Genomic DNA, 57,671 nt, shown 5'->3' on the forward strand with positions numbered 1-57,671 from the left:
TTACAAAAAGGTTTACAACGCTGTAGATCTCAACGAGGCACTTAAAAAAGGTACTAAAGTCAAAGTTATTGAGATCATGAATGATCTTGATTTGGGATGGAACGAAATGCCTGATGCTGCGAAGGTCATGCCTTTTAGTGCAAACAACCCTGTGCTGACAAATCCTGTTTTGAAGAAAACAGGTGTGAGCAAAATCTATATAGAAAACTTGAATGGAATCACGATTTTCTCGGCAAATGGCGCTAAAATCAAACATGCTGGCTTTGTTATCAAAAGAAGCTCTAATTTGATTTTCCGTAACCTCGAATTTGACGAACTTTGGGAGTGGGATGAAGCAACCAAAGGGAACTATGACAAGAATGACTGGGATTATATCACGGTTGAAGGCCAAAGCTCCAAAGTATGGATTGACCATTGTACATTCAACAAAGCATATGATGGCTTGGTAGATGTGAAAAAAGGCAGTAACGGAGTTACCATTTCCTGGTCCTTGTTCAAAGGAGATGACCGCAGCTCCAATAGCTGGGTAACTCAACAAATTAACGCTATGGAAGCAGACAAAGCTTCCTACCCTATGTATGCTTATCTGAGAAGCAGTGCAGTAGGCTTGAGTAAAGAAGATATCATTGATATCGCAGCAGGACAAAAGAAAGCGCATCTGATCGGTGCTACTGAGATGGCCGCTGATAATGCAGATTTGGCAGTAACATTGCACCATAACTACTACAAGGATATTCAAGACCGTATGCCGCGTTTGCGTGCTGGTAATGCCCATGCCTATAACATCGTTATGGACGATGCCGGATTGGCTAGAGCCAAGAACAGAATTACATCCGACATGGCTAAAGCGATTGCTGCCAAAGGATACCATTTTGACGTCGTAGGTAATGGTGCGATTTCAACTGAAAATGGCGCGGTATTACTTGAAAAATCATATTTAATTGATGTATTTTCTCCAGTTCGTAATAATCAAAAAGACCCTAAAAAAGATGACTACACAGGTAAGATCAAAGCAGAAGATGTTATCTTCTCTGACAACGGTAAAGTATTCAGAGGGGGCAGCGAAGATGCAAATAGCCCGTTAGCCCCTTATCCTGTAAAAGGTAAGAACTTCTCCTGGAATGGATTCACAACGTTGCCTTACAGCTACACAGCCGAAGATCCTGAGAACCTGGTTGCTCAATTGCAAGCTAAGGACGGAGCAGGTGCAGGCAAGCTGAACTGGTCGAGTGAAAACTGGCTTAAAACAGCATACAAAGCAGTCGCTTCGAAAGCTACAGAAACGGTGGAAGATTCCGAATAAATATATTGGAAAATAGCTTTGGAATAAGAAGCAGCCAGGACAGATGTACTCTGTTCCTGGCTGCTTCTTTTCGTATACATTTTCAGACTGCGTTCGGCAAGCACTTAACCGATAACGACATACGAGGACACACCAGCAGGTACCGATCTGACCCGGAACAGCGTTCCGTCGTCTCTAAAGGTACGTAGAATATAAGGCTGGTTCGTAGGTGTACGCACATTGTTGAATCGGACTGTGCCGAAACTGTCGAAATTGGCAGCTTGCACAAAGCTTTCATCTGTACGGCGGAGGACTGCAAAAAATCCCGTTGTAATAAAAGGTACTCCATCATTACGAGCCCAAATGACCGTAAACCGGCTAAAGGTTTGCGTAGGACTCACATTACGATATTTCGTAACAGGAACCTTTCTGCCCGTAGACTTTAAGGTTTGAGGAGGACGAATGGCCATTACCTATCAACTCCTTTGTTGTGATGTGATAGTAGATGCACACAAAGGAGTTTCGAACCGTGCGATAAACTACTTCTTCAAAAATAGGTTTATAGACCTCATCACGCCCAGTCGCGACGTAGTGTAAAGAGTTCTTTTAATGCGTCTGTCGACAGCTCGGTAATCCAGCCCTCGGTGCTGGAAATGATTTGGTCGCTAAGCTGCTGCTTGCTCTCCAGCATTTCGTCAATACGTTCCTCCAGCGTGCCCAGCGAGATGAACTTGTGCACCTGTACGTCCTTCGTTTGTCCCATCCGGTAGGCGCGGTCTGTGGCCTGATTTTCAACAGCCGGATTCCACCAGCGGTCGAAGTGAAAGACGTGGTTGGCAGCTGTCAGATTCAGACCCACGCCCCCGGCCTTGAGCGACAAAATAAATACGGACGGCTGCTCGTCTGACGGCAGTGTGTGAGCTTGGAACTGATCAATCATCCGGTCACGGGCGGTTTTGGACGTGCTACCGTTGAGGTAGAGCACCGGCTCTTGCAGCTCTTGAGCGAGCACCTGCTGGAGCATACGTCCCATGCCAATATACTGTGTGAAAATAAGGCAGCGCTCGCCTTCCTCCCGCAGCTCCTTGACCATGGCCAAAATACGCTCCAGCTTGGATGAACGGCTGATAACTGCTTCGAAATCGGGCTGACTATAGCCGGAAGCCGTGGCATCCGGGGCTGCCTCCTTGGTTAAGAGCGCAGGATGATCGCAAAGCTGCTTCAACTGGGTAAGGGCAGATAATATAGCACCTTTTCGCTCAATCCCCTCCAGCTTGTGCATCCGTTCCATGAGCTCTTTAACAATTTGGTCATAGAGCGCTCCCTGCTCGGAGGTGAGGTGAATATACGTTTTCATCTCATTTTTCTCGGGCAAATCAAGCTGTATAGCCGGGTCTTTCTTCTTGCGTCGCAGCATGAAGGGCTGAACTAGTTTTTGCAGGTCTATCGTTCGTTGTTCGTTATGTTCCTTCTCGATAGCATTGATGAACCGATTGCTGAAGGAGCGTGCGCTGCCCAGATAACCGGGATTGATAAAATCATAAATCGACCATAGCTCGGACAGCCGATTTTCAATAGGCGTCCCGGTTAGCGCTATACGATGCCGGGCAGGGAAGCTGCGGACGGCACTGGATTGCTTGGTTTGCGCATTTTTAATGTTCTGCGCTTCATCCAGGCAAACCGAGTCCCAGGTTATGCTTTGCAGCTGCTCTTGATCAAGGGTCGCTGTTGCAAAGGAGGTCAGGATGACATCGGCTTGCTCGACTTCTTCGCGGAACAAGTCTCCCTGATCCCGCTTGCTTCCATAGTGGAGCATGACCTTCAATGAAGGGGCGAATCGGCTAAGTTCCTTCTGCCAGTTGCCCAGTACCGAAGTTGGACAAATCAGCAGCGAGCTGGAGCGGACGCTCGTCTCTGCTGCGATGTCCTGTAGATGTAGCAAATAGGCAATAAACTGCACCGTTTTGCCAAGCCCCATATCGTCGGCAAGGCAGGCGCCCAGTCCAAAGCGCCGTAAAAAGGCAAGCCACGCGTATCCGTCCCGCTGATACGTCCGCAGCTCGGCTTGCAGTCCATCCGGCACCTCCAGTGCGGGCCATTCCGACTGTCGCCCAAGCTGGCTGATCAGCTTCAGCAGATGCCCGTTCAGCTCGACCTCCAGCCGGAAGCGTGCCGCATCCTCCGGCTGTTCTCCCGTAGCGTCGCTCTCCGCCTCATCAGCGTTGCCGAGCAGGTGTAGCTGCAGGATGCCCTGAAACGACAATCCCTGAGTGCTGTCGATCCCGGCCATGGCCCGACGGATTTGCGCCAGCAGCGCGGGATCGAGTGCGATCCATTGCCCGCGGAAGCGCACCAGCCGCTCGTTGCGGGCCACCAGCTCGGCGAACTCGGACTCGCTCAGATCGGCATCGCCAATGGCAACACGCCAATCGAACTGGACAATCGAGTCCAGTCCGAACAGCGAGCCGCCCTTCGCTCGCTCGCTCCCGCCTTCGCCAGGGCGGACCTTGGCCCGCAGCTTCGGCTTCTTGCGGGTGGCTGCTTCCCACCAAGCGGGCAGCAGTACCTGCCAACCGCCTTCCAGCAAGCGATGGCTGTCGGTCGTCAGGAATTGCCACGCCGCCTCGTCGGAGAGCGGGCGATCCAGCACGTCATCGCGGCTTCCGGTCCGCTGCCCGGCGGGCAAAATCGCGGTCAAGCGCTCCAGCCATCCGGCTGAGCGCTCACGCACATGGGCTGTCCACGCATCGGGCCACGGGCCGGATGCGTATCCATCGTCGGCTAGCCGTACAGGCACCAGCAGTGCCGGGTCCTGCTTGTCCTGCAACACAAGCTTGAGCTGCCACGACGGATCGTCGTCCTCCAGCTCTGGCTCCAGCAGTTGCAGGAGCGGGCGGAAGGGCGCGGTATCGGCCTTCCAGCCGATAGCGATAAGCCATGCCCGCGCGTCCAGACCAGCCGCGGCCGGGCGGTTTTGGGCGAAGAGAATTGGATATTCTCTTCGCAAATCGGCGGCTTCCGCTTCGGTGCCGTACCAGCGTTGAAACACGGTGGCCGAGAACGCCGCAGCCAGCCCTTCGCGCTCGTCCTTCTCCAGGCTGTCAAGCAGAGCAAGCTCTGCCGGTTTGGTGCTTTCCAGCGTTTTCCCCGATTCTAACGCCTCTCGCGCCTCCGCCGCCTCCAGTGCTTCCGTATCCCAAATCCATTGCAGCTTCCCTGTCTGAAATGCTGTGAAGCTGGGCACGTAGGCTTTCGCTTCAATGCAATGGGCAAGTAGAGGGATCAATCGAAGCCACGGGGCATTGTCCTCGTCCCAGATCCATTCGATATGCTCCAGCCATTTGCGCTCCGTCAGAAAGGGAATCACCTGCTCCGAGGGGAGGAGGATAATATCCGTGTCCTGAACGTGCTGAATCTCCAGCTCGGTGCCATAGAAAGAAGCCTCATGCCAAGCAAATAAACGCTGCTTCAGGATTTGGCCGGAAATGCTGTAGTTCATAGACGAATCGCCATAAATAAGCGCGTCTCCATAGGTGGTTAACTGGATGTGTACCGTAATCGTCTCCGTATATTGGCTCATGATAACAATTTCCCTTTCCGCAATTCCTCCTGTAGCGCCCGCAGGCGGCTATGGCGGCTGGTGAAGGTCGCGAAGAACAGCTCCCAGCGCGGCTCTTGCTTCATTTTTTTGTATAGCTTGAACAGCCGCTTCAACAGCTTGACCGCCGCTTTGTAGCTGGATCTGTTTTTTTCCAGCACATATCGTTCCACCGCCTGATGGTAGAAGGGCAGCAGCAGCTCCGGTGCGTTCTTTTCAATGGGCTGCAACACGCTCACCCGAAAACTCAAAGGCTCGCTGCGTATACTTAACTGGTAGTCGATCCATTGCCGCCATTTGTCGTGGGCAAGCAGTGCTTCTTCATACATTCCCCCGGCAAAAGGAAGCATTCCGACCAGTGTATCCCACATTTCCTGTTCTGCTTCTGGAAGATGCTGCAAAACCGTATCCCAATCGTTCATATAATCGTGCAAATGATCGTCCCGATGGCTGTGGAGCAAGGGGCCGATATGCCGTAGTCCGTCCTTGAGGCGCGACCATTCCTCGGCTTCACGTAAGGCATGTAAGAACAAAAGCAGTTGACTGGAAGAGATTTTTAGCGGAAAAGCCTTTTCGGCCTTCTCAAGCAGTGACCAGGCTTGATCATCCTGAGACTGGTAAAAATACATCCAGCTTTGGGCCAGCATCCAGGGAAGCCGGGCCAAAGCTGTACCAAGCTCATCCTCAGCCGCCCGTAAATGCTGTAATTCCTCCGCATATATGCTGGAAGTGGAATCTTTCTGTTTGGGACGCATCCAATTTAGCCAAAATCGGTAGTACGCGTCTGAAAAATAAGTGCCGTTACGCGATTCTGCCAGCATTTTTCGGCGTAAATAGGCCAAGGTCTCTGCCATGCGTGCTTCTTGCATCGGTTCATTGGTTAGGGCAGGTGTTAGGACAAGCTGGCTCTCAAAATCACGCTCGATAGCTTCTTTAAGCTCATCGGCGGCGATTTGCGTGTAATATCCCATATAGGAATGGGTGGGATAGCCTGGCATAGGTGACTGAGGCACCAGCTTTTCCAGCACACGCAGATGAGCGTGCAATTCATACAACTGTTCCATGCCGGGTGAAAGCGGCGGCTTCACAGCATATATTGAGGCCAGCGCGCTTTGTGCATATTGGGAATTTTGCGTATTCATGTGGATAAGGGCGATGCACTGATCGAACAAGTCATGCCATTCCGAGATGGGCAAATTCAGTATGCGGCTTGCTGTTTTGCTGAGCGTGTTTCTGGCAGCCTGCTTGCGATCCGGTGAAGGAGTGGACCGGGAAGCAGGCGCGGTGGTGCGCGCGTCAGATTTGGTGGCCAACCGGGTGAAGCCCGCTGAATGGGCGTTCACCAACGCATGTACGGAACGCTCCTGCACATTCGCATAATTCAGCAGTACGGCGATCATGTGCTTGCAGTTCTTATGAACTGGACATGTACATCGGCTGGCAGCAAAAGCGCTCAAGTGCAGATCCACCTCGTAAAGATCGCTTCCATCTACGACAGCCGCGATATGGTCGGCGTCAGGCAATGTAAATTCTTTTACCTTTCCTTGCTTGAAATATTGAAAGCCGCGTTTAATCGTCACGTCATTAAAATGGTCAGCCACGTTCTGGATAAGCTGCTGCCACTGTATATCATCCATAAGATAGGTTGGTTTCATATGCATTAGTCTCCTAAGAGAGAATAGTCAATCTGATGACAGCTTAACACTTCCATTATATCAGTTCATGAACGAGTATTTGTATTAATCCAGAGAGCGGTTTTTATTCGGCAATATAATAGATCGGAATGATTCTGTCCGTCTATATATTGTACCTGCGAGCGAATGGAAACGAATAATGTAAAATGCTGGGACGTAAATTGAGGTGGAGGGAGCAGATGGAAAGTGTCCATGTTTACACTGCACGGTAAAGGCTCCAATGAACAAGACATGTACGGAGTTACGCTGGGTAACCAATTGAAGGGAATCGTGGCGTTGAACGGCTATGTGCCTGACTTTGTGAAAACGGAATACGCGCTGCAAAGCACGGAGGACGTATCCGTATTTATTTCCTACGGCGGATACGATTCCGTATTTCCAATGAAGATCGGTCATGAGACCGCAGCGTATTTCCAGACCCGGACATCTCACTGCACGTTCAAAACGTACCCGACAGACCACGGTGTCTCACCCGACAACCAACGGGACGTGCTCCAGTGGCTGCGTGAGGATGCGGGAATCTCGTATTGATGGCAGTACGTATGTATAGTAATATAATTTCAGAGGGTGTAGTAAGCACTCCGGAAAGGAGAACCTAAGACGATGGGGACCGCGATTGTACTTCTACTCACGGCACTGGTTAATCTCGCAGCCGCTTGGATGAACTTCCAAACAGCCAAGAAAAATAACCGCCGGGTAAAGTAAAAAGCCCCTTACGCTGCAACGTAAGAAGGCTTGAATCATCAGCAAGGTTGGGGAGCAATCCCCTTCCTGCACCCTATCATCTTATGCTTATCTTACCCTCTTCATTCTCTGTTGTAAATTATATTTTACAAATTCGAGAAACCATAAAGGAGGCATCAGTATGCAAACTGTTACCCTTATCATCGCTTTGGTCGGTCTGGTTATTTCACTGGCTGCTTTATCACAAGCTATTAAGAATAGGAGGTAATCGCTTTGGCAAGGAATGCGCTATCTTTTAGATTTCCGGAAGAGTTCGCTACAATGCTGCGTACCTGGTCATTTGTTACCGAAAAGGATCAAAGAACCATTTTGCAAGAAGCCTTCACAGAATATGCGAATAATCACCCAGATACCAAAGAGAAAGTCCTTCAAGTCATAAACACACTAAAATGACCTGTCACAGAGACAGGCCATTTTTTTATATTCTTTCCCTTCTTCATCCCCTGATAAAATGCGCCTCCAACATCCTCAAAGACAGCTCGGCGGTAGTAGCCACCACGATATCGGCACCCTGCATTTGCGAGGGCGTTCCCACACCGACTGCGAACATTCCTGCACTCTTGATCGCCTGGATTCCGGCCTGAGCGTCCTCTATACCGATACAGCCGGCAGGCTGAACACCCAGATTCACGGCTCCGGTGAGGAAGATTTCCGGGTCAGGCTTGCCATGCCGAATGGCTGTGACATCCACCACACTGTCAAAATAGTGTGTCAGCTCCAGCCTATCCAGTATAAACGCTGCGTTTTTGCTCGCAGAGGCCAGCGCAATTCCGATCCTGGCGTCGCGTAACTCCATTAGAAGTGCATGGATGCCCGGTAGTACGTCTGCCGGGGTCAAAGCCGAGATGAGCCGCTGGTACTCCGTATTTTTCCGTGCAGCCAGCTCCAGCTTATCCTCGGCAGTATATGCGTCCGCTTCACCCCGCGCCAATATTTTGTCGAGTGATTCCGTTCGGCTGATCCCTTTTAGCTGCTCATTAAATTCTCGATCAAAAGGAATGCCCAACGCCGCCGCCAAGCTGTCCCATGCCTGAAAATGGTATTCGGCGGTATCTGTAATCACGCCGTCCAAGTCAAAAATCACTGCCTTCATTCGCTTCTCCCCCTTGTCTGCCCGTATTTATGAAACACTGCTCGTCATTAACGGTTGCCCATTGGTTATATGTGTCGGCTGTCCATACAGCTCCAGCGTCAAGGGTTCTCCGTCCAACAGCGTAATGATTACTTCATTTTCCTGTACGAGAATACTTAGCAAGCGACCGCGATAGTTGATTTTAAACGTATATTTGCTCCAGCCCTGAGGCAGGAAGGGGGAGAAGCTCAATGTTTCGTTATACGTTCTCATTCCGGCAAAGCCCTGCACAATCGCCAGCCAGCTTCCCGTCATGGAGGTAATATGCAGACCGTCCTCGGTATCGTTATTATAATTATCCAGATCCAGACGAGCCGTCCGTTGATACATCTGGACTGCTTTTTCCTCCATTTTGAGCTCAGCGGCCAGCACGGCGTGAATGGATGGGGACAGACTGGATTCATGAACGGTCATCGGCTCATAAAATGCAAAATTGCGCACTTTTTCCTCCAGCGTGAACTGATCTCCGAAGAAATACAGACCCTGTAGCACATCCGCCTGCTTGATGAAGCAGGAACGGAGGATTTTATCCCATGACCATTTCTGATTTAGCGGCAGATGACTTGGATCAAGGGAGGATACAGGCTGCAAATCCTTATCCAGAAAGGTATCATGCTGTACGAATATGCCCCGTTCCTCATCGTAGGGATAGTACATACGGTTGATGATATCCTGCCAATGCGCAAGCTCATCCTCGGTAACAGCCAGCCTCTCCGATTTCTCTGAAGAAGTTTGAGACAAGACCGATAACGTATATTTTAAAACCCATGCAGCCAGTGTATTGGTATACCAGTTGTTATTGACGTTGTTTTCGTATTCGTTCGGCCCAGTAACCCCGTGGATCATATACTGCTGATGGCGATGGGAAAAATGAACACGATCCGCCCAGAAGCGGCTAATTTCGACCAGTACATCTATTCCATATTCCCGTAAATAGGCCAAGTCGCCCGTGTAGTTGGTGTAATTGTAAATGGCATAGGCAATGGCCCCGTTACGGTGAATTTCCTCGAAGGTAATTTCCCATTCGTTATGGCATTCCACACCCGTAAAGGTGACCATAGGATACAGTGCGCCCTGCAGTCCTTGCTGTGCCGCATTATGCTTGGCACCCTCCAATTGATGGTAGCGGTATAGAAGCAGGTTTTTAGTCACATCAGGATCTGCCAGCGCCAAATACATCGGCACAGCGTACGCCTCCGTATCCCAATACGTGGCACCGCCATATTTTTCACCCGTAAAGCCCTTGGGGCCAATGTTCAGGCGGGCGTCTTCACCGTAGTACGTAGAGAATAGCTGGAAAATGTTAAAACGTATTCCCTGCTGGGCCTCTGTATCCCCTTCGATTTCAACATCCGCTTTGTCCCAACGTCCGTCCCAAGCGGCGATATGCTCCTGCTTAAGCAGTGTGTATCCTTTGTTCACGGCTTCCACGGCGAGACGTTCAGCTTGTGGAATCAACGCATCCCTTTCTATGTCACGTGAGGTGGTGACAGCCACGATTTTTTGCAGATGAGCACTGTCACCTGGAGCAACGGTATATTGATAGTGGCGTGCAGCATACAAAAAGCCCTCTTCCGTCGTTTGCTGATCCTGTCCTGCGGTCACAATACCCATGGTAGCGTTTACGGTAAAACGCGGAATACCAAACGAATTGTCTATCGTCGTTGTGGATAGGCTGATGAATTGTTCCTGAACCTCGCGCGCTTCCTCCAGCCAGAACACCTCATCATAGTTGGTGTCCTCATTTCTCGTATTACCGTCCAAATAAGGAACAAGCTCAATCGTTAGAGGCTGCTCGCTTATATTGGTTGCCTGGTAATCAATCAGGCATAGTTCACGAGTGGTGATGCTTAGAAAACGTTCCGTAGTGATACGAACCTGACCGTTCACGGTACAGGCACGCCGCAGAATACCTTGCTTCATGTCCAGTTCCTGCACAAAATCACTGATGTGGGCCGTAAATAAGTCCACTTCCTGCTGGTTCACGATCAGACCGATGCCGATAAAATTCATGGCGTTGATGACCTTGCCAAAATACTCGGGATAGCCGTTTTTCCACCAGCCGACCTTTGTTTTGTCGGGGAACCAGACACCGGAGATATAAGTTCCTTGATGATGATCACCTGAATAGGCTTCTTCAAAATTGCCGCGCATGCCCATATAACCGTTGCCTATGGACATTATGCTTTCTTGTAATCGCATGTGTGTTGTATGTAGAGTGTGGGTTGTCAGTTTCCAGTTATCTACGTCAAATAATCGGTTATAAACCATGATTGCGTACCCCTCTCTGAAAATGAATTCGTTGTTTTAACGAAACCAGTATATGAGCGAGTTCAGTATATAGTGCAACCGATTGCCCTGTCAACGCAAAAAAACTGATTTTATGGATGTCCACAAAATCAGTTTTTTGTTCATTCCTCGGAGTACGGTAGCTTCTGACTGGATTCGCGTTCTACAATCCGGTGGGGAACGATGATATGTTTGGTCAGTTCCTTGGGGTCTTCGATTTTTTCGATCAGACTTTTGGCCGCCTGATAACCAAGGGTGAAGATATCAATATCTACGGAAGAAAGAGGGGGATTCATCAGCTCAGCCAGCATCAGATTGTTAAAGCTCACCATGGAAAGCTGTTCTGGCATGGATACGCCCAGTTGGGACAGAAATTTCTGTACAGCCATCGCTACAAGGTCGTCATTGACGATCATAGCGGTAGGCGGCGGGGAAACCTGCAATAGCGTCCGTATGTCCTCCAGGGTAAAAGGCTCCCTGACAACGTACTCGTCCGGTAGAGGCAAATGGGCCTCCCGCAGCGCATCCTGATAGCCCCTGAGTCTTTCGGTATTCACAGTGCGTTCATGATCTCCGCCAACATAAGCAATACGCTGATGATTCAGACGGATCAAATAAGTGACCACGTCCTTGGCGGCCTGATAGTTATCGTTGTCCACATGAGTGGTTTCACTGATAAATTGCTGAGGCTTGCCGATTACAGTGTAAGGTATTTTTTCTTTATGAAAATACTCCACGATTTTATCCTCTTGCTTGGAATACAAGACAATATAGCCGTCAACACGTCCGGTTCGCGTCATCAGCTTCACGCGGGATAGCAATTCATCGCTCGTTTTTCCTGTGACAATCGACAGTGTATAGTTATGCTCATTTACCCATTCGCTGATCCCGCGAAGGCTTTCCGGAAAGAACGGGTTTTGAAAGATCGCCACATCCGATTCAGGCATAATAATGCCAATCGACTGTGTGACACGGTTAGCCAGACTTTGGGCTGAATAATTGGGCTCATAGCCAAGCGCCTTCATTTCTTTGCGGACACGTGCCTTGGTGGCCTCGCTAATTTTTGGGCTGTCTTGAATGACACGGGACACGGTGGAAGTAGCAACATTGGCACGCTTTGCGACATCTTTGATGGTTACTGCCATCGTCTTCTTCTCCTTTTGCTATCTCAAGCAGGAAATATTATGTTCTATCATACGATATTGCTCGAAAATCAACAAATTCGCGACTTTTTTCGAGCTTTTACATCGTCATTAACCAAGATGTTTACAATCAGGGTATTGCCAATAGAAAGCGATATCATTATAATAATTGTGCAACCGATTGCATTTATTTACGAGGTAACAAACAACGCTATACATACTATATGGATGGAGATTGATGGAGAAATGAAAAAACTTCTATCATTTGATTTTTGGCAAAAGCTTGGGAAAGCACTGCTTGTGGTTGTCGCTGTCATGCCAGCGGCCGGAATTATGATTTCGCTCGGTAAAGTGGTGGCAATGCTGGCTGGTGATGTTCATGTCTGGTTGACCGTCGGTGGGGTCATGGAAAATTTGGGTTGGGGCATCATTAACAATTTACACATTCTGTTTGCGGTGGCAATCGGCGGTTCCTGGGCCAAGGAACGGGCTGGCGGGGCTTTTGCCGCCTTAATTGCTTTTATTCTTATTAATATTTCAACAGGAACGATTTTGGGCGTATCCTCGAAGATGCTAACGCAGGAGGGGGCAACCACCCATACTCTCTTTGGTGCATCTATTCCGGTCAGTGGCTATTTTACTTCTGTCTTAGGGGCACCTGCACTCAATATGGGCGTGTTTGTCGGTATCATCTCCGGGTTCGTCGGGGCAGTGGTATTTAACAAATACTACAATTACCGCAAGCTGCCGGACGCTTTAGCCTTTTTTAACGGTAAACGTTTTGTTCCTTTTGTCGTGATTTTATGGTCTGTCATCGTTAGTTTGATCATGTCTGCCATCTGGCCATTTATCCAGGGAGGGATTAACCAGTTTGGTGTTTGGTTGGCGACCTCTGGGGAATCGGCTCCTTTTGTAGCGCCATTTGTCTATGGTACACTGGAAAGACTGTTAATTCCCTTCGGGCTTCACCATATGCTGACGGTTCCTATTAACTATACTCAACTTGGTGGCGTTTACACGACGCTTACGGGTTCCGGGGCGGGCAGCGTCGTTGCTGGACAGGACCCGCTGTGGCTGGCTTGGGCAAGCGACCTGAGTGCGCTTCGTGGTACCGATCCGACAGCCTACAATAGCTTGTTGGAAGGCGTGACGCCTGCCCGCTTTAAGGTAGGGCAAATGATCGGCGGAGCGGGAATCCTTATGGGACTGGCGGTGGCTATGTATCGCCGTGTAGACAAGGATAAGCGAAGCAAGTACAAGTCGATGATTTTTTCAGCCGCCGCTGCTGTCTTTTTGACAGGGGTAACGGAGCCGCTGGAATTTATGTTTATGTTCGTAGCGCCTGTACTGTACGTGGTTTATGCTATTCTTACCGGAATTGCGTTCGGAATGGCGGACATCATACATTTGCGTTTACATTCGTTTGGTATGATTGAGTTGCTGACTCGATTACCGTTGTCTATAAATGCGGGTTTGGTGCAGGACATTATCAATTTCGTGCTGACTTGTGTTGTATTTGCGGTGGTGACTTACTTTATCGCTTATTTTATGATCGGCAAATTCCAAATGGCTACGCCGGGAAGACTGGGGAACTATACGGATGAGGAGCCTCAGGAGGCTGGAGGGACTGGCAGCGCGGATTTGGATACAGGTCATGTAGCGGCCGTTTCCCCTCAGAATCAATTGGCGGCAGATATCATCAAAACGCTTGGGGGTGAGCAGAACATTGTCGAGGTCGATGCCTGCATGACCCGTCTGCGTGTGACGGTGAAGGATACAGATGCCGTCGGGGACGAAAAGACATGGAAAGCGTTGGGCGCTCTGGGCTTAATTAAAGTAGATAATGGGGTACAGGCGGTTTACGGACCGAAGGCCGATGTGCTCAAATCAGATATACAAGACATACTCAACAGGTGATTACTTTGAAATTGTTAACCTTAAATGTACATGCTTGGATGGAAGAAAATCAGCTCGAAAAGCTAAAACAACTGGCCGCTTTTATTCATGAGCAGCAGTTCGATATCATTGCTTTGCAGGAAGTGAACCAGTCTATGGACGAGGCTCCTTTATCGCCGGACGATTTGGGCGCTTACTATAGCGCTGATCCTGAGGTGGTCATTAAGCGCGATAATTACGCTTATGTGCTGAATGGGTTATTGTCCGATACCTATTATTGGACGTGGGCCCCCGCACATATTGGCTTTGCCAAATACGATGAGGGCTTGGCGATTTTGTCCAAAACACCGATTACAGGCACGGTGAACGAATATGTTTCCTCGCTACGGGACTATGACAACTACCGATCCCGTAAAATTGTGGGCGTGCAAACTGCGGTGGATGGAGTATCGGCTTGGTTTGTGAGCGGGCACTACAACTGGTGGAATGATGAGGAATCCTTCCGTGGACTATGGGACCGTACAACGGAGGTATTGAATCCTTTTGCGCCGACGCCTGTTTTTATGATGGGGGATTTCAACAATGCGGCTGAAGTGCGCGGGGAAGGGTATGACTATGTGCTGCAATCCGGCTGGTCGGACACCTATCCGAACGCAACGGTACGTGATGAAGGCCATACGGTCATCAAAGCCATTGCAGGCTGGGAAAGTAACGCCGAACCGCTGCGGATTGACTATGTTTTTTCCAACAAACCCGTACAGGTTCAATCTTCAACTGTCGTGCTGAACGGAAAAACGGGATTAGTCGTATCCGATCATTTCGGGGTTGCAGTTGAATTGGAGCTGTAATTATAGGCCAAGGAACAGGCTGCCTGCTTATGCAAGTGGCCTTTTTCTTGAGGATTTCAACTTTAACCGAATGAAGTATTGGATAACAATAGCCATAAGCACCAAAAGCATATTGTAATAAAAAGGGGCATTTATGTTAAAACGTTCAATGAGTACGCCTGCGATGATTGGAGAGACAATGGCCCCTAATTCCGAAAATGATACGACGTTGCCGATAAATGAACTTCTATTTTCCTCAGGAATGACATCCCCCAGTTGGGAGTAAAAAGAATCCAGATAACTGGCTCCGCCAATGCCTCCGATGAACATCCCCAAGTATACAATCCATGGTTCCTTGAACCAAAGAAACAAGGCTATTTCCACCATGATCAGCAACAGGCCAATAATACTGAGGATTAAGCGATCTTTGAGCAGATCGGATACTTTGCCAATAAAGGGTGCTGATACAAACGTCGATACCCCGATGATTGTAAAAGCCAAGCTGATTTCTACAGGGCCCCAATGGAGCTTGTAGGTTGCATACACAGAGAAGTACGTTAAAAATATGGCGAATGCACTCATTTCAAGGAAATGAACGGTGGAATAGAGCAGTAGCTGTTTCGTTAGCATGGTTTTTCTTTTCGATTCATGAAGGGGTTCTTGCTGCTGCTGAGGTTTGGAAGAGAGACGGGGGAATGTCATTCTGGAGACGGCAACGAAGGATATACAGGAAAAAATAGCGACGAAATAGAACGGGACAGCTAAAGTAAAATAGGAAACAATGATTCCACTCATGATAGGTCCCAAAATCGTACCTGCACCTTCGCTGCTGCTGATATATCCATTGAGGATACCTCTATTCTCCGTGGTACTGATCTGGTTAATGGTGACTCTTACAAAGACGGTTAATCCTATCGCCACCAAGCCTTGAAGGAGTCTAAGGATGGATAGAATGAAGAAGCTTTCTGCAACCGGGAACAAGAGCATACAAATGATTTCAGCGAAGAGTAAGCTCAGCCCCAAGCGCTTTGCGCCAATCTTTTCATAAATTCGTCCTGCCAAGCCTCCACCCAGAAATCTTCCCACATAAAATAGAGAAAATAAAATACTCATATTGAGTGCGGATATGCCGAACTGTTCTACATAAATAGCAAAGAGCGGGAGGATCATACTCCCGCTCATATTAGCAATAAGGCTAATGACAATCATACAGATGATATTATGGCTTAAATGTATACGCCTCTTCATATCCTCGAAACCTCTCTTTGATTATGCATAATGGGGGACCATTTTTCTGATTGCTCCTGATGACGCATAAAGGGCTCCAAATCAAGGTAGGATGAGTATAAGTAAGCAGGGCACAAGGGGAGTAATTCTCCCTAGGATACGCAGGTGTGCTCCTCATTGTGCCTGATTTCCCGAGGGCACAGTTTTCCCTTTAAGCGGGAAAGCCCCCTCCAGGCGGCGGCCAAGCTCCATAAATACGGCGCAGCAGCACGATTTCGCCCAAATGATATGAGTTGTGGGAAGCGATATTCCGCAGCAGTCCCGCTTTCGTTTCACCGGGGAAATGGGCCAGCGAATCATCCAGCTGTGCGGTTTCGGCAATCTTTACAGCCTGATCTACGCCATGCAAAAATTCCTTAATAACTGCCTGCCATGCTTCTTCACTTTGCGGTCCGGTTTCTTCGGGCCAGCTTTCCATCACATTGCCCGGAAGTTGGGGCTTCCGACCTTCCAAATGCTCCAGCATAAATTGCTGCCAGTAGCTCATATGCTTCAACAGTTGATAAATGCTGTAGGGCATTTCTACATTTTTTTTACCTGCCAGTTCAGCGTCGATATCCGGCAAAGCCCGAGCCACTCGAATATGTCCACGTTCACCGACCAGCGATTTAACCAGTGCTTGACCGAATAATTGGTTTGCATCCGACATGTAAGATCATCCCTTTCATAAGAGCTTGTCTCATTTTACGATTATACAATTAAATTTTTGGAAATGAAAATTAAAGCATGGTTTGCGAGAGAGAAGAATTTTCTGAAAAAAGTAGTTGATAATTATTCTCAATATAATTACAATAAAATTGTTTCATGAGAAACGAAAAATCATGAATCAGTATGATTTTTATTTAGATGCGAAAATGTTAAAGGGGAGCTTTTCGTATCTTATATTGTTTCTTTTGAAACAAATTTAAGCTATAATGAACGGAGGGATACGCCAAAGGAGTGACTATCGGTTTGTATGGAAAAAGCCACAATCATTCAGCACGTCTATGACCTGCTTATCAAAACTAACCATCAGCTGGAGCAGTATCAGCAGAGAGAGAGTATGTCTTTTCTCGAAGAAGTCCACGAGCATTTTGATGGGAATGCTTCGCTCAAACTGACTGATGTTCACGTCATTGACTGTATCGGGAGGCATGAGCCGATTAATGTTACGACATTAGCGGATCGGATTGAGCTGAGCAAAGGTACGGTTTCGAAAGTCAGCACCAAACTGCTCAAGGAAGGCTGGATTCGCAGAACCCAGCTTAACGACAACAAAAAAGAGATTTATTTTCGTCTAACCCCGTTGGGTAAAAAGCTCTTTCTTGTGCATGAGCGGCTTCACAATAAAGTACAGCATCAGTTGCTTCAATTTTTAGATCGTTACAGTACGGAGGAATTAAATGTCTTGAAACGCTTGTTGTCCGATGGTGTCGGTTTTTTGGGTGCAATGGAACGCCAGGACAAGAGTGTGGAACCAAAAGACTAGAAGATGATCAGCATTTTTTAACCAAATGGCATCTGCGTAACCCTTCTCATGTGGTGGCACATTAGGGGGTAAGCAGGTGCTTTTTTAATGTAGCAGCCTTTTGGCCTCCATATAGAACACCTGTACAAATTTTTTTGTATTGATCCGGGCTTGAGACAGCGAGGGTTCCACATTGTTTTGCAGTTCCAGCATTTTTTTGCGGATTTCTGTAAAATCAAAAAATTTGGACGCATAATTTTCAAATTTAGGGTGGGTGTAATCCGTCAATCCGAGCGACACGATATGGCTTAGTGTCTGGAAAATAGCGCGGCGGACGCGCTGCTCAGATGCTTTGATTTCCTTACTCAGCTCTGTCGCAGAAGCCGAGCTTCCCAGCCGTTTCAAGGCTACATTCGCGAAGATATCCTTCAACGGTGGGAACAGATAGGGGGATAGGTTACCCGTATCTTCCTCATACTGGTCCAGATATTCCAGCATGTCCAGCAAATCCATACTGCCTGCTTCGCCGATCATTCCCATTTCGGAGAGCAGAAACTGCCCGGAAGTTGTGATGCTTTTGGTCGGTTCTACTGTTGTCGATGGTCCTCTCGATGTGAACATCGAGAGCCCCTGTAGCGTGCGCTGGATATCCGTGATAGATTGCTGCATACGCAAACGTTCGGACACCTTATGAATCACCGCAATAATCTCCAGCCGATTCAAGGGCTTGGCAATGTAGTATTCAATACCGAGCGAGTATGCCTCGCCGATCATGTTTTTGGATTCAATGCGGGAAATCATAATGATTTTGCCGCTGAATTGATCACTGAGTGCACGCACCGTCTGAATGCCATCACGAATCGGCATCAGCAGATCAATGAGCAATACATCAATCCGGTTAAGCTCCAATAGATCGCTGTTCACATAGGAACCGTCCTCCGCTTCCCCGATAACCTCACCGAGACCTTCATCTTCAATAATGTCTGCCAGCATAGAGCGAATTCCCTGATCGTCATCTACAATATAAAAACGCATCCGGGCTATCTTCCTTTCTCCGTCAGTTTCCGTAAAGGCAATGTGACTGTAAAAGTGGTCCGTACCCTGTCTGTGTGTTCTTCTTCCTGTTGCAGCACAATCGTTCCTTCGAGGCTCTCCGCGACCTCGCGCACATAAAACAATCCCATGCCAGTCGAAGGCTGTCCTTCATCATCATACTTGGTTGTATACCCCGGTGTGAAGACCATTTCCCTTTTACGCTGAGGAATCCCCGGGCCGTTGTCCGTGACACTAAAGGTCACCGTGTCCTCTTTTCCTGGTAGAAACCGAATGGAAACGTCAATCCTTCCGCTGTCCTTCATCGCTTCAACCGCATTAGCTGTCAGGTTATTAATGAGTGTCAAAACCGTATAAACATGCAACTTGGACAGCAAAGGGTCAACATTCAGGCTGAAATGAATAGACTTGTCCAGCGCTTGTGCATATTTGTGGTTCGTTCGGACGATCAGCTCCCCAAGCTCCCGAGAAGGCATGTAATGCACTCCGCTTTCCGCATCAATCAGCTTGGACAGCCCGGCATAAATCCGCTGACTGTCTTTTTTGATCTCATGAACCTGTCCGGAAATACGGAGTGCCTGTCTGGCGTAACGGTCCCTGTCTTCCAGAGATTCAGCCTGCTGCAACTCCCGATATAGCTCGTAGCTTTCACGGGTGATCTGCTCTGTATGCGACAGGGTTTTGCCGAGCTGGACGGACTCCTCGTACAGATCCGATACCAGAAGCAGAATCCGTTCGGTCTGCTCTCTTTGCGCCTCTTCATGCTGAACGGACTGCTTCAGGCGAATGATATTGTAGAACCCGAGCACGAAGAAGCTGCGGATCATGGCCATGAGAGCCACTTTGCTGATCTTGACGATGTCCCAGAATTCCCCGTCAATGCTCCGCCGGACGCTAAGTTCCGCCACGCTTGCCGCAACCTCTATACCCACGGAGAGAATGCCTACCCGGAGAGCGCGGTAAGGCTCGGCATTAATGTTAAGGACCTGAAAGAGCAGGCCGTAGACCATGTAATAAAAAAAGGTAGGCCCGTGCAGGGTCACCAGCTCTTCGAAGGAAGGGCCGGGGTGAGTGAAATAACTGAGTGAGATGCGAAAGGCCACCACGGCTATGCCTGCAAGCAGTCCTGATAATGCAGGCAGAATATGACGAATAGATAGCAGAAAGAAAAAAAATACAGGCGTGCCGAAGCTGAGACGAAATGTATTAGAGAAAGGGTGAATATTCAGCTCGCCCGCCAGTGGTACGACCACAAGCATAAGCAGGAAAAGGAGGATATTCAGCTTCATAATTATTCACCTCCTGTGTTATTAGAAAGGCAATGTGAGATAAATTCACAATTCAACATTAAAATGGTGAATTTATTGAAAAAAAACAAATACAGGTGTAGATAATTGTCGGTTTTTATAGATCAGACTGTAGTATAAATAACACCATTTGAATATTAAGAACAGCATACTGCAAAAATATACAAATCAGCCAGGGGGGACACGAAGTGAAAAAGATTAATTTGACAATGCAAATCTTTATCGGTCTGGCTTTAGGTATTATTATTGGTGCCTTATTTTACGGCAATTCAGGGGTGGAAGTCTACTTAAAGCCGATCGGCGATATTTTTATCCGGTTGATTAAGATGATTGTCGTGCCTATTGTGATCTCAACTCTTATTATAGGCGTAGCCGGCGTCGGAGATATTAAAAAGCTGGGCAAGCTCGGCGGAAAGTCTATTGTGTACTTTGAAATTGTGACGACCATTGCCATCCTTTTCGGATTGCTGGTTGCGAATCTGGTTCGTCCCGGAGACGGTGTAGACATGTCCCACCTGGCCAAGAGTGATATCCATAGCTACGTGGAGACGGCTGAAAAGTCAGGCCACAGCTTTATGGATACGATTGTCCATATTGTTCCTACTAATATTTTTCAAGCGCTGGGCGAAGGGGATATGCTGGCTATTATCTTTTTCTCCGTCTTGTTCGGACTAGGGGTAGCGGCGATTGGTAACAAGGGCAAGCCTGTGCTGAATTTCTTCGAAGGCGTAGCCGACGCTATGTTCTGGGTAACCAATCAGGTGATGCGCTTGGCTCCGTTCGGTGTATTTGCACTGATTGGAACGACAGTAGCCAAGTTTGGGCTGGCATCATTGTGGCCGTTATTGAAGCTTGTTTTGTCGGTGTACGGCTCCATGCTGCTATTCATTGTGATTGTTTTTGGAATTATCGCCAAGCTCTGCGGTACTCGTCTCTGGACTATGGTCAAAATTTTGAAAAGTGAGCTGCTACTTGCCTACTCAACGGCCAGCTCGGAAAGTGTCCTGCCTAAGATCATGGAGAAAATGGAGAAGTTCGGATGTCCGAAAGGAATTACTTCCTTTGTCATTCCGATAGGATATTCCTTTAATCAGGACGGTTCCACCTTGTATCAGGCGCTGGCTGCGATCTTCATCGCCCAGATGTATGGTATTGATCTGCCGATCACTACACAGATCACGCTGATGCTAGTGCTGATTATTTCTTCCAAAGGTATGGCAGGTGTGCCGGGCGCTTCCTTTGTAGTTTTGCTCGCTACACTGGGATCAGTGAACCTTCCGCTGGAAGGCTTGGCCTTTATCGCTGGTATTGATCGTATTCTCGATATGGCGCGTACGGTAGTCAATGTATTAGGCAACTCGCTTGCCGCCGTGGTCATGTCCAAATGGGAAGGCGAATACGATAAGGAAAAAGGCGAGGAATATGCTGCTTCTTTGAAATAAAATCGAATAAACCGAATATTTGCCGAAAAGAACACTCTTGCAGAGTAAGTGCGAGGGTGTTCTTTTCGTTTCCAGACCTGTGAGGTTCCTCCCTAATTCGACATTTTTCGATATTTTATCTATGAATATTTGGGCATATGGTCTTAAAAAATGGTTCTTTTTACCTAATTAATTTCAATTTTATTTATAATGATTATTGATAATATTCCGATATAAAATATACCGTTTCAAACATTGGTTCAGAAGGGAAGATCATATCATGTTTCTCAAAAAAAACGAGGCTCAATCACTTGCTCCTTTAGTGGAAGAAAGCCGCAAATTGTCGCAAAAAATACAGCAGAAGGACTACTCTGCCGCAATACAACTATCCTCTGCATCTTCTGAGGTTCAGGAAATCGCAAACAATGTCAACCAAGCGCTTGAATCCATCAAAAATGAGGCTCGACACACCGACATTCGTCTGAAGCTCGTCACCAAGGCGATTGAAGTCGGCTTATGGGATATGGAGGTCATTGCAGGTGATCCTGTGAATCCAAACAATACGTTCACATGGACAGATGAATTCCGCTCCATGCTGGGGTATCAGAGCGAAAAGGATTTCCCAAATGTATTGGATAGCTGGGCATCCCGGTTACATCCGGAGGATTATGACTGGGTATTGGCAGCGTTGGCGGATCATTTGCTGGATCATACCGGAAAAACTCCTTATGACATTCAGTATCGCTTAAAGCTGAAGCATGGCGAATACCGTTGGTTCCGTGCGACTGGAACGACAATTCGAGATCAGCAAGGAGTGCCACTGCGAATCGCAGGCGCTTTGCTGGATGTGAATGACCAGAAAATCAAGTCTGAGGAATTGGAAGCAATGGTTACAAGGTATGACCTTGTTAACCGTGTATTAATCGAAGCTCCATACGACATCATCCTGGTTGACGGAGATGTAGAGAATCCAAATAGTGAATTTTGGTGGTCACCGCAATTTCGCAAAACGCTGGGTTTTAGTGATGAGAAAGACTTTCCGAGTGCGCTTAGCAGCTGGGGTTCACGCTTGCATCCAGATGACGTTGAAATAGCGTTTAAAGCGTTGAACGACCATTTGAATGATTTTTCAGATCGCACTCCCTATGAAGTAACTTGCCGCTTGCAGAATAAAAATGGCGAATACCGCTGGTATTATAATAGTGGGGGAAGCATACGTGACAGTAAGGGAGTGCCAATTCGCATGGCAGGTACTATCCGTGATGTAACGTTGGAAAAACAAAAGCAGTCCGTTGCGGACGAGCTCACGCTCAAAATACAGCATCTCTCCGATTCCATTACGGAAATGGTGAATGGTGTCAACTCGGTTAGTAATCAGGCGCAGGAGCTGGCTACGGCTCAAGAGCAATCGACTGAGGCGGCTAATCAGGCCAAAGTCAGCGCGGAAGAGACACAAAACATTTCCAACTTCATTAAAGAGATTGCCAATCAAACGAATCTGCTTGGGCTGAATGCGGCGATCGAGGCATCCCGTGCGGGTGAACAGGGACGCGGCTTTGCCGTAGTTGCGGATGAAGTAAGGAAGCTTGCCATTCACAGCGCCGATGCGACCGGAAATATTGAAACCAGTCTGGACGAAATGAAGACACTCATCGAGCGGATTTTGCATAACATCGGCAACATGTCTACATTGACGCAGACACAGGCCGCGCTCACGCAGCAGGTGAATGCATCTACGGACGAGATTAACAGCATGTCCAAAGCATTGCTGGATTTTGCGAGAACCATGTAAGTAACATTCTTCTAAGCGCTATGCAAGAATTAGACTGGGCTTAGTCCCGGTCTCTTTACTGATTTTGGAAAATGGATTATAATCCTCAAGAGTGAATCCGAAAGTTACAACTTACAACGATTTTGCGTGGAGAAGAGGAATATACTTGAGCTTGATCAGTTCAATATTGGTTGGGATTGTTGCTCTGGAGCACGTGTACATTTTAATATTGGAAATGTTTTTGTGGACGACTCCACGGGCGATTCGCACGTTCGGCACCTCCAAGGAGCTGGCGGGAGTGACCAAGTCACTGGCTGCGAATCAAGGGCTGTACAACGGGTTTCTGGCTGCCGGGCTGGTATGGGGGCTGCTGTACCCGGATGCTGCGGTAGGGCAACAGATTCAGCTGTTCTTTGTGATTTGTGTTCTGGTGGCTGCGATTTATGGTGCATTGACGGCCAATAAATCCATTTTACTGAAACAAGGATTACCCGCCATCCTGGCATTAATCAGTTTGCTGGTCTTCTAAAAGACACCCTAATCGGGTGTTTTTTTGCTAATTTCGATCACATAATGTCTGAACTTCTAATGAAAAGGGGAATAGGTAGTTTTTAATTGATTGTAAATCCGATTATTCCGATTTATAATATTTTTTATTACACACTTAGAGAACTCGGAGGCTAGAGACATGCGTCGTAATTGGACTGGTGTATTTGTATTGATCATATTAATGTTGGTGGTAAGTGCCTGCTCTGGCGGGAATTCCGGTTCTTCGTCTGCGACAAACGAAAGTGCAGCGAATACGAATGCTACAACAGCTGATAACGGGCAACCCAAGGATGGCGGCAATCTGATCATCGGTGTACAAGCCGATCCGGTGGTGCTGAACCCGAACTATGCGGGTGACCGGGTGAGTCTGACGATAGATCAGGCGATATTCGCACCTTTGTTTCAGGTGAACAACGGCAAGAAGACATTCTATCTGGCAGATAGCCTGACTCCTTCGGCAGACAAGCTGACGTACACGCTGAAGCTGAAAAAGAATCTGACTTGGCATGATGGCGAGAAGCTGACAGCTGACGATGTGGTTTTCACGATTAATAAAATTTTGGACGAGAAGCAGCATAGCTTTTTGAGAAGTAATTTCATGATTAACGGCAAGCCGGTTCAGGTGAGCAAGGTTGATGATACAACAGTGGATTTCAAGCTTCCGCAGGCAGCTCCTGCTTTTGAAGCGGCGCTGGTACAGGTATCCCCGATTCCGAAGCATATTTTCGAGAACGAAGCGGATATTGAGAAAAGCACGAAAAACAACACTCCAGTCGGTTCCGGCCCGTTCAAGTTTAAAGAATACAAAACTGGTGAGTACGTGACACTGGAACGGTTCGATAACTATTTTGGTGGCAAGCCGCATCTGGACTCTGTAACGTACCGAGTTGTGAAGGATTCGAATGCTGCGAGCTTGGCGCTCCAGAATGGCGAGATTAACGTCAACTATGTAGACCCGCAAAACGTGGATACGATTAAAGCAACCGATAAGTTCGATATTTACCCTTACAGTGAAGGCCGCTTGGCTTACCTGATGTTTAATGAAAACAGCGACACAAAGCAGTTGAACAAAAAAGAAGTGCGTCAGGCGCTCTCATACGCATTGAATCAGGATGAGTTGATTCAGGTATCTTATGGCTCCAAGGATTATGCTGATACTGCGAAGTCTGCTTTGACACAGGACGTGCTGTATCACACGAACGATGTTCCATTTTTCAATAATGATGTGAACAAGGCGAAAGAACTGCTGAAATCGGCTGGAGCTGAAGGACTGAAGCTGCGCATTATTATTCCGGGCGGTAATAAGGTGCAAGAGGCACAAGCGCTGTACATTCAGCAGAAGTTGAAGGATATCGGCGTTCAGTTGGATGTAAACAGTATGGATTCCTCGGCTTGGTCGCAAAAATTCGTCGATACGAATGCCAAGGACTTCGATCTGGCGATCAGCGGCTATATCATGGGTTATGACCCGGATGCGTACCGTATCTTGTACAGCACCGGATCGTCCTCCAACTATTCGCGTTATTCCAACAAAGAAGTGGATAAGTTGATGGAAGAAGGCGCAGCGGAGTCGGATACGACCAAACGTGGAGAAATCTACAAAAAGGTACAAGAGATTTTGGCTGATGATGCAGTTATCTACCCGATTGCTTATACCAAAACGATTGTAGCATTCGACAAGCAGTATGGCGGCATTGATCAGGCTGTGCTGAAACCGGTCGTAATTTTCGAAGATTTGTCCAAAATTTATCACAAATAAGACAGGGTTTTCAAAAAATAAGCTGGGAGAACCAGCTTATTTTCTTCGAGAACAGCAAGGGGAAGAGAAACGTATGAGACAACTCATCGCCAGAAGATTGCTGCAAGTTATACCGATGCTATTTTTCGTATCCATCGTCTGCTTCGGCTTGATCAAGCTGGCTCCAGGTGATCCGGTTCTCTCTTTTGTTACACCGAATATGCATCTGGAAGATATCGAACGTATGAGGCACAGCTTGGGGCTGGATCAGCCTGCTTATGTGCAGTACATGTTATGGCTCAAAAAAAGTCTCACAGGTGATCTGGGTTACTCGCTGATTAATCACCAGCCTGTACTGGATCAAATTCTGGATCGCCTCCCGGCTACCGCCGGATTAATGGGCGCATCCATAATACTGGCTGTCCTGATTGCCATTCCACTCGGCTTGACGGCTGCGGGCAATCGGAACCGCTGGATCGACAAGCTGATTAACCTGATGTCGTACATCGGGATTTCTGTACCGCTGTTTTGGCTCGGCATTTTACTTATTTATTTGTTTGCTATTTATCTGCATTGGCTTCCAAGTACGGGGATGCGGACCATTGGAACGGACTCGGCGCTTGATGTGATCAAGCATGGGATTTTACCGTGTTTTGTACTGGCCTTCGGATTTTTATCTGTGTATGTGAGGTATATCCGTTCCAGTACAATAACGCAGCTCAAGGAAGAATACGTGCAGATTCAATATGCGTTCGGGTCTGGAAAACGACTGGTTTTATTTCGGCATGTGCTCAAGCATGTACTACTGCCTATCATTACGCTGCTCGGTATGTCGGTTGCGGATCTGGTAGCCGGAGCCATCGTGACCGAGACGGTATTTTCCTGGCCGGGCATTGGCTCGCTGGGTATGACGGCGGTAAAAGGGATGGATTATCCCGTTATCATGGGCATTACACTGTTTTCCGCCCTGCTGCTGATCATAGGCAATCTGCTAGCGGATATTTTATACAGCATCGCGGACCCGAGAATTAAATCAACGAGGTGAACTCATGAATCGGAGCAAATGGCGCAACATCGGGATCGAGCTGATGACGAGCAAAACGGGCGCCGCCGCCCTCATACTATTGATCGTATTCTCGCTGGGGGCAATCTTCGCTTTTTTGTCACCGCAGGACCCGAACAAGCTGAACGTGCTGGAGCGTCTTCAACCGCCGGGAGCGGCACACTGGTTTGGAACGGATGACTACGGCCGAGACTATTTTACAAGGGCGCTGTACGGCGGTCGTGTATCTTTGCTGGTGGGCTTCGCGTCCATGATTATTGCGACCAGTATTGGCGCAGTAGTAGGCATTGTAAGCGGCTATTTCGGCGGATGGATCGATAATTTGCTCATGCGGATTTTGGAGCTGATCATGTCGATTCCGTCTTTTTTGGTTATTTTGCTGTTGAGCGTGTTTTTGAAGCCGGGCGTCGGCAATATTATTGTCATTATCGCCCTGCTGATGTGGATGAATATTGCCCGGGTGGTCCGGGCGGAGACGATGACGTTGCGGGAACGGGAATATGTGCTGTATGCCAAAGCTTCGGGACAAAGCACATTCGGGATCATTCTGAAGCATATCGTCCCGAACCTGATTCCGGTGATTATCGTGGGGGCGACGAACAATATCGCTTCAGCGATTATGATGGAATCGTCGCTGAGCTTCCTTGGTTTTGGTGTGCAACTGCCGAACGCTACATGGGGAAGCATGCTAAATAATGCCCAAGGATATATTGCACAGGCTCCATATATGGCGTTATTTCCGGGGCTGCTTATTTTACTGACCGTGCTGAGCTTTAATGTTTTGGGGGACGTGCTGCGTGTAGGCTTTGAACCCAAGCTGGTGAAACGATGATTCACAGCTACAAGACCCATGACCAATGGCTCCAGGAGCGACAGAAAGGAGCGAAAACACTATGACTGAACATCTGCTGTCCGTCGAACAGTTGGAGGTTTCCTTTTTCACACGTGAGGGGGAGAATCAGGCGGTTCGAGGGGTTAGCTTTCATATTGATGCTGGAGAAACGGTAGGAATCGTAGGAGAATCCGGTAGCGGTAAAAGCGTTACAGCCAAAGCCATCATGTCTATGATTGCCCCGCCGGGCAAGCGGCTGAATGGCGATATTCGTTACCGGGGAGAAAGTCTGACGGCTCTGACGGAAAAGCAATGGCGCAAAATACGCGGGAACCAGATTGCGATGGTCTTTCAGGACCCGATGACCTCGCTGAACCCGGTCAAGAAGGTCGGCTATCATCTAGTGGAGGTGATTCGCAGACACCGGGGACTGAGCAAGGAGGCGGCTACGAAAGCCGCTGTGGAGCTGCTGCGACAGGTGGGGATTACCGAGCCGGAGCGCCGTATGAACCAATACCCGCATCAATTCAGCGGGGGGATGCGTCAGCGGGTAATGATCGCGATGGCGCTCTCGTGCAGCCCGGAGCTGTTGATTGCTGACGAGCCGACCACAGCGCTGGACGTGACGATCCAGGCGCAAATTCTGGAGCTGCTCAAGACGTTGAAGCAGCAATCCGACATGGCGATTGCCCTGATCACCCATGATCTGGGTGTCGTCGCCCAGGTGTGCAGCCGTGTCATCGTGATGTACGGCGGCATGGTAATGGAGGAGGGGCGCGTGGACGATATCTTTTATCGTCCGGCCCACCCGTATACGCAGGGCCTGCTGCGCTCTGTGCCGCAGCGCACGAACGGCTTCCGCGAGCGGCTGGTGCCGATCGAGGGCACGCCGCCGGACCTGCTGGACCCGCCGTCGGGCTGTCCGTTCATGGAACGGTGCCCGCACGCGTTTGCCCGCTGTGTAGAGCGGCCGCCGATGGTGGAGCTTCGCCCGGATCAGCGGGCGGCCTGCTGGCTGAACGAGCCGGACGCTGTGCCTGCCGGAGTCTACGAGACGCCCGAAGCGGGCCATGTGGAAGGGAGGGTTTAACGTGAGTGAAGTGAGCAATGCAATGGGCGAAAGTCAGCCCCTGGTGGAGGTACACCAGCTTAAGAAGCATTTTGTAACAGCCAAGGATCTGTTGGGACGCAGCTCGGAGGTGCTCAAGGCGGTTGACGGCGTGAGCTTCCAGATCAAGCGTGGTGAGACGTTCGGATTGGTCGGCGAGTCGGGCAGCGGTAAATCGACGGTTGGACGCTGCCTGACGCGGTTATACGATTATACGGAAGGAACGGTGCGCTTTGACGGTCAGGATATTTCCAAACTGAACGATAAGCAGCTCAAGCCGCTGCGTCGGCGCATTCAGAGCATTTTTCAGGACCCGTATTCCTCGCTTAACCCGGGTATGAACGTGCTCGACCTGATTGGCGAGCCGATGGATATTCACAGATTGCATCAGGGCAGTGAGCGTAAGGATGCCGTCGTGGCTTTACTTGAAAAGGTCGGACTGAAGCGGGAGCACTTGTACCGCTACTCCCATGAATTCAGCGGCGGACAACGCCAGCGGATTTCTATCGCGCGTGCTTTATCCGTGAAACCGGAGTTTATCGTATGCGACGAACCGATTTCGGCGCTGGACGTGTCTATTCAGGCACAGGTCATTAACACGCTGGAGGATCTCCAGCAGGAATTCGGGCTGACGTATCTGTTCATCGCCCATGATTTGTCGATGGTGCGGCATATTTCAGACCGGATCGGTGTGATGTACCATGGACGATTGGTGGAGGTAGCCGATGCAGATGAGCTGTATGAGCAGCCAGCCCATCCATATACACAGGCGCTGCTGTCCTCTATCCCGGTGCCTGATCCGAGAGCAGCCGGAGAGCGGGACGGTTTTGGGGCGGGGTTTGCCCAACCAGACGGTTCTTTGGCATGGGACAAGGACGGTGAGAGTGCCGCTGAGCTGCGTGAAATCAGTCCTGGCCATTATGTAGCGTACCCGGTTAACCGTTAGGTTAAGGCTGGTGTACGATGTGCGTGATCAACAAGGAGGCGAGAAACAATGACTGAATCGACGAAAAGAGTACGTATTTCCCAATGGGACGCGCTCATGCTGGAATCTTTACGCGCATTAGGCTGGTCTGATGAGGAGCTAATCCGTCGGGTGCAGCACAATGAACTGCCGTCGGACGGACAGTCCGATTTTGATTATGCAGAGCTTGCCACCGGGCTGGCGTCCAAAGAGCCGGAGATTTTTGCAAGCGCCGTAGCTGACGGATATCAGATTAAGTACAACACGATACGGGGAATCCGTTCATGGATTGCCGCTGCATTTGGGCGGGAGCCTGAGCTGTCACTGGAGGAAGGAAGCGAAGCCGTTACATCCGAGCTGACGAAGGTTGAGTATGCTCGGCTGGAGCAGGTGCTGTCGTTCGGCTGGTCGATACAGGAAGATCGGCCCGCGACTGGTGATGTTGCGGGATTGTACCGAATTGTGCCTGCTGTGCAGACGGTGTAAATCATGGGTTCTGTTCTGAGTAAGACACTTTACCGGAATTGTAACGAGCTGACCAATGAGGCCAGCTCGTTTTTTAATACAACCCTGTTCAAGTGTGGGAGGGCTCTTGGGAACCAGTTGCATTCGTGGGATGATCCATTTGTGGCACCGACACCTGTATTTCATTAGTAGTCTTTCGTGGTTCAGCTTCTGAATAGCTACCGTTTTCATCTTTTTCATACAGCACAACCAGACTATTGTGAATGATCCGTGTTATGAAGTAAAAGACAATCATTCTGGCAGGCTGCATGATGGCTTCGAACATCATAATCGTCGATTCCATATGAGGTAATTGACTGAGGAAAACCCGCTCCACGATCCCTCCGGCAAACCAGACGAAATACAGCGGAATGATCAAGTGTCGGATGTAAGATGCTTTACGTTCTAGCCCTGAATGGCGGGATAAGTAGCTGTGGATAGTGGAAAAAGTGTTTTTGATTCCCCAAAGGTTGAAAATCGGAATCATACGGACAACCGCCCCGAAGGCTCGAATCGGATAATCGGCATGCTTTTGTCGGATGGCTTTATGTACTTGGACTAGCCAGATCAGATAAATCACAATACATATGTAGTAAAGAACAAAGCTAAAGACGGTAACTTTCTGCTCCAACTCGTATAGGTTCTCATAATAAGTCTCATTTGCAAAAACATAAACCACCGTAAAAATAAGAATATGCAATTCGCATATAACACCCACCGCTAACAAGGCTTGCAGCGCAATGCCAACCGTTTTCGATGGAAATGCTTTGGATTGTAAATCATTCAAGATACAGTTCCCCCTAGTCTAGTTGCTTCAAATACGCGATAGCTTCCTCCAGCGTCTCCACGGGGATAATGCGCAGCTTGAGTCCATGTTCCTTTTGAACACGGGCAGCTTCTGCTTCGTTGCCTTCCTCACCGAGCCAATCATAATCTGCGGGTACGAAAAACAGATCAACCTTCGCGGCCTCTGCCCCCAGCAGCTTTTGTTCCAGTCCACCGACCGACCCGACATACCCGTACTCTTCCATCGTGCCGGAGCCTGCGATTTTGTGACGTCCGCCATCCGAGAAGTCGATAGCATTGGTTTCCTCATACAGTCCGATGCCTGTCATCAGGCCCAAGGAGTTCCCCGAAAGTCCCCCCAAATGATTCAATAGCTCTGCATAGCGAGCATCTTCAAAACGGCTCAGATCGGATAAAGCTTCGGATTCCTCATTTGTTTCTGTGTCTGTACTTAATTCCGCCGCTGCATGAACAGCCTGCATGGCTGAATATTTTAGCGTATCCGTCTCTGTGAGGTCCTTTTGATAAGTATCCACCTCATCAGGGGGAAGGGGCTCAAACTTAATACCTCCCCCGGTTACCTTTTCACTGGAATAGATATTCCAACGCTCCACGAGATTGTTAGCTATCCCCGCTTGAACGGACGCAAAAAACACACTTCCCTGAACGCCCAGCTCTTGGACCGAATGCATTTCTCCCTGCAAAATATACTGTGCGGGCATAGGCCGTGTCGCAACAAAGGCAGCGATAGCAGGGATTAACAATAGGGTGAAGATAAGTATACGTTCTTTGGTCATGCCGAATGACACTTCATTCACAACCTTTCCATCTTTTCTCATACGGTATATCATCGGTTGGAATAGTTAGAATGGTTACATTTTCCACCATAAATGAACCATGAAAGTATAAAATCAAACTCTCTTTTTTTATGATATAGTTTTCATACATACTGACATAAGAGAGTTGAGGTGCAGCATGGCAACACTACAAATTGCCGATCCATTCGTCAATCCGGAATTACGCGCGTTTCTGGCAGGCGCAGAGGATCAGGAGCAGGTGCAGGAGTTAATTTTACAGACTGCCAGATGGCTGCACAGCAAGGGTTCCACTCAATGGGGCAAGTTATTGAAAGGGAAGGATGATCATAATCTGGGAGGCGCTATTTCGCGCGGAGAGGTGATCATTTTTCGAACATCAGAGGGGCATACCTTGGCTGGCTCCATGATTCTGCAACAGCAGCCCAGTGCATGGGATCGTAAGTTGTGGGGGCTAGATGATGCTGATTCCGACGGAGGAGCCTCAGTATATTTGCATCGCCTGGTTGTGGATCGGGATAGAACCGGGAAGGGACTAGGCCGCGAACTGGTGCAATGGGTTGAAAAGGGAATCCGTTTCACAGGCAAGGACCGAATCCGATTAGACTGTATTGCGGGGAATGACAAGCTTAGCCAGTTTTACAGACAATGCGGCTACACTTATATAGGTGAAACGGATGGCTTTAATATTTTTGAAAAGATGCTATCGAATTGAGCAAAAGGACGTCTGTACAAACAGACGTTTTTTTGTTTTTGGAACCCGTCCTGAATTGCAGGATGGACAGGTAGGTTGGGATAGAATCACTCTATCCCAATATACGGCTAACCACGAATTAAAGTGTTTTATAAATGAGGTTTATCAATATTTAAAACGTCATAAACAAATATAATAAATATATATTACGTATTATATATTGAAATAACCACTTATTTTGTGTTACAACTTTAAGTAAACCTATAGATCAGTTCAGGCATGTATCTCGATAAGTGGAGGGAATGAATTCAATGTTGAAAAGAGTGTACTCATTTAACGAAGGTAAGTTGGGGATGAAAGCGCTACTAGGAGGAAAAGGCGCCAATCTAGCGGAAATGACGACACTGGGTCTCCCGATCCCTCCCGGCTTTACGGTGACTACCGAGGCGTGTCGAGCCTACTTTACTTCCGGCGGCAAGCTCCCGGAGGGTTTGTTGGGAGAAATCGTCATTGCCCTGCACGACGTTGAGGAAGCCCAGTCGGCTATATTCGGAGATACGGAGCGGCCTTTGCTGGTATCTGTCCGCTCAGGCTCGGTAGCCTCAATGCCCGGTATGATGGACACGATACTGAATCTGGGTCTGAATGATGAAACCGTGCGTGGATTGGCAGAGCAGACGGGAAATGAAACCTTCGCCTATGACTGTTACCGCAGATTTATTCAAATGTTTGGCGAAGTGGTGCTGGGTATCGAATCCAATTATTTTGACCAGCTTCAGGAGCAGAGCAAGCAGACCCATGGGCGTGGCACTGACCAGGAGGTTAGCGCGGAAGAATGGAAGGAACTGATCGCACATTATAAAGAGCTTGTCGCGCAGCAGAGCGGACAGCCGTTCCCACAGGATGTGTATAAACAGCTGCAGCTGGCAGTAGAGGCTGTATTCCGCAGCTGGAACAATATGCGTGCCAAGGTGTACCGGAAGGCTTACGGCATTCCAGATGAACAAGGAACAGCAGTGAACATTCAGGCGATGGTGTTTGGCAATCTCGGCAATGACAGTGGAACAGGTGTGTTATTTACCCGCAACCCATCCACAGGTGTGAATGAACTGTATGGTGAGTATATGGTAAATGCTCAGGGAGAGGACGTCGTGGCAGGGATAAGAACGCCCAACCCTATTCCTCAACTTTTGGAAGAGCAGCCGTTAGTCTATGGTCGTCTGGAAGAGCTGGCTTCCTTGTTAGAACGCCATTACCGGGATATGCAGGATATCGAATTTACGATTGAAAAAGGAAATCTGTATCTGCTACAGACGCGTAGCGGCAAAAGAACAGCGCAGGCGGCTGTAAAAATAGCTGTAGATCTGGTAGAGGAAGGGATTATCAGCCAAGAGGAGGCTATCCAACGGATCGAACCGTCCCACATGGAACAACTGCTACATCGCTCCATTGATGCTTCCACATCGCTGGTTGCGATTGCCCAAGGTCTGCCTGCATCGCCCGGCGCAGCAAGTGGACGGATTGTATTCGACGCAGATACGGCAGAGAACTGGACGAAGGATGGGCAGAAAGTCATCCTTGTCAGTGTAGAGACCTCACCCGACGATGTTCACGGAATTATCGCCGCCGAAGGCGTGCTGACGAGTCGAGGGGGAATGACCAGCCATGCCGCTGTGGTTGCGAGAGGCATGGGTAAACCCTGCATTTGCGGCTGCGACGCGTTGAGCATTGACCTGTACAGTCGGAGCGTTAGTATCGGTAACCTGACCTTTCAGGAAGGGGAAAATATTTCGATCGATTCGACCTCTGGGCAGGTGTACCAAGGCAGTTTGTTGCTCAACGAGCCAGTCATTACACCGGAGCTGCTGAAGCTGCTGGAGATTGCGGATGAAATTCGGACGTTGAAGGTCTACACCAATGCGGATACGCCACTCGACGCCGCCAAAGCTCGGGAATTTGGAGCTGAGGGCATCGGGCTGTGCCGGACAGAGCATATGTTTTTCTCGGGCCAACGGCTGCCTATCGTTCAGGCGATGATTTTGGCCGAGGATCAGGAGGAGCGGGTTCTGCATTTGAATCGTATACTCCAAATGCAACAATCCGACTTTGAGGCTATGTTCAGTGCGATGGACGGTTTACCGATGACGATTCGCCTGCTGGACCCGCCATTACATGAGTTCCTGCCGAACCTGGAGCAGCTTCAGGAGCAACAGCGGGAGCTTGAGCTTTCCGGCGGCCATGTGGAGGAGCTTCAACGTCTTAAAAGCACCATCTCCAAGGTGCACGACCTGCGGGAGATTAACCCTATGCTGGGATTGCGCGGTGTTCGGCTGGGCATTCTGTTTCCGGAGATATACGATATGCAGGTTGAAGCGATCTTTAAGGCCGCGGAAGCAGCACTGCGCAGGGGCGTGGATGTGAGACCAGGGATTATGATTCCGCTGGTCGGTCATTCGAATGAACTCAAGCAGATGAGAGAACTGGTCGATGAGGTGGCAGCTCAAGTGCTTAGCGAAGAGTTTAAGTGGTTCAGGTATCGGGTGGGCACCATGATTGAGGTTCCAAGAGCCGCCCTGCTGGCAGACAGCGTGGCCCAGTACGCCGACTTTTTCTCCTTTGGAACCAATGATCTGACACAAATGACCTTTGGTTACAGTCGGGATGATGCCGAAGGTAAATTCCTCGGCTCCTATATGGAAAAGAATATTCTGGATACGAACCCTTTTCAGGTGTTGGATCAGGATGGCGTAGGCAAATTGATCGAATGGGCTGTTATCAAGGGTAAGGAGAAAAAGCCTTTTCTGGAGACAGGTATCTGTGGGGAGCATGGCGGGGATAGTGAGTCTATTCTCTTTTGTCACCGCAGCGGACTGGACTATGTCAGCTGCTCACCGTACCGGGTGCCATTTGCCCGCATTGCCGCCGCCCAAGCAGCTTTGCTTGTCAGAGCAGAGCAGCCTGAGGGAGCGTTGTCCGTTTTGTAGCTGAAAGTAGTCTCTACATTTCAATAACACATTTAAGGCTGCCTTGATCCAAAGGCTGCCTTCTTCGTTTTACACTATATAGGGGAAAGTTCCGTCAGGAAGTGAAAATTTTAGTTATACATGAAAAATGGGGATATCGCGTCTCCCTCTTTTACATATGATGATAAGAGAAGTTTTTGTAAGCGCTTCAAACCAGGGTGACATACAACTATGCGAAGCTACAGGAGGCGGTTAAGATGGACAATTACATGAGCTGGATAAAAATTGGTTTTTTTCTCAGTGTTCTGTTTTTACTTGCAGCGGCTTGCACTACCTCTCCCAAGCTGGAAAACACGGAAGGGAAAAAAGTCCGGCTGACCATGCAAGTCTGGGGGAATCCTGCGGAGGTGAAGGTGTACCAGCGGGCACTGGATGCCTTTGAGAAGGAAAACCCGAATATTGAGGTTAAGCTGGTGCCTGTACCGGGAGACCAATATGAGCAAAAGCTGCTGACCCAACTTCAGGGAAGCCGCGGGCCGGACGTGTTTTATTCGTATGAGCCGACCATTGCGCGTTTGATTGGGGCGAAGCAGGTACAGCCTTTGGGTGAATTTTTAAAAAGTGATGCCAGTAATGTAAAAGCCGAGGATTTTCCAGAAGGATTGTGGGGTCCGGCGAAGCGTGATGGGGAAATCTACGGGGTCACTCCCGACTCGAATCCGATGGTGATGTATTACAACAAAAAGGTCTTTAAGGATGCCGGTGTGAAGACACCGCAGCAATATTATGACGAGGGCAAGTGGAACTGGGACGCTTTTGAGGAAGTCACATCGAAGCTGAAAGCTGCCGGAAAGCAGGGCTATATTGCAGAAAACTGGTGGGCTCACTGGTATTCATGGGTGTGGTCGAATGGTGGCCGGATTTTTGATGAACAAGGCAAGTATGTACTGGATCACAATGAAAAGGGCAAGGAAGCCTTCCGCTTCATGTACGATATGGTGAACAAGGGAAATGCGGTATATCTCGGTTCGCTTCCCAAGGGGCAGGGAGCAGATGCGATGTTCATGTCCAACCAGGTCGGTATGCTGGCGGCGGGAAGATGGCTGGAGCCCTTGTTCAGTCAAAATAAAAGTCTCGACTTTGATTATATTTACTGGCCTTCCAATACGGGCAAAAATGAACCTGTCGCCATTCCGGTTGCTTACGTAGCCGTAAACAAAAACAGTCCGCATCTGCAAGAGGCCATGAAGTTGGCCGCATTCTACGTCTCGGTGAAGGGGCAGGAGGCGCGACTGGTTGAGGGTGGGAATGCCATGGGTACGCTTGCCGCAGCAGATGAGAGCATTATGAAAAAGGCGATGATTGAGCATTCAAGCTATTTGACCGAAGGACGTGACAAAGGGAATGCGCATGGTTCCGCATTAGCCTACGACGCTCAGGTACCGGGATTAAACTCGGATATCACGGAGACGATTGACCTGATGTTCCTCGGCAAGCAGGATGCGGCGGCAACGATTGAGAAGCTGAATCAGATCATATCCAAGGCGGTCAAGTAGGCACGGAATAAGGCCGTGACCGGGGAGGAAGGTGACAAGATGCAGAAAAAGCATCAAGCGCTGTGGGGCTATCTATTCATTAGCCCCCAGTTTCTGGGTCTGTTATGTTTTTCGCTATTGCCGCTGCTGTATACGCTTTACTTAAGCTTTGTAAACTGGGATGGTTTTGGCATTACGGTGATCGTTGTGACAGCTATGCTGATTAGCGCGTTTATGACGGCGTATGCTTTTGCTAAAATCCGTTTTCCAGGTTCTGATTAGTTACCCCTTAAAAAGTCAGAATTTTGCCTTAAAAACAAGCAAGGAATTCGAGTCGTCCATGTAGAAGTTGTTGTTGTCGAGGCGACAAAAGCTTCATCGAGGCGCTCTGAATTCCTTAAATGTAACAATTCTACAAGGTACTTCGAAATCCTATTCTGAGGTGTCAAAGCACCGCAGGCTGTAGCGACCGTGGATTTTCAACACTTGTATCTTAACTGTACAAATGAAGGAGTGGTATGCCGTGAAAGTCGTAATTTGTGAAGACGAATGTTATTGGGGCGATGCGTTAAAAGCGTCTATATCTCAGTGGGCTTTAAATAAAAATATAGAGCTGAAATGTGCTGATTTTTATTCGTCCCAGAAATTAATTCAATATCTTAATGCTCACATAGATATAGACGTAGTTTTGCTCGATACTTCGCTAAGTAGTGAAGAAGATATTGATGGGATGACTACAGCAAAGCATATCCGGAAAATGGGGAATCAGGTACCTATCATTTTTGTTACAGTTGATTCTGCTCGTGCTATTGACGGATATTTAGTTGAAGCAATGGGCTTCTTGAAAATACCTATTGACGAGAAGCGACTTTCGCTATTTTTGGATAGGGTAGTGAAGCGAAAAAAACCGGAACGAGTATTTACTATTATATCAGAGTCCACGATAAATATTGTTCGTCAAAGTGATATAGTTTTTGTGGAAGTGAATAATCATACAATAATCTATCATACAACAAAAGAGGGAATCTATCTTAGAGGAACATTAAATAAAGTTATGCAGTTATTAGGCTGTGAGAATTTCATCCAGATACATAGGTCATATGTGATTGCAAAATCTAAAATCTACAGAGTAAAAATAACTTATCCATATTCCGTCGATATTTTCAATGGTCATGAGATTACCCATCTTCCCGTGAGCAGAAATTATATTAATAACCTGCTTGAGGTATACTCAGATGATGTATTGCAGTGAATATTATGAATACAGTATGCCTTCTTGTAAAACGGAAATTTACTCGTATTTCATGCTGTTTACGTCATCAACATACTATCTACGCCAGTCCATTGAAATTTCTTCTGTACTGTTTGATAATCTAGACACAACAGAAGAAACGATTGACTCATATTCAAAACTACGAAAGGAGAATGCGAGTGAAATAGACTTTTACGTTATGCATTTTAGAGATTATCATGCTTCGTGGCTTGCCCAGAACGATGCTTATATGGCGGCAATTTTGAAAAATAAAGTATCTAAATCGTGAAAGGAGTACAATATGAAATTTGTCAAAAAAAGCGTTAGTTATATTTTGGCAGTACTGCTCATGTACGGTGTTTTAGTAGTTCCCTCTTTCGCGGCAAGTGAAACAACACCGCAAGTGGCTAAGGAAGAGGCGAAGAATACAGAAATTCAATCCATGCCCTCGATACCGTATTCTGCAATGGATACTCAAAAATTTGATAATCTAGATGAAATATCTCCGAACGAAGCGAAAAAGATTTCCACAGATTCTACCCAGAGCAGAACCGTTAAACCGCAAAGCGCATGGGGTATCTCCGAACCTGTATTTGTAGGAGATGGCACTCTCAGTGAATCATTTGATAGTTATGTGGTTTCTCTCACTGCAAAGCAGCTTTCATTTCTAAAGCTGGATTCCAGCAATACAAATTTGTTGGCTATTCTGTACAATGTCAATGCCAACGGCTCATTAGGCAGTTCTACTGGATGGGGTGTTAAAGCAAACGGAGGTCACTCATACGTTAATATCCCGGCAGGTAAATATGCGATTGTAATTGGTTCTGCAACAGGTGAAGAAAGAGGTAACTATAAATTGATGTGGAATGCTTCAAATCCATCGGGTGCTTCTGCCATTATCAATTGTACAGCGGACCTTTCCAGAGTCGTCTTGTATTATAATCTTTCAACAATCCGCAGTAACGGAGATAATATCTTGACAGGACTCAAATGGGAAAATTCCGAAACATGGTATACCCCGAATGGGTATTCCGCTAGAGATATGAGCATGTCAGTAGCTGAAGTAAAGGGTGTATATTTGGGGTCATTCTCCAGTAGTGTACCCTATTCCGCTCCAAATGCCTTACTGATTGATATCAGTAAGGGATCATGGCTCTATATGAACAGCTATTATCGTAATGTAGAGGGAGATGTAACGCACATTATGGATTACTTCGATCTTTCTGGTCTTAAAACTCCGAGAACCTTTGGAACAGAGCATACCGATTTTTCGTATGGTCCTAATTACATCGTTATTAATTTGGACACATTCCAAGTTTGTGAGTTCTTAAGTCCATTTAATTATCATTATACTTCAGACGGTGGCCGCACTTATTCGCTTACCAAGCTACAAAAAATTTCTTAAAGCGAAAATAACCTACTGCTTATCTATCTCAATACACCGGAGAAATTCACGGTTCCGGTGCTGCTCGTCTATATGATTGCTCAAAAACAAATTATCGAAGGCATTACCTTGACAGGTATCAAGGGGTAGGGGCGTTTCCCTGCTCCTTTTTCTGTTCTTTTCGATACTGTAACGGGGTATGTCCAGTTAATTGCTTGAACACACGACCAAAGTGAGCGATGCTGTCAAAGCCCGTTTTTTCAGCAATGGCGGTCACCTTCCAGCTCGTTTCTCTCAGATACGCTCGTGCTTGCTGAACCCGGACATCCTGAAGATACTCTACTAAGGTAAAGCCTGTGGTCTGCTTGAAAATCCGGCACAAATACGTACTGCTGATATAAAAATGCCGTGCCAGTTGATCCAGAGTCAGCCTCTCCGCATAATGGGCATGCAGGTATTCGATGACCGCATACACTCGCTGCTGCTTCTCGCTGCGTTCCGGCGCAATGGTGTCGGGGGTGGAGGATTGTATGCGGCCGATTCGGATAAGCAGCTGGAGCAGCAAGCTTTGGAGATACATATGGCGGTATGCATGGTCTTGATGATACTCATCCAGCATTTGCTGGAACAGATGCTCCAGCTCGCGCTGTTCCTCCGCCGAAGGGCGAAGCAGAAAGCTTTTCTCCGGCAGGAGGGGCTGCTTCTGATCGCTGGACGGGGCGTCAGGCATCGACGTGGCAACAAACGCTTCATCAAAATTGATCAGAATCCGTTCATGGCTACCGTTGCCCTTGTTGCTCGTGCGATGAAAATCGTGTTTGCTGATCCAGATCAGATCGCCCTTCTGTAGAGCGTATACCCGCTGATTAATGTAATAGTAGCGCTCTCCTGCCAGCAGATAATAGATTTCATGTGCTTGGTGAACATGGTCAGCGGACATGCTGAACGGCTCTGTCCGTAGCGCTTGCTCGATGGCAAAACGGGGTGTGGCGATCACATCAACGGTCTCCTTTACGAGAAAAATTCAAATGGATAATATATGTATACTTTAAGGACGAATTCACAATAAATGCGAAGAATTTGCTCTTTCTTATACTATAAAATAAAAGTAATTCATGCAAAGGGTGTGTGCCAATTGGCTAAAATCAAATATGCACTTGTGGGTACTGGAGGAAGAGCCGAATTTTTTTACGGTGAAGTTGTTACCGTTTTCAAGGATACCTCGGAGCTGATCGCGTTCTGTGACGTCAATCAGACGAGAATGGACTATGCCAATCGGCTGTTGCAGGAGAAATATGAGCACGAGCCGATTCAGACCTATAAAGCCCATGAATTTGAACGAATGATTGCAGAAACGAAGCCGGATATCGTGATCGTCACGACCATTGACCGTGTGCATCATCAGTATATTATCCGGGCGATGGAGCTGGGCTGTGATGTTATTTCCGAGAAGCCGATGACGGTGGATGAGGATAAATGCCAGGATATTTTGGACGCCATAGATCGCACGGGACGCAAGCTACGCGTCACCTTTAACTACCGCTATGCGCCGCATAATACGAAAATCCGCGAGATTATTATGGACGGGACGCTTGGTGATATCTTGTCGGTCAATTTCGAATGGCTGCTGAACACACAGCATGGTGCGGATTATTTCCGTCGCTGGCACCGGGATAAGCGCAATAGCGGCGGTCTGCTGGTGCATAAATCGACGCATCATTTCGATCTGATGAACTTTTGGCTCGGCTCGAAGCCGGAGACGGTATATGCGATGGGCGATCTGAAATTTTATGGCCGGGAAAATGCGGAACAACGTGGTGTGACTGAGTTCTATCAACGGGCTTACGGCAGCAAGGCGGCAGAAGATGATCCTTTTGCGTTGCATCTGGACCGTAACGAGCACCTGAAAAGCATGTATCTGGATGCCGAGCATGAGGATGGCTATGTGCGGGATCAAAGCGTATTTGGCGACAATATTAGCATTGAGGACACGCTTAGTGTCATGGTGAAGTACAAGAACAAGACAGTCATGAACTACTCGCTGAATGCTTACATGCCTTGGGAGGGCTTTATCATCGTGTTCAACGGCACCAAGGGACGAATGGAGGTTCGGGTATCCGAGCAATCCTACGTTAATTCCGGGGGCAGTAAGGCAGACGAGGGGGCGTTAAAAGAAAAAACCATTACGATCTATCCCCACTTTGCAGCACCTTATGAGGTGGAGGTAGAGGAAGGCGTGGGTGGTCATGGCGGTGGTGATCCGGTCATGCTGCGGGATATTTTTGATAAGCCAGCAGATGATCGGTTTCATCGCGCAGCCTCACATATCGACGGTGCATGGTCCATTTTGACCGGTATTGCCGCCAACCGTTCTATTCGTACAGGTCAGCCAGTAAAGGTGGAGGAACTGGTTCATTTGTAAAGACTGGCAACCACTAAAATAACCAAGAAGCCCCCCTGTTTATCTTATGGACAGAGGGGCTTCTTGGTATTTTACTGTCAGCGGCGGCAGAGTTTCTGTTAGTTGTCGTAGGGTACTTATTTCATTATTTATCGGCAGTCAGTTCACGGGCTCCCAGTTGTTGTACAGGACGATGGTTATCGGGAAAAAGGGTGGCGAACTGACTGATTTGGTCGGCCGACATTTCAATGGGTTGTTCCAGCACTGTCCAGTTCACATGCTCTGTGCAAGGCGGAGTGGTCAGAGATCCGTTATAGCGAATCGAGTGCAGGTCCTTCGGCAGAAGAGTAGCGAGATTCAGTTCTCCCTCCAGAGCCTCTTCCTGGGAAACATCTTTTGGCAGTTTGGACCAAATACGGCTGAAAGCCTCATTCTCCTTGCCGCCTTGAATGAGTACGCCTAAGACGGCGGTGCTGCCGTTGTCACCCTGATGAACAAAATGAAGCTCCATATCGGCATTTTTACCATCTATTTGGTGTTCACTGGGATGATGGAAGTGAAACTGCTTTAAAGTGAATTTAGTACCGTCCAGTACAATATTATTACCGGGGCTGGCTGCATTGATTTGAACGGTGTGTCCATTATTCAGAATGGATACTTTCGTATTGGTGTAGTGAACCTGTATCGGCTGCTGCGTTTGCGAAGCTTCCATTCGAGTATGTTCTATGTTGACAGGGGATTGTTCGTGGCCGCTACCACAAGCGGCGAAATCCTTTTCCAGCTCTCCCCAATGCTCCGGTCCCTCCTCTCCCTCATAGGACCAGTGTGGATTTTTCTGAACAACCGCATGGGCGTCGCTAGTCGGTGAAGACGAAGTGTTCGTAGATTTGGAAGTGGCGGGCTGAGCATTACATCCGGTTGCCGACACAACCAGGAAAATAGCAAACATGCTGGACAAGCAAACTCTCCAGTTTTTTTTCATTGTGCATGATCCTTCTTCCCAAAGTAGAGTATGTGAAACTTTTTACATTGTAAATTATTGTACAAAGCTTCATCAAGGGTACAAGGACTTAGGAAGAAGGAAAGGGTGTACTCTTTTTTACAGCTTGTTAAGAATGTTATCCTCCAGTACAGCGGATTTATCCCCGTACTCTTTAATAATATGCTTTTCTCCCCAGGCGCACAGAGAATCCAAAATGCCCTTCAGACTACATCCGTATTCACTAAGCTCGTACTCCACTTTGGGAGGCACCTGATTGTAGCTAATTCGATTGACGATGCCGTCTTCCTCTAATTCCCGGAGCTGCTGCGTCAGCATTTTTTGTGTAATCGAAGGCATGATGCGTTTCAATTCGCTTGTCCGCATTTTCCCATGTGTCAAATGACACAGGATTACACACTTCCATTTCCCACCGATAACCTCTAAAGTCGCCTCAACCGAGATATTGTATTTTTTCTGACCCAATGTCGATCCCTCCGTGTGTTTCACCTTTTGTTTAGGGTACTTTTTGGTACCTATATCACTAAAAAGTACGTACTGTTCATACTTGCCTGAATAACTCATAATAACATCTGCTGGTCGAAGATTTCTACAGGCAGAAATAAAGATAGGAGTGAAAGACATGTCGTCAGACTCAAAACGAAGTATTTGGCCATTACTGGCTTTAGCCGTAAGCGCCTTTGCCATTGGGACAACCGAGTTCATCAGCGTGGGACTGCTTCCCCTGATCGCTGAGGACTTGCACATATCCGTAACCATGTCCGCCTTAACCGTCACGTTGTATGCCTTAGGGGTAACCATCGGGGCTCCCGTTTTGACCTCGTTAACATCAAGTGTTCCCCGTAAAACGCTGCTGCTGTGGATCATGATTGTATTTATTGCAGGCAACAGCCTCGCAGCGTTCTCCGGTGGAATTGTCATGCTGCTGATTGCGCGCGTGGTCTCGGCGTTCTCCCACGGGGTGTTCATGTCCATTGGCTCCACCATCGCAGCCGATCTTGTACCCAATGACCGCCGAGCCAGTGCCATTTCCATTATGTTCTCCGGGCTGACCGTAGCCACGGTCACGGGTGTACCCTTGGGAACCTTTATCGGGCAGCAATGGGGCTGGCGAGCGGCCTTCATGGCGATTGTGATCGTCGGTGTGGTGGCACTCATTGCGAATCTGATTTTGCTGCCATCCACTCTGCGAAAGGGGAACAGAACCCCTTTCCGCGAGCAAGTCAAACTGGTTACCAATGGCCGCTTGCTGCTTGCATTTATCATTACAGCCTTGGGGTATGGAGGCACGTTTGTGGTGTTTACTTATTTATCTCCATTGCTTCACGACATAACCGGATTTAAGCAGAGTACGGTAACGTTTATTCTTTTGCTGTATGGAATTGCGATTGCTATTGGGAATGTTATGGGTGGAAAAGCTGCAAACCGCAAGCCGCTTTCAGCTTTATTTTACATGTTCCTGATTCAAGCAATTGTCCTGCTCGTTCTGTTGTTCACAGCTCCTTTTAAAACCGCTGGACTGATTACGATCTTTTTTATGGGATTGCTTGCGTTCATGAACGTGCCCGGCCTACAGGTATATGTGGTGATGTTGGCTGAACGTTTTGCCCCCAAAGCCGTAGATGTCGCTTCCGCCGTCAATATTGCAGCCTTCAACGCCGGGATAGCCATTGGAGCATACGTGGGTGGAAGGGTGACTGATTCCTTGGGTCTTATTCATACGACCTGGATCGGGGCGATTATGGTTTTCGCTGCGGTTCTTCTCACAGGCTGGAGTCGCACGCTAGAAAAAAGGGATACGGCTGCTGCTTAAATGGAATATTTATGAAAGATACAGAGGATATAAGTTGAACTGGAAAAATGAAACACAAAAACGGAGTAGTCGGAATGGTGGCTGTACAAGCGAAGCGATCGCTTTTGTCCCCGGATTTCTACCTTAAACCTAGGCTTCATTTAAGAAATCCGGGGGCGGTGGCGATGGGAAGCACCATCCGACTGCGTAGTGGCACGATAAGAAACTTTTAGTTCAGCTTATATAGTAGATAATTTAGGAAGGAAGATAAACAATGACTCAAAACTTACAAAGCACAACAACATTGCACAACGGAGTTCACATGCCTTGGTTCGGAATCGGGGTATTTAAGGTGGAGGAAGGCTCAGAGCTGGTCGATGCCATCAAGGCGGCTGTGAAGCATGGTTATCGCAGTATAGATACAGCCGCAGCCTATGCTAACGAAAGTAGTGTAGGACAAGCCATCCGGGAAGCTCTTCGGGAAAATAACCTGTCCAGAGAAGACCTTTTCGTAACGTCCAAAGTGTGGAATGCCGATCTGGGGTATGAAGAGACACGGGCAGCCTATGAAGCAAGCCTGGACAAGCTGGGTCTGGACTATCTGGATCTGTATCTGATTCATTGGCCGGTTCAAGGGAAGTATAAAGAAGCCTGGAGAACTTTAGAGTCCTTATATAAAGAAGGGCGGATCAAGGCTATCGGAGTCAGCAACTTCCAGATTCATCATTTGGAAGACCTTATGAAGGATGCTGAAATCACGCCAATGGTGAATCAGGTGGAATTTCATCCACAATTAACACAAACCGAGCTACTGCAATTCTGTCAAAAGAACAATATTCAAATGGAAGCCTGGTCCCCGTTAATGCAAGGCCAATTGCTTGATCATGCGGTACTGCAAGACATAGCGACCAAGTATGAAAAATCGGTGGCGCAAGTGATTTTGCGCTGGGATGTGCAGCAGGGAGTTGTCACCATTCCCAAGTCTACCAAGGCGCATCGGATTGTCGAAAATGCCGACATTTTTGATTTTGAATTGACGCAAGAGGATATGGACCGAATTCAGGCGTTAAATGCGAATCATCGTGTAGGTCCCGATCCGGATAACTTTGATTTTTAAACTCTATTTCCAAGATACGCCGTTCCTTTCTTTAATGAAAGGAGCGGTGTTTTTTGTCCTTGATGGGTCTGGAGCCACAGCATTCCAACCCCGCCATATGGTATTATAGGGTATGATAAAAGAGACGTTTTGGAAGCTTGTGAAAATGAAGACAATCCGGGGGACCTCATGAATAAGACGATTGCAGATATAGCCCAAATGGCTGGCGTGGCCAAGAGCACGGTATCCCGTTTTTTGAACGGCGGGGCTGTCAGCGTGGATACGAGACGTAAAATTGAAAAGGTGGTCAAGGCCACGGGTTATGTGCCTAATACCTTTGCCCAGAGCCTGAAAGCAAAGCGAACTAACATTATCGGAACCGTTGTGCCGCGTCTGGATTCCTTTGCCACATCCCATACGCTGATGGGTATAGATGAAGAACTTCGGGCCCAGCATTATCAGATGCTGATCTCGAATACGAGCCAGGATGTGAAACGTGAAATCGAAGCCATTTACGAGTTGGGTCGGCAAAAGATTTCCGGCATTATTTTACTGGCTGCTGAAATTACTGACGAGCATCTGACCGCGATCCGCGACATTGCGATTCCGGTTTTGCTGGTGGGGCAGCAGCACACGCAGCTTCACAGCCTTATCCATGATGACTACCGGGCGGGATATGATATCGGCGCATATGTTCTGTCACAGGGCCACCGTGAAATTGCCTACGTCGGCGTTACGGAAAAGGATGTCGCTGTCGGTGTGCGGCGCAAGGAGGGCTTTAAGCAGGCTGTTCGGGATGCATTGCCCAATCAAGCTCATAGGGACGATGTGAAGCAACTGGAGCGATCCGCCGGGTACGATATCAGATACTATGAAACCGGTTTTAAAATGTCCGATGCACGGGTGGCTGCGTCTGCGATTTTAGATGGATTTAAGCCGTCGTTAATGGTGTGTGCTACGGATAATATTGCGCTTGGCGTGATCAACGCGGCATATTCCAGAGGGATTGCCATTCCGTCGGAATTGTCGGTGACTGGCTTCGGGGGATACGATATTACGGAGGTGATTCATCCTGCGCTAACAACCGTGCAATATCCTTACATGGAAGCAGGACGCGTAGCGGCGCAAAATATTGTACGGCTGGTAGAACACAAACCGGTAGAGAAAGTGACTGTTATGAATTATTCTCTTATAGAGAGAGAAAGCGTTGACAAACGCTGAACAGGTGGATTATAATTTCTACGAAACCGGTTCCATAGCCTCGGGCACAAGTGGAATCGGTTGCAAATCCATGGATGAGTATATTTTTTTAATCGTACAGGAACCGGTTCCTATACATTATTTTTTTCATCAAATTGGAACCGGTTCCCGAGACGGAAGTTTTAATAAGAATGAGGTACACCTATGAAAATGACAAAAGAACAAAAGTATCGACTGATTGAGCAGGCAGAGCCCGGTGAAATAGCCAGCTTGGAGAAAAAGGTGGAGCAATGTCACTGGCGGCAGGAGTTTCATATTCAGCCATCGACAGGCTTGCTCAATGATCCCAATGGCTTTTCTTATTATCAGGGTGAATACCATTTGTTCTATCAGTGGTTCCCGTTTGGAACCGATCATGGAATGAAATACTGGTATCATTTGAAGTCCAGAGATTTGGTCACATGGGACGACGCAGGCATCGGTATCGCACCGGGAGATTATTTTGATTCACATGGTGCTTATTCAGGTAGCGCGATGGAGCATGAGGGCAAGCTGTATATGCTATATACGGGAAATACACGTGACGGGGACTGGATCAGACATCCTTATCAATGTATTGCCGTTATGGATGAGAGCGGTCTCATTACAAAATGGGAGCATCCCGTTATTCCGAACGTGCCGGAAGGATATACGGATCATTTTCGTGATCCCAAGCTGTGGAAGGACGGAGACAGCTTTTACTGTGTGATCGGTGCCCAGAGAGCGAATTTAACAGGCTGCGCCGTCCTTTATCGGTCAACCGACCTCCATACGTGGCGATTTGAGGGGGAACTGCACACAGGGCTGGAGACGTTTGGCTACATGTGGGAATGCCCCGATTATTTTGAACTGGACGGCTCGGGTGTATTGGTATTTTCTCCTCAGGGCCTGGAGCCTTCCGGGGATGAGAATCACAATATTTATCAGTCGGGTTACGTGATCGGCAAGCCGCTGGATACCGGGACCAGAATATTGGAGCATGGGGCATTCCGCGAGCTGGACCGTGGCTTTGACTTTTATGCACCGCAGACGATGATCGACCCGCAGGGGCGGCGTATCATGGTGGCATGGATGGGATTACCGGATATCGATTGTCCGACAGATCCGAACGGATGGGCGCATTGCCTGACGCTGCCGAGGGAGCTTACGCTTCATGAGGGCAAACTCATACAAAGGCCGATTCCTGAGCTGACTACGCTGCGTAAAAAGCGTGAGGAACGGGTAGCCGACACATTAACGTCGGAGAGCAAAACCTATACGGGCTTCAAGGGTACGGCTTATGAGCTGATTTGTGAGTATGATCTTTTGAGCGCCAAGGCATGCGGTATTGAATTCCGCGCAAGTGCGACCGAGAAAACGGTGATCCGATATGATGCCGTTAGCCGCAAGCTTGTGTTGGACCGTTCGCAATCGGGTGAGCCTGTCGCTGCTTCGTATGGTGAGATAAGACAGTGCGCCATGAATGGGAACCGTATCAAGCTTCATCTGTTCGTGGATACGTCTTCGGTGGAAATTTTCGTCAATGATGGGGAAGAGGTGTTCACCAGTCGTATTTTTCCGCACCCAGAGAGTGACGAAATACGCTTTTTTGCCGACAAGGGAGAGGCTCTCTTCCAAGCGGTAAAATGGGATTTTACATGAATATTCAAAATCATCAAGTGGATCGTTAATCATCAATAACATAACGGAATGAACGAGAGGATGAACATCATGGCGGAGAACCGGGAAATAGCCAAAGAAGTGATCCAAGCAATCGGTGGGAAGGATAATATTGAGTCCTTTGCTCACTGCGCGACACGCCTGCGGATTATGGTGCATGACAAGGAGAAGATTGATCAGAAAAAGGTCGAAGAAATCGACAAGGTCAAAGGAGCTTTTTTTAACTCGGGACAGTATCAGATTATTTTTGGTACAGGTACGGTCAATCGGATTTTCGAAGAAGTCGAGAAGCTCGGATTAACCGGAACATCTAAAGAAGAAGTGAAGAGTCAGGCGAAAAAGGAAGGCAACGTCTTCCAACGCTCCATTCGTACCTTTGGCGACGTATTTGTACCGATCATTCCGGTGCTGGTTGCTACGGGGCTGTTCATGGGATTGCGCGGTTTGCTTACCCAGCCGCAAATTCTGGCCCTGTTTGGCATGACGCCGCAGGATATTTCACCGAATTTCCTATTGTTTACCCAAGTATTGACGGATACGGCTTTTGCTTTTCTACCTGCGCTGGTCGCGTGGTCAGCCTTTAGAGTATTCGGCGGCAGCCCAGTGCTCGGTATCGTTCTCGGTTTGATGCTGGTGAACCCGGCCTTGCCCAACGCCTATGCTGTTGCGGACGGCTCAGCTCATCCCTTGACTATGTTCGGCTTCATCCCTGTAGTCGGTTATCAGGGCTCGGTATTGCCAGCGTTCTTCGTGGGTCTGATCGGAGCCAAGCTGGAACGGGGGCTGCGCAAACGGGTACCCGAAGCGCTGGATCTGATTCTTACGCCATTTTTAACACTGTTGATCATGATTATACTGGGGCTGTTTGCCATCGGTCCGGTTTTCCATTCTCTCGAAGAGTGGGTACTGCAAGGAACGACGTTTGTACTGGATTTGCCTTTCGGTATCGCAGGGATTGTCATCGGTTTTCTGCATCAGATTATCGTAGTTACGGGTGTGCATCATATATTTAATTTTCTGGAAATTCAACTGCTCGAAAAGAATGGCGTAAATGCCTTCAACGCGATCATTACTTGCGCTATGGCTGCCCAAGGTGCGGCTTGTCTGGCAGTTGGGCTGAAAACGAAGAACAGCAAGCTGAAGGCGTTAGCGCTTCCTTCCTCGTTGTCCGCTTTTCTGGGGATTACGGAGCCGGCTATTTTCGGTGTTAACCTGAGATATATGAAGCCTTTTGTCATGGGGCTGATCGGTGGGGCGGTCGGTGGGTTTATCGCTTCGCTCTTCCATTTGGCGGCTACAGGTATGGCCATCACGGTCATTCCGGGTACATTGCTCTACATGAACCACCAGCTTCCGCTTTATATCTTGGCGAACGTGGCTGCTATGGCAGTAGCTTTTGTCCTGACCTGGATTTTTGGCTATAATGATAAAATGCTGGAGGAAGTCAAAACAGCAGGTTCCTCCAATTAACACCACCCTGGTGGTAGGAATAAGAAAGCACACGCCTAGGAATTAAATGTAACGGTCGTTCTACTTTGGAGCGCTCTCGCCCCTTGTTAAAAAGGGCTGCTAGAGAAAGTATCCAAGTGGGGCGGCCGTTTTTTTTTGAAATTTAGTATTTCGTACCCGGTTACGCATCATGACTTTGATTGCCAGTCAGTTCGGAAGCGCAACGGGTTGCCAGAGTATTTACAATGACATGGACTTGGGTCGTAGAATAGTTTCCTTCCTTTAATGCGGTATTCCTTGACAAACTGTAGCGATTTTTATCAAATCCCGAAAAACAAAATTTTATGTCAATTATGTAAAAATTTCAAAAAATATATATACGATGGTTATTTTGTGTGTTATCATATAGAAGTTGTTAAAATTTAGTATTTGGAGGCAATTATCTGTGAAAAAACTTCTTGTAACAATGCTAGTTATTATGTTGGTGGCCATTGGGCTGAATCCTGCAAGCTCTTATGCAGATTCATCTTCATCGGCTAAAGACGCTTCTAACCAGTCCCTATTCCCACCCTACTCCTCAATTGTTAATTCGGATACGCTCTTGAGCGGCTTGACGCTCGAGGAGTATAATGAAGCTATAGCCAATGCAGTTCCACTGGAGTCAGTAATTGTAAAAAGTGATAAAACTCAATCTATTGAAAAAATTTCCCCTATGGCTGTGCCATCTTGGTCATTTAGCCACCTAGGTCGTAACGATGGATTTTGGTCAGATAAGTTTTCAATTGGTTATGCAGGGTATGTACCTGTAAGTGTGGTGCAGTGGGGAGATGATAGTTCTTGGTCTCAACCTGATGTTGGTTATACACTCGTGAGTAGAGATTATTTGGGCAAGGTTCGCATGGTTTCTGGAAGATATACAGGCACGAATACAAAATTTGAAATCAAGGTACCAGAAGCTGGACAATACCAAATGTTAGTAAATAATTTTAATGACTACACTATTTCAGGGAACGGATTCATGGGTTATTAAATTTTGTTAATTGGATTATTTTTGGAAGGGAGGAAGTGAGTGTGAACAAGCGACTCAGACCAGTAGTTATTATTTTAAGTCTAATTGTCGTTGTCGGAGGGGCGGTGGCTGTTATCAAAAGTCAGACCTTTGCGAACAGCAGTAAGCCTCAAACCCAAACTACCAATGATCCTGACTGGCTCACACCTGAGAAAAAGAAGGAGATAAACGAGAAAGTGTTATCTTCACAAGCAGAAATTATACACTCAAAATATGGAGATTTTTTCCCTGTTGAAGTTCCGAATGAGTATCCAAGCGATCAGGTTGCAAATCGGGACAATCAAGAGGAGATAACAGCTCAGACAAAGCAAATTATCAAGAATAATTTTGTTTACGAAAAAAAAGAGTGAAAAAATTATTTTTTCTAGAACGCTCGTAAAAATGAGCGTTCTTTTTTGTGCGCCATGCATGGCGGGTAACTAGGCGGTGAAAGTCCGCTATGGGGGCTGACAGTTGCCAAGCTGGAGTGGGCGCTTTGCAAACGGGTACCCGAAGCGCTGGATCTGATTCTTACGCCATTTTTAACACTGTTGATCATGATTATACTGGGGCTGTTTGCTATCGGTCCGGTTTTCCATTCTCTTGAAGAGTGGGTACTGCAAGGAACGACGTTTGTACTGGATTTGCCTTTCGGTATTGCAGGGATTGTCATCGGCTTCCTGCATCAGATTGTCGTCGTTACGGGTGTGCATCATATATTTAATTTTCTGGAAATTCAACTGCTCGAAAAGAATGGCGTAAACGCCTTCAACGTGATCATTACTTGCGCTATGGCTGCCCAGGGTGCGGCTTGTCTGGCGGTTGGACTGAAAACGAAGAACAGCAAGCTGAAGGCGTTAGCGCTTCCTTCCTCGTTGTCCGCTTTTCTGGGGATTCCGGAGCCGGCTATTTTCGGGGTCAACCTGAGATATATGAAACCATTTGTCATGGGCCTCATCGGTGGGGCGGTCGGCGGCTTTATCGCTTCGCTCTTCCATTTGGCGGCTACAGGTATGGCATCTACTGTTGGCGAAGCTCCATATGTAGCATCAACTGATGAAGTCTTTGCATGTAAGGGGAATTTATAAAAATGGAATAAACAGTAATAAAGTCCCGTCGTAAAACTCTATAAAATTCTAACTATAAGACCAATAGAACAAATAAATTGAGAACTATCATTTCTCGTAACTTAATATTTTTTTACTATTAAATATAAATATGTATAATAAAAACAAAAAAATCCACGCCGACCAGTTAAGGTTAGCGGGGATTTCTTTTGTTCCTATCCGTTTAAGCACCTCCAATGGTAACGTAAGGCTGAATACTATGGTGGTGGTTAAGTGCTTGATCCGGCACAGTGACAATAAACAAAAAGCTAGCCGCGATGATCAGCAGTACCATTTTTTTCAACATTGTTCATCCACACCTTTTCAATAAGATTTAAAAATGCTGCTTTAGTTTCTGGAACCGAATAATCCTGAAAGTGTAGAAATAGGCCCATACAATTTATAAAATAAGTCTCATTATTTAGTTTATGATAACTGATCATTGAATACATCAAATGTTTAAAGCCATCAATGTAAGAACCTCGATGTAAATCATAATAAGCTAATTCGTAACCAAACCACGCGATATAGTCCGGTATCACCTGTTGAGTATACATATCATCGGATGGAGGCTGTTCAGAAAGAGAACTAATCTCCGTTTCAAACCGTTGAAGTATATCATCCACGTCCAATTCAAATCGGTTTGCTGCAATTATAACATTCAACAATTTGGAGATTTCCTCTTGTTCATTAGAGCCTGATGTCGCTGCAATATATTCAACATAATCTTGAAGCACGCTTATATCTCCAGACAAAAGCTTATATACGTGAGTATTACCTTCCGCCCAATGTTGAAACAAACCGATCCAGTGTCGGGTATCCTCGTCCTTCTCTTCGACCCAATCTAAATTAGCGTAGGCATATGTATAATCTAGAGCTTGTTGAAAATCGCCTTGGGCTTCACAGACACTTGCACACAACAGGTCAGCATAGGTGATGTACACAAACATAGGACGACTTAGCTTTTTTTCGGACTCCTTATGCTCTCGTTTCTTCTGTTGATGTTTCATCGAATATTGAATTTCCGCTTTCACCTTCATTTTTCGAGCTATTTCATCAAGCCTATCCCATTGACGCAAAGACCTGTACACGTTAGCCAAGTCCTTCAATGCGTCAAGCTGATCTATTTCATCCAAGCGCTCAACAAAAGCTTCAAATATCGTTGCTGCCCTGAGATTTCGGTTTTGATCGTCTCCAATCTGGATCGTGAATATACGATATTGACAGACTGCCAAGCGTTCAGAATGTTGGTACTTCTCCACTTCTGCTACATTCTCATAGAGCACCAGCGCAGCAGCATGTCGTCCTTGTGCCAATAGCGCTTCTGCAATTTCAAATAGTTTAGGTGAATAGAGTAGATTGTCCATGATTTGTCCAACGATTCGACTGATCGCATCCAGCTTGTCCAGCTCTGCACAACGATATAGCAACCGCTCAATTCGACGCATATTGGGAGAGTGTTCGATGATGTAGTCATCTATGAATCGTTCGTAAAAAAAGCCTTCCGGTAAATCCATAGCCTCAGTGATTAGATCAAGCTGGTTAACAGATATAGGACTATTACCAGTTACAATGCCACTTACTATTCCTCTGTTAATGCCTGCAATATTCCCGAATTGCGTTAGGCTCAAACCCTCTTGTTTTAGGTATTTGTCTAATTCCGCCCGAATCGTAGGTGTATGCTTCAAGTCATAACCACCCTTCACATAAAAATTCCATAATTTTATATTCTTTCATTCTATTTTTCTCCAAAATTAACCATATGTCAATATATTTTTTACTAATGTATAAAGGCGAATTTTGGCATATTAATGCATATGGAAATGGAAAGGACGAGTGATGGAAGCGGAAGTAAGAGGGTGAAAAAGCGCACTCCATAAAGAGCGCGACTTGTGAGCGAAGCGCTGGGGCATCGGTAAATGATTTCAATCCACGCACTCACATGTAGTGCGACAGCGAAAATGCAGTGATTGATACCCTATTGGTATCAATATCATACATTTTCGCAATAAACGATGCCGAAAAGGCTTGAATCAAGCATTGACATTCACCCATTACAACCCATCTAAGTCCTTTTCGACAAATTTCGAGGTGTGAAGGAACCGGGGTTTTTATGTGAGATTCACATTCGCACTTTATAAAATGAGGTATTTGTTGTCTATCCAGTTGAATCCAACATACATTTAAATACGGAGTTCCGCAAACTTTTCCGCCTTCTCTTTCCACTGTACAAGACAAGCTAAACGATCGAAGACCGTTCATCCAGAAATTCGGATGGGGAGCAGCCTGTCAGCCGTTTGAATATCCGATGAAAATAGGAAACATCACTATACCCCACATACTCTGAAATTTCACGAATCGTCAGTCGGGACTCGGTCAGCATGTAGATGGCGGTTTTAATACGTTGCGTATGTACATGCTCGCTGATCGTTTGGCGTGTTACCTCGCGCAGCAGTGTGGCTGCGTAGTTGGGCGTTTTACGGATCGCGTCGCCAAGCTCCTCCTTCGTCACCTTTTCCCGATAATGATTCTGAATATACTGCTTCATATGCTCTACATGCTTCTCTTTATCGCAAGAAACGGCACCCTTGTCCCACTCCTGATTGATATAAATCATCGCTTCGGTCAGCAAGCAGTCAGCCATCATTGCATAGTAGCTCGGACGCTCCGTCCATTGGTAGTACACCGACTTGATCCGTTCATGCAGCATATCGTAGCATCCCAGCTTGATCAGCAACGGCTGGTCTGTATTCAGTAGGGGGGAGTGCGTGGTTCGTACATGTTTTGCGGCAATGTATCACATACTTGGTATGAAAAAGTGTAGGAATGCTCTTGCCGTAGTAAGGCAAATGTCCGGGCAGAATCAGCGCTTCTCCCTTGCCGAGAATAAACTTGCAACCGTTCACCCAATATACACATTTTCCAAAGGTAACCAAAATGAACAGTAAGTCATCGTCGCTGCTATTCGGGCCAGCCTTTTCGTACCAGTCTATACCATGGTCCTGTCGCATGTCCGTCATTGTAATCACGAGGCCCACTCTCCGATGTCTTAAAAAATTATTGTACTGTAGTACATTCATCATACTATAGTTCATAGTCTTGGCGCACGGGTACAAGTAAAATAGAACCATAGAAGTTTAATAGATAGAGAACTGAGGATTTTGCAAAAATCCTGAAGTGAAAGTGGATAGAAACCAAACAGTAAAGACATTCAGGAGGATGACATTACTATGCTTAAAACGAAAATTATCTGTACTATGGGACCTGCCTGCGACTCCATTCATTTGTTAAAAGAAATGATCCAGGCTGGTATGACAGTAGCCCGCTTGAACATGGCTCACGGGGAGCTGGAAGATCACGTTAAACGTATTGAAAATGTGCGACAGGCTGCGAAGGAACTGAACACCTTTATTCCCGTCATGATGGATATCAAAGGACCGGAAATACGGATTGGCAAGCTGAAAGAAGCGTCCTGTCTGCTGAAGCCAGGTAGCCAGCTTATTTTGACCACGGAAGAAATTTTGGGGGACGAGCACCGCATTTCGGTCAACTACCCGGATATGCCGAAGGATATCAAAGCAGGCGACCGTATTCTCATTGATGATGGCTTGGTCGATCTGACTGTAACCTCTATTGAGGGAACCGAAATGATCTGTACCATTGTAAGCGGCGGTATTTTGAAGCCAAGAAAAGGTGTGAACCTGCCAGGGATTCATACGACCCTTCCGGGCGTGACAGAGCGCGATGTGAAGCACATCCAATTCGGGGTGGAGCAGCGCATTGAGCTTATTGCGGCTTCTTTTGTGCGTAAAGGCGACGATATTCGCGAAATTCGCGAGATTTTGAAGGGACATAACGCTGAGCATGTACAAATTTATTCTAAAATTGAAAATGCCGAAGGTATGGAAAACCTCGATGATATTATCAAGGCTTCGGACGGTATTATGGTAGCCCGTGGTGATCTGGGCGTGGAAGTGCCGATTCAGGACGTACCTGTGATGCAAAAGGAAATGATCGACAAGTGTAATCTGGTCGGCAAGCCGGTAATCGTGGCTACACACATGCTGGAGTCCATGCAGGTCAACCCGCGTCCGACGAGAGCCGAAGTTAGTGACGTGTTTAACGCCGTTATGCAAGGAGCCGATGTGGTTATGCTGTCGGGCGAATCTGCTGCGGGTAAATACCCTGTTGAATCCGTACGGACAATGGCTGCTGTAGCTGCCAGAGCTGAATCGCAATTTGATTATCAGGAGCAGTTCGATAAGCGCAGAGCACGCCAAAGCACGAACATTACCGAGGTCATCAGTCAAGGTGCGGTTAGTTCGTCCCTGGAGCTGGATGCCAAAGCAATCATTACGTCTACGGCCAGCGGCTTCACGGCCCGTATGGTGTCCAAATATCGTCCGAAGGCTCCAATTATTGCAGTTACCCCGAACAATACGGTGTTCGCTAAAATTTGTCTGTTATCCGGGGTATTCCCGGTCAAAGGCGATAAGGTAGTGACGACGGATGAAATGTTCGAATCCTCCATCCGCAACGCCCTGAATGCAGGGTATATTCAAAAAGGAGACACCGTTGTCGTGTCGGCAGGCGTTCCTGTCGCAGAGGCCGGTGCCACCAACCTGATTCGAGTACATCAAGTGTAAGCGTAGATACAGACAGCAGAAAGGCGCTGATCCCCAACGGGCTCAGCGCCTTTTTTACATACTATTGTGTTGCAGGCTTACAGTCCAAACACACTCTTGGCAACGACCTGCGTCAACTCTGCCTTATGGGCTTGGTACTGTTCAGGCGTAATGCTCTTGCTGGCCAGCCGTTGATCCAGCTGCTCTGTCAACTGAGCCACCTGCAAATCAACGACAGCCTGAGCGTCCCGTTCATTATATTGTGCAATATCTGCCAAGGTTTGACCGTTATACAACGCATCATACAATTGCTCATCCGAGGATACACCCAGTGTTTCCAGCAGCTCATCATCCTTGGAAGCCTCACTATCCTGTAGCTGAAGGGCTCTTTCTGGAGCCAGTGCAGAAGCATTGGCCCGACTTCCCCATGTAGAGGACTGCCCAATAGACAACGCCAGCAACAAGGTGCAGATAACCATGATTCGTTTTCGATTCATAAGAGTAAAGTCTCCTTTTGATTTCTTTGAAATTCTGACAAGGTGGAGCGGTATATGGATATCCAACGGGAGTAATATTCATGCTTTTAGCCCATCTGGCTTTTATGTAGTTACCAGATTCTTAAATACATCATACACGCCCAATCTTAGCGCCAGCTTAATACTCGTTTAAAATAAACTAAAAGTTCGCATTGTAAACAGGTAACAGCAAAAAAATTTCACCGATGCTTGTAGGATGGCTCGTACGATGGATGTGATCTATCCTTCGGTCCCTGTTTTTTTCTTTGACCAGATTTTTCGTATCCCATGCATACAGAGCAGCAGCAGAGGCAGAAAAAGGCCCATAGATAAGGAAAAAGGTGTCCATATTTTTGCATCCCAGGATTGCTGGTATGGGACATTTGGGTATATGATCACCGACATGACGATCAGGATCATTCCGATAGGGAAGATCAGCGGACGATCATCTTTTAGATTAAAGATTTGGCTAATGGCTATCATAATCGATTGCATATACAGAGCCAGCCTGAAAAAGAGCGAAATAAACCACATGGCAGCCATGATCGCTTCAATACGCTGAAGAAAATTTCCAATGTTTATTTTTTTGGCTAATGAATAGCTCGGATATATATTTCTTGCTGTTAAATCAGGGCCAAAAACCAAAACGGCCAATACAATGAGT

At 47.5% G+C, this 57,671-nt stretch carries 49 protein-coding genes and 3 pseudogenes (2 of these 52 only partly in view); 32 read left to right on the forward strand and 20 right to left on the reverse strand.

Annotated elements, in window-relative coordinates; all coding sequences use genetic code 11:
* On the forward strand, positions 1-1,303 hold the 3' portion of the coding sequence (locus tag QMK20_RS00820) for a pectate lyase family protein (RefSeq protein WP_283654180.1). The gene continues 791 nt to the left of window position 1, outside the view; the window shows 1,303 of its 2,094 coding nt (coding positions 792-2,094); the start codon falls outside the window, past its left edge; it ends in the stop codon at positions 1,301-1,303.
* Positions 1,304-1,407: 104 nt separating this feature from the next.
* Here QMK20_RS00820 and QMK20_RS00825 read toward each other — a convergent pair whose 3' ends face one another.
* From QMK20_RS00825 to QMK20_RS00835, 3 genes are all read right to left on the reverse strand, one after another.
* The gene (locus QMK20_RS00825) at positions 1,408-1,752 is read right to left on the reverse strand and encodes a hypothetical protein (protein WP_283654181.1); all 345 of its coding nucleotides are present in this window, start codon (positions 1,750-1,752) and stop codon (positions 1,408-1,410) included.
* A 101-nt stretch (positions 1,753-1,853) separates the two neighbouring features.
* A complete protein-coding gene (locus QMK20_RS00830) occupies positions 1,854-4,862 on the reverse strand; it encodes a DEAD/DEAH box helicase (RefSeq protein WP_283654182.1) in 3,009 nt (1,002 codons plus the stop codon).
* Complete coding sequence (locus tag QMK20_RS00835) at positions 4,859-6,535, reverse strand: SWIM zinc finger family protein (protein ID WP_283654183.1); 1,677 nt, start codon at positions 6,533-6,535, stop codon at positions 4,859-4,861. Before QMK20_RS00835 ends, QMK20_RS00830 begins: the two co-directional genes overlap by 4 nt.
* A gap of 231 nt (positions 6,536-6,766) precedes the next feature.
* Here QMK20_RS00835 and QMK20_RS00840 point away from each other — a divergent pair, with 231 nt between their 5' ends.
* Together QMK20_RS00840 and QMK20_RS00845 are read left to right on the forward strand one after the other, a co-directional pair.
* The gene (locus QMK20_RS00840; protein ID WP_283656170.1) at positions 6,767-7,105 is read left to right on the forward strand and encodes an alpha/beta hydrolase; all 339 of its coding nucleotides are present in this window, start codon (positions 6,767-6,769) and stop codon (positions 7,103-7,105) included.
* A gap of 426 nt (positions 7,106-7,531) precedes the next feature.
* Complete coding sequence (locus tag QMK20_RS00845; protein ID WP_283654184.1) at positions 7,532-7,711, forward strand: hypothetical protein; 180 nt, start codon at positions 7,532-7,534, stop codon at positions 7,709-7,711.
* 43 nt (positions 7,712-7,754) lie between these two features.
* On the opposite strand, the gene pgmB is transcribed toward QMK20_RS00845, so the two are convergent.
* The 3 genes from pgmB to QMK20_RS00860 form a co-directional block, all read right to left on the reverse strand.
* Positions 7,755-8,411: a beta-phosphoglucomutase gene (gene pgmB / locus QMK20_RS00850; protein WP_283654185.1), complete on the reverse strand. Its 657-nt coding sequence runs from the start codon at positions 8,409-8,411 to the stop codon at positions 7,755-7,757.
* Between the two features lie 27 nt (positions 8,412-8,438).
* Positions 8,439-10,721 (reverse strand): glycoside hydrolase family 65 protein, encoded by a 2,283-nt coding sequence (locus tag QMK20_RS00855; RefSeq protein WP_283654186.1) that lies wholly within the window; start codon positions 10,719-10,721, stop codon positions 8,439-8,441.
* Positions 10,722-10,861: 140 nt separating this feature from the next.
* Complete coding sequence (locus QMK20_RS00860; protein WP_283654187.1) at positions 10,862-11,884, reverse strand: LacI family DNA-binding transcriptional regulator; 1,023 nt, start codon at positions 11,882-11,884, stop codon at positions 10,862-10,864.
* A 243-nt stretch (positions 11,885-12,127) separates the two neighbouring features.
* Here QMK20_RS00860 and QMK20_RS00865 point away from each other — a divergent pair, with 243 nt between their 5' ends.
* Both QMK20_RS00865 and QMK20_RS00870 read left to right on the forward strand, forming a co-directional pair.
* On the forward strand, positions 12,128-13,798 hold the full coding sequence (locus QMK20_RS00865; RefSeq protein WP_283654188.1) for a PTS transporter subunit IIBC: 1,671 nt from the start codon (positions 12,128-12,130) through the stop codon (positions 13,796-13,798).
* 5 nt (positions 13,799-13,803) lie between these two features.
* Positions 13,804-14,625: an endonuclease/exonuclease/phosphatase family protein gene (locus QMK20_RS00870; protein ID WP_283654189.1), complete on the forward strand. Its 822-nt coding sequence runs from the start codon at positions 13,804-13,806 to the stop codon at positions 14,623-14,625.
* 27 nt (positions 14,626-14,652) lie between these two features.
* Here the strand turns inward: QMK20_RS00870 and QMK20_RS00875 are convergent, their stop codons facing one another.
* Together QMK20_RS00875 and QMK20_RS00880 are read right to left on the reverse strand one after the other, a co-directional pair.
* Positions 14,653-15,852, reverse strand: coding sequence for an MFS transporter (locus tag QMK20_RS00875; protein ID WP_283654190.1), 1,200 nt, complete (start codon positions 15,850-15,852; stop codon positions 14,653-14,655).
* Positions 15,853-16,042: 190 nt separating this feature from the next.
* Positions 16,043-16,540 (reverse strand): DinB family protein, encoded by a 498-nt coding sequence (locus QMK20_RS00880; protein ID WP_283654191.1) that lies wholly within the window; start codon positions 16,538-16,540, stop codon positions 16,043-16,045.
* 306 nt (positions 16,541-16,846) lie between these two features.
* Here QMK20_RS00880 and QMK20_RS00885 point away from each other — a divergent pair, with 306 nt between their 5' ends.
* Entirely contained in the window at positions 16,847-17,359 is a 513-nt protein-coding gene (locus tag QMK20_RS00885; protein ID WP_283654192.1) for a MarR family transcriptional regulator, read from the forward strand.
* 84 nt (positions 17,360-17,443) lie between these two features.
* Here the strand turns inward: QMK20_RS00885 and QMK20_RS00890 are convergent, their stop codons facing one another.
* The gene (locus QMK20_RS00890) at positions 17,444-18,373 is read right to left on the reverse strand and encodes a response regulator (protein WP_044644967.1); all 930 of its coding nucleotides are present in this window, start codon (positions 18,371-18,373) and stop codon (positions 17,444-17,446) included.
* Between the two features lie 5 nt (positions 18,374-18,378).
* Complete coding sequence (locus QMK20_RS00895) at positions 18,379-19,680, reverse strand: sensor histidine kinase (protein WP_283654193.1); 1,302 nt, start codon at positions 19,678-19,680, stop codon at positions 18,379-18,381.
* Between the two features lie 206 nt (positions 19,681-19,886).
* Between QMK20_RS00895 and QMK20_RS00900 the strand changes: the two genes are divergently transcribed.
* From QMK20_RS00900 to QMK20_RS00940, 9 genes are all read left to right on the forward strand, one after another.
* The gene (locus QMK20_RS00900; RefSeq protein ID WP_044644965.1) at positions 19,887-21,140 is read left to right on the forward strand and encodes a cation:dicarboxylate symporter family transporter; all 1,254 of its coding nucleotides are present in this window, start codon (positions 19,887-19,889) and stop codon (positions 21,138-21,140) included.
* Between the two features lie 259 nt (positions 21,141-21,399).
* Complete coding sequence (locus tag QMK20_RS00905; RefSeq protein ID WP_283654194.1) at positions 21,400-22,911, forward strand: methyl-accepting chemotaxis protein; 1,512 nt, start codon at positions 21,400-21,402, stop codon at positions 22,909-22,911.
* A gap of 145 nt (positions 22,912-23,056) precedes the next feature.
* The gene (locus QMK20_RS00910) at positions 23,057-23,419 is read left to right on the forward strand and encodes a DUF1304 domain-containing protein (protein WP_283654195.1); all 363 of its coding nucleotides are present in this window, start codon (positions 23,057-23,059) and stop codon (positions 23,417-23,419) included.
* A 159-nt stretch (positions 23,420-23,578) separates the two neighbouring features.
* On the forward strand, positions 23,579-25,198 hold the full coding sequence (locus tag QMK20_RS00915; protein WP_283654196.1) for an ABC transporter substrate-binding protein: 1,620 nt from the start codon (positions 23,579-23,581) through the stop codon (positions 25,196-25,198).
* Positions 25,199-25,271: 73 nt separating this feature from the next.
* Entirely contained in the window at positions 25,272-26,222 is a 951-nt protein-coding gene (locus tag QMK20_RS00920) for an ABC transporter permease (RefSeq protein ID WP_283654197.1), read from the forward strand.
* A 4-nt stretch (positions 26,223-26,226) separates the two neighbouring features.
* Positions 26,227-27,072, forward strand: coding sequence for an ABC transporter permease (locus QMK20_RS00925; protein WP_283654198.1), 846 nt, complete (start codon positions 26,227-26,229; stop codon positions 27,070-27,072).
* Positions 27,073-27,133: 61 nt separating this feature from the next.
* Entirely contained in the window at positions 27,134-28,162 is a 1,029-nt protein-coding gene (locus QMK20_RS00930) for an ABC transporter ATP-binding protein (protein WP_283654199.1), read from the forward strand.
* A 22-nt stretch (positions 28,163-28,184) separates the two neighbouring features.
* Positions 28,185-29,126, forward strand: a complete 942-nt coding sequence (locus tag QMK20_RS00935; RefSeq protein WP_283656171.1) for an ABC transporter ATP-binding protein — start codon at positions 28,185-28,187, stop codon at positions 29,124-29,126.
* A gap of 48 nt (positions 29,127-29,174) precedes the next feature.
* Positions 29,175-29,630, forward strand: a complete 456-nt coding sequence (locus QMK20_RS00940; protein WP_283654200.1) for a hypothetical protein — start codon at positions 29,175-29,177, stop codon at positions 29,628-29,630.
* Between the two features lie 88 nt (positions 29,631-29,718).
* Here the strand turns inward: QMK20_RS00940 and QMK20_RS00945 are convergent, their stop codons facing one another.
* Positions 29,719-30,435 (reverse strand): hypothetical protein, encoded by a 717-nt coding sequence (locus tag QMK20_RS00945; protein WP_283654201.1) that lies wholly within the window; start codon positions 30,433-30,435, stop codon positions 29,719-29,721.
* Positions 30,436-30,448: 13 nt separating this feature from the next.
* Positions 30,449-31,252, reverse strand: coding sequence for a hypothetical protein (locus tag QMK20_RS00950; protein WP_283654202.1), 804 nt, complete (start codon positions 31,250-31,252; stop codon positions 30,449-30,451).
* Between the two features lie 157 nt (positions 31,253-31,409).
* Between QMK20_RS00950 and QMK20_RS00955 the strand changes: the two genes are divergently transcribed.
* The 7 genes and pseudogenes from QMK20_RS00955 to QMK20_RS27485 all read left to right on the forward strand — a co-directional run.
* Positions 31,410-31,964 (forward strand): GNAT family N-acetyltransferase, encoded by a 555-nt coding sequence (locus QMK20_RS00955; RefSeq protein WP_283654203.1) that lies wholly within the window; start codon positions 31,410-31,412, stop codon positions 31,962-31,964.
* Between the two features lie 290 nt (positions 31,965-32,254).
* The gene (gene ppdK, locus QMK20_RS00960; RefSeq protein ID WP_283654204.1) at positions 32,255-34,927 is read left to right on the forward strand and encodes a pyruvate, phosphate dikinase; all 2,673 of its coding nucleotides are present in this window, start codon (positions 32,255-32,257) and stop codon (positions 34,925-34,927) included.
* A gap of 236 nt (positions 34,928-35,163) precedes the next feature.
* The gene (locus QMK20_RS00965; RefSeq protein WP_283654205.1) at positions 35,164-36,462 is read left to right on the forward strand and encodes an ABC transporter substrate-binding protein; all 1,299 of its coding nucleotides are present in this window, start codon (positions 35,164-35,166) and stop codon (positions 36,460-36,462) included.
* Between the two features lie 39 nt (positions 36,463-36,501).
* A pseudogene (locus QMK20_RS00970) lies at positions 36,502-36,648 on the forward strand (sugar ABC transporter permease); the annotation flags it as partial.
* Between the two features lie 316 nt (positions 36,649-36,964).
* Positions 36,965-37,693 (forward strand): LytR/AlgR family response regulator transcription factor, encoded by a 729-nt coding sequence (locus QMK20_RS00975; protein WP_283654207.1) that lies wholly within the window; start codon positions 36,965-36,967, stop codon positions 37,691-37,693.
* A gap of 301 nt (positions 37,694-37,994) precedes the next feature.
* Entirely contained in the window at positions 37,995-39,098 is a 1,104-nt protein-coding gene (locus QMK20_RS00980; protein ID WP_283654208.1) for a hypothetical protein, read from the forward strand.
* Positions 39,099-39,116: 18 nt separating this feature from the next.
* A pseudogene (locus tag QMK20_RS27485) lies at positions 39,117-39,227 on the forward strand (carbohydrate ABC transporter permease); the annotation flags it as partial.
* Here QMK20_RS27485 and QMK20_RS00985 read toward each other — a convergent pair.
* Positions 39,217-40,074 carry a helix-turn-helix transcriptional regulator gene (locus QMK20_RS00985; RefSeq protein ID WP_283654209.1) on the reverse strand — a complete coding sequence of 286 codons (858 nt, stop codon included), beginning with the start codon at positions 40,072-40,074 and terminating at the stop codon, positions 39,217-39,219. The pseudogene QMK20_RS27485 and the gene QMK20_RS00985 overlap by 11 nt on opposite strands.
* Before the next feature lie 138 nt (positions 40,075-40,212).
* Here QMK20_RS00985 and QMK20_RS00990 point away from each other — a divergent pair, with 138 nt between their 5' ends.
* On the forward strand, positions 40,213-41,499 hold the full coding sequence (locus QMK20_RS00990) for a Gfo/Idh/MocA family protein (protein WP_044644947.1): 1,287 nt from the start codon (positions 40,213-40,215) through the stop codon (positions 41,497-41,499).
* 124 nt (positions 41,500-41,623) lie between these two features.
* Here QMK20_RS00990 and QMK20_RS00995 read toward each other — a convergent pair whose 3' ends face one another.
* Positions 41,624-42,460 (reverse strand): carbonic anhydrase, encoded by an 837-nt coding sequence (locus QMK20_RS00995; RefSeq protein WP_283654210.1) that lies wholly within the window; start codon positions 42,458-42,460, stop codon positions 41,624-41,626.
* Between the two features lie 117 nt (positions 42,461-42,577).
* Positions 42,578-42,943, reverse strand: coding sequence for a winged helix-turn-helix transcriptional regulator (locus tag QMK20_RS01000; RefSeq protein ID WP_014279306.1), 366 nt, complete (start codon positions 42,941-42,943; stop codon positions 42,578-42,580).
* 157 nt (positions 42,944-43,100) lie between these two features.
* Here QMK20_RS01000 and QMK20_RS01005 point away from each other — a divergent pair, with 157 nt between their 5' ends.
* From QMK20_RS01005 to QMK20_RS01040, 8 genes and pseudogenes are all read left to right on the forward strand, one after another.
* Positions 43,101-44,291: an MFS transporter gene (locus tag QMK20_RS01005; protein WP_283654211.1), complete on the forward strand. Its 1,191-nt coding sequence runs from the start codon at positions 43,101-43,103 to the stop codon at positions 44,289-44,291.
* 253 nt (positions 44,292-44,544) lie between these two features.
* Positions 44,545-45,387, forward strand: coding sequence for an aldo/keto reductase (locus tag QMK20_RS01010; protein WP_283654212.1), 843 nt, complete (start codon positions 44,545-44,547; stop codon positions 45,385-45,387).
* 168 nt (positions 45,388-45,555) lie between these two features.
* Complete coding sequence (locus tag QMK20_RS01015) at positions 45,556-46,587, forward strand: LacI family DNA-binding transcriptional regulator (RefSeq protein ID WP_283654213.1); 1,032 nt, start codon at positions 45,556-45,558, stop codon at positions 46,585-46,587.
* Positions 46,588-46,770: 183 nt separating this feature from the next.
* Positions 46,771-48,246, forward strand: a complete 1,476-nt coding sequence (locus QMK20_RS01020; RefSeq protein ID WP_283654214.1) for a glycoside hydrolase family 32 protein — start codon at positions 46,771-46,773, stop codon at positions 48,244-48,246.
* 69 nt (positions 48,247-48,315) lie between these two features.
* Positions 48,316-49,734 (forward strand): sucrose-specific PTS transporter subunit IIBC, encoded by a 1,419-nt coding sequence (locus QMK20_RS01025; RefSeq protein WP_283654215.1) that lies wholly within the window; start codon positions 48,316-48,318, stop codon positions 49,732-49,734.
* Positions 49,735-50,158: 424 nt separating this feature from the next.
* Positions 50,159-50,743, forward strand: coding sequence for a hypothetical protein (locus QMK20_RS01030; protein ID WP_283654216.1), 585 nt, complete (start codon positions 50,159-50,161; stop codon positions 50,741-50,743).
* A gap of 41 nt (positions 50,744-50,784) precedes the next feature.
* Positions 50,785-51,132: a hypothetical protein gene (locus tag QMK20_RS01035; RefSeq protein WP_283654217.1), complete on the forward strand. Its 348-nt coding sequence runs from the start codon at positions 50,785-50,787 to the stop codon at positions 51,130-51,132.
* Between the two features lie 93 nt (positions 51,133-51,225).
* Positions 51,226-51,789, forward strand: a pseudogene (locus QMK20_RS01040) (PTS transporter subunit EIIC); the annotation flags it as partial.
* A 347-nt stretch (positions 51,790-52,136) separates the two neighbouring features.
* Here QMK20_RS01040 and QMK20_RS01045 read toward each other — a convergent pair.
* From QMK20_RS01045 to QMK20_RS01055, 3 genes are all read right to left on the reverse strand, one after another.
* A complete protein-coding gene (locus QMK20_RS01045) occupies positions 52,137-53,555 on the reverse strand; it encodes a helix-turn-helix domain-containing protein (protein WP_283654218.1) in 1,419 nt (472 codons plus the stop codon).
* 551 nt (positions 53,556-54,106) lie between these two features.
* Positions 54,107-54,577, reverse strand: a complete 471-nt coding sequence (locus QMK20_RS01050; RefSeq protein ID WP_283654219.1) for a helix-turn-helix transcriptional regulator — start codon at positions 54,575-54,577, stop codon at positions 54,107-54,109.
* Positions 54,567-54,896, reverse strand: a complete 330-nt coding sequence (locus QMK20_RS01055) for an AraC family ligand binding domain-containing protein (protein WP_283654220.1) — start codon at positions 54,894-54,896, stop codon at positions 54,567-54,569. Before QMK20_RS01055 ends, QMK20_RS01050 begins: the two co-directional genes overlap by 11 nt.
* Before the next feature lie 201 nt (positions 54,897-55,097).
* Here QMK20_RS01055 and pyk point away from each other — a divergent pair, with 201 nt between their 5' ends.
* Positions 55,098-56,513, forward strand: coding sequence for a pyruvate kinase (gene pyk, locus QMK20_RS01060; RefSeq protein ID WP_283654221.1), 1,416 nt, complete (start codon positions 55,098-55,100; stop codon positions 56,511-56,513).
* Between the two features lie 77 nt (positions 56,514-56,590).
* On the opposite strand, the gene QMK20_RS01065 is transcribed toward pyk, so the two are convergent.
* Both QMK20_RS01065 and QMK20_RS01070 read right to left on the reverse strand, forming a co-directional pair.
* Positions 56,591-56,989, reverse strand: a complete 399-nt coding sequence (locus QMK20_RS01065; protein WP_044646453.1) for a hypothetical protein — start codon at positions 56,987-56,989, stop codon at positions 56,591-56,593.
* 258 nt (positions 56,990-57,247) lie between these two features.
* Positions 57,248-57,671, reverse strand: the final stretch of a protein-coding gene (locus tag QMK20_RS01070) for a GerAB/ArcD/ProY family transporter (protein ID WP_283654222.1). Its footprint extends 698 nt past the window's final position; 424 of the gene's 1,122 nt are visible here — the last part of the coding sequence; its start codon lies off the right edge, out of view; its stop codon occupies positions 57,248-57,250.

The organism is Paenibacillus sp. RC334, assembly GCF_030034735.1.
Lineage (GTDB): Bacteria > Bacillota > Bacilli > Paenibacillales > Paenibacillaceae > Paenibacillus > Paenibacillus terrae_A.

What these genes read in the sequence shown, in the direction of transcription:
- QMK20_RS00825 (WP_283654181.1), bottom strand. Translation starts at nt 1,752, where the DNA reads ATGGCCATTCGTCCTCCTCAAACCTTAAAGTCTACGGGCAGAAAGGTT.
- QMK20_RS00830 (WP_283654182.1), bottom strand. Translation starts at nt 4,862, where the DNA reads ATGAGCCAATATACGGAGACGATTACGGTACACATCCAGTTAACCACC.
- QMK20_RS00835 (WP_283654183.1), bottom strand. Translation starts at nt 6,535, where the DNA reads ATGAAACCAACCTATCTTATGGATGATATACAGTGGCAGCAGCTTATC.
- QMK20_RS00840 (WP_283656170.1), top strand. Translation starts at nt 6,767, where the DNA reads ATGTTTACACTGCACGGTAAAGGCTCCAATGAACAAGACATGTACGGA.
- pgmB (WP_283654185.1), bottom strand. Translation starts at nt 8,411, where the DNA reads ATGAAGGCAGTGATTTTTGACTTGGACGGCGTGATTACAGATACCGCC.
- QMK20_RS00855 (WP_283654186.1), bottom strand. Translation starts at nt 10,721, where the DNA reads ATGGTTTATAACCGATTATTTGACGTAGATAACTGGAAACTGACAACC.
- QMK20_RS00860 (WP_283654187.1), bottom strand. Translation starts at nt 11,884, where the DNA reads ATGGCAGTAACCATCAAAGATGTCGCAAAGCGTGCCAATGTTGCTACT.
- QMK20_RS00865 (WP_283654188.1), top strand. Translation starts at nt 12,128, where the DNA reads ATGAAAAAACTTCTATCATTTGATTTTTGGCAAAAGCTTGGGAAAGCA.
- QMK20_RS00875 (WP_283654190.1), bottom strand. Translation starts at nt 15,852, where the DNA reads ATGAAGAGGCGTATACATTTAAGCCATAATATCATCTGTATGATTGTC.
- QMK20_RS00880 (WP_283654191.1), bottom strand. Translation starts at nt 16,540, where the DNA reads ATGTCGGATGCAAACCAATTATTCGGTCAAGCACTGGTTAAATCGCTG.
- QMK20_RS00885 (WP_283654192.1), top strand. Translation starts at nt 16,847, where the DNA reads ATGGAAAAAGCCACAATCATTCAGCACGTCTATGACCTGCTTATCAAA.
- QMK20_RS00890 (WP_044644967.1), bottom strand. Translation starts at nt 18,373, where the DNA reads ATGCGTTTTTATATTGTAGATGACGATCAGGGAATTCGCTCTATGCTG.
- QMK20_RS00895 (WP_283654193.1), bottom strand. Translation starts at nt 19,680, where the DNA reads ATGAAGCTGAATATCCTCCTTTTCCTGCTTATGCTTGTGGTCGTACCA.
- QMK20_RS00905 (WP_283654194.1), top strand. Translation starts at nt 21,400, where the DNA reads ATGTTTCTCAAAAAAAACGAGGCTCAATCACTTGCTCCTTTAGTGGAA.
- QMK20_RS00915 (WP_283654196.1), top strand. Translation starts at nt 23,579, where the DNA reads ATGCGTCGTAATTGGACTGGTGTATTTGTATTGATCATATTAATGTTG.
- QMK20_RS00920 (WP_283654197.1), top strand. Translation starts at nt 25,272, where the DNA reads ATGAGACAACTCATCGCCAGAAGATTGCTGCAAGTTATACCGATGCTA.
- QMK20_RS00925 (WP_283654198.1), top strand. Translation starts at nt 26,227, where the DNA reads ATGAATCGGAGCAAATGGCGCAACATCGGGATCGAGCTGATGACGAGC.
- QMK20_RS00930 (WP_283654199.1), top strand. Translation starts at nt 27,134, where the DNA reads ATGACTGAACATCTGCTGTCCGTCGAACAGTTGGAGGTTTCCTTTTTC.
- QMK20_RS00935 (WP_283656171.1), top strand. Translation starts at nt 28,185, where the DNA reads ATGGGCGAAAGTCAGCCCCTGGTGGAGGTACACCAGCTTAAGAAGCAT.
- QMK20_RS00940 (WP_283654200.1), top strand. Translation starts at nt 29,175, where the DNA reads ATGACTGAATCGACGAAAAGAGTACGTATTTCCCAATGGGACGCGCTC.
- QMK20_RS00955 (WP_283654203.1), top strand. Translation starts at nt 31,410, where the DNA reads ATGGCAACACTACAAATTGCCGATCCATTCGTCAATCCGGAATTACGC.
- ppdK (WP_283654204.1), top strand. Translation starts at nt 32,255, where the DNA reads ATGTTGAAAAGAGTGTACTCATTTAACGAAGGTAAGTTGGGGATGAAA.
- QMK20_RS00965 (WP_283654205.1), top strand. Translation starts at nt 35,164, where the DNA reads ATGGACAATTACATGAGCTGGATAAAAATTGGTTTTTTTCTCAGTGTT.
- QMK20_RS00980 (WP_283654208.1), top strand. Translation starts at nt 37,995, where the DNA reads ATGAAATTTGTCAAAAAAAGCGTTAGTTATATTTTGGCAGTACTGCTC.
- QMK20_RS00995 (WP_283654210.1), bottom strand. Translation starts at nt 42,460, where the DNA reads ATGAAAAAAAACTGGAGAGTTTGCTTGTCCAGCATGTTTGCTATTTTC.
- QMK20_RS01005 (WP_283654211.1), top strand. Translation starts at nt 43,101, where the DNA reads ATGTCGTCAGACTCAAAACGAAGTATTTGGCCATTACTGGCTTTAGCC.
- QMK20_RS01010 (WP_283654212.1), top strand. Translation starts at nt 44,545, where the DNA reads ATGACTCAAAACTTACAAAGCACAACAACATTGCACAACGGAGTTCAC.
- QMK20_RS01015 (WP_283654213.1), top strand. Translation starts at nt 45,556, where the DNA reads ATGAATAAGACGATTGCAGATATAGCCCAAATGGCTGGCGTGGCCAAG.
- QMK20_RS01020 (WP_283654214.1), top strand. Translation starts at nt 46,771, where the DNA reads ATGAAAATGACAAAAGAACAAAAGTATCGACTGATTGAGCAGGCAGAG.
- QMK20_RS01025 (WP_283654215.1), top strand. Translation starts at nt 48,316, where the DNA reads ATGGCGGAGAACCGGGAAATAGCCAAAGAAGTGATCCAAGCAATCGGT.
- QMK20_RS01050 (WP_283654219.1), bottom strand. Translation starts at nt 54,577, where the DNA reads ATGCTGCATGAACGGATCAAGTCGGTGTACTACCAATGGACGGAGCGT.
- pyk (WP_283654221.1), top strand. Translation starts at nt 55,098, where the DNA reads ATGCTTAAAACGAAAATTATCTGTACTATGGGACCTGCCTGCGACTCC.
- QMK20_RS01065 (WP_044646453.1), bottom strand. Translation starts at nt 56,989, where the DNA reads ATGAATCGAAAACGAATCATGGTTATCTGCACCTTGTTGCTGGCGTTG.